General features: G+C 50.2%; 58 protein-coding genes and 1 tRNA gene (1 of these 59 running past the window's edge). 16 read left to right on the forward strand and 43 right to left on the reverse strand.

Going from position 1 to position 56,465, the window contains the following annotated elements:
• The 8 genes from WC490_02030 to WC490_02065 all read right to left on the reverse strand — a co-directional run.
• On the reverse strand, positions 1-624 hold a 624-nt coding region (locus WC490_02030), incomplete at its 3' end, for a hypothetical protein (GenBank protein ID MFA5097390.1).
• A gap of 44 nt (positions 625-668) precedes the next feature.
• Positions 669-1,820, reverse strand: a complete 1,152-nt coding sequence (locus WC490_02035) for a septal ring lytic transglycosylase RlpA family protein (GenBank protein MFA5097391.1) — start codon at positions 1,818-1,820, stop codon at positions 669-671.
• On the reverse strand, positions 1,817-2,293 hold the full coding sequence (gene ispF / locus WC490_02040) for a 2-C-methyl-D-erythritol 2,4-cyclodiphosphate synthase (GenBank protein MFA5097392.1): 477 nt from the start codon (positions 2,291-2,293) through the stop codon (positions 1,817-1,819). Before ispF ends, WC490_02035 begins: the two co-directional genes overlap by 4 nt.
• The gene (gene tyrS, locus WC490_02045; GenBank protein ID MFA5097393.1) at positions 2,284-3,483 is read right to left on the reverse strand and encodes a tyrosine--tRNA ligase; all 1,200 of its coding nucleotides are present in this window, start codon (positions 3,481-3,483) and stop codon (positions 2,284-2,286) included. The genes ispF and tyrS overlap by 10 nt, the downstream gene beginning before the upstream one ends.
• On the reverse strand, positions 3,483-4,607 hold the full coding sequence (gene aroB, locus WC490_02050; protein ID MFA5097394.1) for a 3-dehydroquinate synthase: 1,125 nt from the start codon (positions 4,605-4,607) through the stop codon (positions 3,483-3,485). The genes tyrS and aroB overlap by 1 nt, the downstream gene beginning before the upstream one ends.
• Positions 4,608-4,664: 57 nt before the next feature.
• Positions 4,665-6,200 (reverse strand): S-layer homology domain-containing protein, encoded by a 1,536-nt coding sequence (locus WC490_02055; GenBank protein MFA5097395.1) that lies wholly within the window; start codon positions 6,198-6,200, stop codon positions 4,665-4,667.
• Positions 6,201-6,233: 33 nt separating this feature from the next.
• Positions 6,234-6,758: a shikimate kinase gene (locus WC490_02060; protein MFA5097396.1), complete on the reverse strand. Its 525-nt coding sequence runs from the start codon at positions 6,756-6,758 to the stop codon at positions 6,234-6,236.
• 81 nt (positions 6,759-6,839) lie between these two features.
• Positions 6,840-6,913 (reverse strand) — tRNA-Arg (locus WC490_02065).
• Positions 6,914-7,229: 316 nt separating this feature from the next.
• On the opposite strand from WC490_02065, the gene WC490_02070 reads away from it, so the two are divergent.
• Positions 7,230-7,499: a hypothetical protein gene (locus WC490_02070; protein MFA5097397.1), complete on the forward strand. Its 270-nt coding sequence runs from the start codon at positions 7,230-7,232 to the stop codon at positions 7,497-7,499.
• A gap of 12 nt (positions 7,500-7,511) precedes the next feature.
• The gene (locus WC490_02075; protein ID MFA5097398.1) at positions 7,512-7,805 is read left to right on the forward strand and encodes a metalloregulator ArsR/SmtB family transcription factor; all 294 of its coding nucleotides are present in this window, start codon (positions 7,512-7,514) and stop codon (positions 7,803-7,805) included.
• Here WC490_02075 and panB read toward each other — a convergent pair.
• From panB to WC490_02100, 5 genes are read right to left on the reverse strand one after another with little or no spacing between them, the layout of a single operon-like run.
• The gene (gene panB, locus WC490_02080) at positions 7,797-8,558 is read right to left on the reverse strand and encodes a 3-methyl-2-oxobutanoate hydroxymethyltransferase (protein ID MFA5097399.1); all 762 of its coding nucleotides are present in this window, start codon (positions 8,556-8,558) and stop codon (positions 7,797-7,799) included. The genes WC490_02075 and panB overlap by 9 nt on opposite strands.
• A gap of 1 nt (position 8,559) precedes the next feature.
• Positions 8,560-9,360, reverse strand: a complete 801-nt coding sequence (gene cdaA / locus WC490_02085; GenBank protein MFA5097400.1) for a diadenylate cyclase CdaA — start codon at positions 9,358-9,360, stop codon at positions 8,560-8,562.
• A complete protein-coding gene (gene lysA, locus WC490_02090) occupies positions 9,357-10,646 on the reverse strand; it encodes a diaminopimelate decarboxylase (protein ID MFA5097401.1) in 1,290 nt (429 codons plus the stop codon). The genes cdaA and lysA overlap by 4 nt, the downstream gene beginning before the upstream one ends.
• Positions 10,646-12,208, reverse strand: a complete 1,563-nt coding sequence (gene cimA / locus WC490_02095) for a citramalate synthase (protein MFA5097402.1) — start codon at positions 12,206-12,208, stop codon at positions 10,646-10,648. The genes lysA and cimA overlap by 1 nt, the downstream gene beginning before the upstream one ends.
• A gap of 31 nt (positions 12,209-12,239) precedes the next feature.
• On the reverse strand, positions 12,240-12,512 hold the full coding sequence (locus WC490_02100) for a hypothetical protein (protein ID MFA5097403.1): 273 nt from the start codon (positions 12,510-12,512) through the stop codon (positions 12,240-12,242).
• A 99-nt stretch (positions 12,513-12,611) separates the two neighbouring features.
• On the opposite strand from WC490_02100, the gene WC490_02105 reads away from it, so the two are divergent.
• From WC490_02105 to WC490_02135, 7 genes are read left to right on the forward strand one after another with little or no spacing between them, the layout of a single operon-like run.
• Positions 12,612-13,217, forward strand: a complete 606-nt coding sequence (locus tag WC490_02105) for a uracil-DNA glycosylase (protein MFA5097404.1) — start codon at positions 12,612-12,614, stop codon at positions 13,215-13,217.
• 48 nt (positions 13,218-13,265) lie between these two features.
• Positions 13,266-14,051: a carbon-nitrogen family hydrolase gene (locus tag WC490_02110; GenBank protein MFA5097405.1), complete on the forward strand. Its 786-nt coding sequence runs from the start codon at positions 13,266-13,268 to the stop codon at positions 14,049-14,051.
• A gap of 1 nt (position 14,052) precedes the next feature.
• Entirely contained in the window at positions 14,053-15,093 is a 1,041-nt protein-coding gene (locus WC490_02115) for a DUF362 domain-containing protein (GenBank protein MFA5097406.1), read from the forward strand.
• Entirely contained in the window at positions 15,078-15,722 is a 645-nt protein-coding gene (locus WC490_02120; protein MFA5097407.1) for a 3'-5' exonuclease, read from the forward strand. The genes WC490_02115 and WC490_02120 overlap by 16 nt, the downstream gene beginning before the upstream one ends.
• A 15-nt stretch (positions 15,723-15,737) precedes the next feature.
• A complete protein-coding gene (gene pta, locus WC490_02125; protein MFA5097408.1) occupies positions 15,738-16,739 on the forward strand; it encodes a phosphate acetyltransferase in 1,002 nt (333 codons plus the stop codon).
• A gap of 4 nt (positions 16,740-16,743) precedes the next feature.
• Positions 16,744-18,069 (forward strand): TldD/PmbA family protein, encoded by a 1,326-nt coding sequence (locus WC490_02130; protein ID MFA5097409.1) that lies wholly within the window; start codon positions 16,744-16,746, stop codon positions 18,067-18,069.
• A 59-nt stretch (positions 18,070-18,128) separates the two neighbouring features.
• A complete protein-coding gene (locus tag WC490_02135) occupies positions 18,129-19,634 on the forward strand; it encodes a 2-isopropylmalate synthase (protein MFA5097410.1) in 1,506 nt (501 codons plus the stop codon).
• Between the two features lies 1 nt (position 19,635).
• Here WC490_02135 and WC490_02140 read toward each other — a convergent pair whose 3' ends face one another.
• Entirely contained in the window at positions 19,636-19,866 is a 231-nt protein-coding gene (locus tag WC490_02140) for an Lrp/AsnC ligand binding domain-containing protein (protein MFA5097411.1), read from the reverse strand.
• Positions 19,867-19,942: 76 nt separating this feature from the next.
• On the opposite strand from WC490_02140, the gene WC490_02145 reads away from it, so the two are divergent.
• Positions 19,943-20,542, forward strand: a complete 600-nt coding sequence (locus WC490_02145; protein ID MFA5097412.1) for a DUF502 domain-containing protein — start codon at positions 19,943-19,945, stop codon at positions 20,540-20,542.
• 2 nt (positions 20,543-20,544) lie between these two features.
• Positions 20,545-21,717 (forward strand): cation:proton antiporter, encoded by a 1,173-nt coding sequence (locus WC490_02150; protein ID MFA5097413.1) that lies wholly within the window; start codon positions 20,545-20,547, stop codon positions 21,715-21,717.
• Here the strand turns inward: WC490_02150 and amrS are convergent.
• Genes amrS through accC form a run of 9 tightly spaced genes read right to left on the reverse strand, consistent with a single transcriptional unit; the run spans position 21,683 to position 29,939 of the window.
• Positions 21,683-22,729: an AmmeMemoRadiSam system radical SAM enzyme gene (gene amrS / locus WC490_02155; protein ID MFA5097414.1), complete on the reverse strand. Its 1,047-nt coding sequence runs from the start codon at positions 22,727-22,729 to the stop codon at positions 21,683-21,685. The genes WC490_02150 and amrS overlap by 35 nt on opposite strands.
• The gene (locus WC490_02160) at positions 22,707-23,381 is read right to left on the reverse strand and encodes a hypothetical protein (GenBank protein MFA5097415.1); all 675 of its coding nucleotides are present in this window, start codon (positions 23,379-23,381) and stop codon (positions 22,707-22,709) included. The genes amrS and WC490_02160 overlap by 23 nt, the downstream gene beginning before the upstream one ends.
• Positions 23,369-24,736 (reverse strand): aminomethyl-transferring glycine dehydrogenase subunit GcvPB, encoded by a 1,368-nt coding sequence (gene gcvPB, locus WC490_02165; protein ID MFA5097416.1) that lies wholly within the window; start codon positions 24,734-24,736, stop codon positions 23,369-23,371. Before gcvPB ends, WC490_02160 begins: the two co-directional genes overlap by 13 nt.
• Positions 24,737-25,834 carry an ABC transporter ATP-binding protein gene (locus WC490_02170; GenBank protein MFA5097417.1) on the reverse strand — a complete coding sequence of 366 codons (1,098 nt, stop codon included), beginning with the start codon at positions 25,832-25,834 and terminating at the stop codon, positions 24,737-24,739.
• 14 nt (positions 25,835-25,848) lie between these two features.
• Complete coding sequence (gene ribH, locus WC490_02175; GenBank protein ID MFA5097418.1) at positions 25,849-26,313, reverse strand: 6,7-dimethyl-8-ribityllumazine synthase; 465 nt, start codon at positions 26,311-26,313, stop codon at positions 25,849-25,851.
• Entirely contained in the window at positions 26,310-27,572 is a 1,263-nt protein-coding gene (locus WC490_02180) for a bifunctional 3,4-dihydroxy-2-butanone-4-phosphate synthase/GTP cyclohydrolase II (protein MFA5097419.1), read from the reverse strand. Before WC490_02180 ends, ribH begins: the two co-directional genes overlap by 4 nt.
• Entirely contained in the window at positions 27,563-28,171 is a 609-nt protein-coding gene (locus tag WC490_02185; GenBank protein MFA5097420.1) for a riboflavin synthase, read from the reverse strand. The genes WC490_02180 and WC490_02185 overlap by 10 nt, the downstream gene beginning before the upstream one ends.
• A gap of 15 nt (positions 28,172-28,186) precedes the next feature.
• On the reverse strand, positions 28,187-28,594 hold the full coding sequence (gene nusB, locus WC490_02190) for a transcription antitermination factor NusB (GenBank protein ID MFA5097421.1): 408 nt from the start codon (positions 28,592-28,594) through the stop codon (positions 28,187-28,189).
• A gap of 1 nt (position 28,595) precedes the next feature.
• Entirely contained in the window at positions 28,596-29,939 is a 1,344-nt protein-coding gene (gene accC / locus WC490_02195; GenBank protein MFA5097422.1) for an acetyl-CoA carboxylase biotin carboxylase subunit, read from the reverse strand.
• A gap of 127 nt (positions 29,940-30,066) precedes the next feature.
• Here accC and WC490_02200 point away from each other — a divergent pair, with 127 nt between their 5' ends.
• Positions 30,067-30,228, forward strand: a complete 162-nt coding sequence (locus WC490_02200) for a hypothetical protein (protein ID MFA5097423.1) — start codon at positions 30,067-30,069, stop codon at positions 30,226-30,228.
• Between the two features lie 65 nt (positions 30,229-30,293).
• On the opposite strand, the gene WC490_02205 is transcribed toward WC490_02200, so the two are convergent.
• From WC490_02205 to WC490_02230, 6 genes are all read right to left on the reverse strand, one after another.
• Positions 30,294-31,565, reverse strand: coding sequence for a CBS domain-containing protein (locus WC490_02205; GenBank protein ID MFA5097424.1), 1,272 nt, complete (start codon positions 31,563-31,565; stop codon positions 30,294-30,296).
• 49 nt (positions 31,566-31,614) lie between these two features.
• Positions 31,615-32,694, reverse strand: coding sequence for a DNA-processing protein DprA (gene dprA, locus WC490_02210; protein MFA5097425.1), 1,080 nt, complete (start codon positions 32,692-32,694; stop codon positions 31,615-31,617).
• Positions 32,684-33,703, reverse strand: coding sequence for a family 10 glycosylhydrolase (locus WC490_02215; GenBank protein MFA5097426.1), 1,020 nt, complete (start codon positions 33,701-33,703; stop codon positions 32,684-32,686). The genes dprA and WC490_02215 overlap by 11 nt, the downstream gene beginning before the upstream one ends.
• An 83-nt stretch (positions 33,704-33,786) precedes the next feature.
• Positions 33,787-34,344, reverse strand: a complete 558-nt coding sequence (gene folE, locus WC490_02220) for a GTP cyclohydrolase I FolE (GenBank protein MFA5097427.1) — start codon at positions 34,342-34,344, stop codon at positions 33,787-33,789.
• A 1-nt stretch (position 34,345) separates the two neighbouring features.
• Positions 34,346-36,142 (reverse strand): formate--tetrahydrofolate ligase, encoded by a 1,797-nt coding sequence (locus WC490_02225; GenBank protein ID MFA5097428.1) that lies wholly within the window; start codon positions 36,140-36,142, stop codon positions 34,346-34,348.
• 42 nt (positions 36,143-36,184) lie between these two features.
• A complete protein-coding gene (locus WC490_02230; GenBank protein ID MFA5097429.1) occupies positions 36,185-37,873 on the reverse strand; it encodes a hypothetical protein in 1,689 nt (562 codons plus the stop codon).
• A 110-nt stretch (positions 37,874-37,983) separates the two neighbouring features.
• Here WC490_02230 and WC490_02235 point away from each other — a divergent pair, with 110 nt between their 5' ends.
• Positions 37,984-39,408, forward strand: a complete 1,425-nt coding sequence (locus WC490_02235) for a hypothetical protein (protein MFA5097430.1) — start codon at positions 37,984-37,986, stop codon at positions 39,406-39,408.
• On the opposite strand, the gene dxs is transcribed toward WC490_02235, so the two are convergent.
• The 14 genes from dxs to thiL are packed head-to-tail and all read right to left on the reverse strand — an operon-like array spanning position 39,405 to position 52,954.
• Entirely contained in the window at positions 39,405-41,318 is a 1,914-nt protein-coding gene (gene dxs, locus WC490_02240; GenBank protein MFA5097431.1) for a 1-deoxy-D-xylulose-5-phosphate synthase, read from the reverse strand. The genes WC490_02235 and dxs overlap by 4 nt on opposite strands.
• Positions 41,308-41,775 (reverse strand): divergent PAP2 family protein, encoded by a 468-nt coding sequence (locus WC490_02245; GenBank protein MFA5097432.1) that lies wholly within the window; start codon positions 41,773-41,775, stop codon positions 41,308-41,310. Before WC490_02245 ends, dxs begins: the two co-directional genes overlap by 11 nt.
• Positions 41,776-41,793: 18 nt before the next feature.
• A complete protein-coding gene (locus WC490_02250) occupies positions 41,794-42,663 on the reverse strand; it encodes a polyprenyl synthetase family protein (protein MFA5097433.1) in 870 nt (289 codons plus the stop codon).
• 1 nt (position 42,664) lies between these two features.
• Positions 42,665-43,420 (reverse strand): imidazole glycerol phosphate synthase subunit HisF, encoded by a 756-nt coding sequence (gene hisF / locus WC490_02255; protein MFA5097434.1) that lies wholly within the window; start codon positions 43,418-43,420, stop codon positions 42,665-42,667.
• Positions 43,389-45,185, reverse strand: coding sequence for a penicillin-binding protein 2 (gene mrdA / locus WC490_02260; protein MFA5097435.1), 1,797 nt, complete (start codon positions 45,183-45,185; stop codon positions 43,389-43,391). Before mrdA ends, hisF begins: the two co-directional genes overlap by 32 nt.
• Positions 45,178-45,654, reverse strand: coding sequence for a hypothetical protein (locus WC490_02265; protein ID MFA5097436.1), 477 nt, complete (start codon positions 45,652-45,654; stop codon positions 45,178-45,180). The genes mrdA and WC490_02265 overlap by 8 nt, the downstream gene beginning before the upstream one ends.
• Positions 45,651-46,454: a rod shape-determining protein MreC gene (gene mreC / locus WC490_02270; GenBank protein MFA5097437.1), complete on the reverse strand. Its 804-nt coding sequence runs from the start codon at positions 46,452-46,454 to the stop codon at positions 45,651-45,653. The genes WC490_02265 and mreC overlap by 4 nt, the downstream gene beginning before the upstream one ends.
• Positions 46,455-46,478: 24 nt before the next feature.
• Positions 46,479-47,525 (reverse strand): rod shape-determining protein, encoded by a 1,047-nt coding sequence (locus WC490_02275; protein ID MFA5097438.1) that lies wholly within the window; start codon positions 47,523-47,525, stop codon positions 46,479-46,481.
• Positions 47,526-47,538: 13 nt separating this feature from the next.
• On the reverse strand, positions 47,539-48,174 hold the full coding sequence (locus tag WC490_02280) for an SPOR domain-containing protein (protein ID MFA5097439.1): 636 nt from the start codon (positions 48,172-48,174) through the stop codon (positions 47,539-47,541).
• A gap of 48 nt (positions 48,175-48,222) precedes the next feature.
• The gene (locus WC490_02285; protein MFA5097440.1) at positions 48,223-49,449 is read right to left on the reverse strand and encodes a folylpolyglutamate synthase/dihydrofolate synthase family protein; all 1,227 of its coding nucleotides are present in this window, start codon (positions 49,447-49,449) and stop codon (positions 48,223-48,225) included.
• A complete protein-coding gene (locus WC490_02290) occupies positions 49,446-50,039 on the reverse strand; it encodes a site-2 protease family protein (protein MFA5097441.1) in 594 nt (197 codons plus the stop codon). The genes WC490_02285 and WC490_02290 overlap by 4 nt, the downstream gene beginning before the upstream one ends.
• Before the next feature lie 2 nt (positions 50,040-50,041).
• Positions 50,042-50,914 (reverse strand): site-specific tyrosine recombinase XerD, encoded by an 873-nt coding sequence (gene xerD, locus WC490_02295; GenBank protein MFA5097442.1) that lies wholly within the window; start codon positions 50,912-50,914, stop codon positions 50,042-50,044.
• Positions 50,911-52,062, reverse strand: a complete 1,152-nt coding sequence (locus WC490_02300) for a M20/M25/M40 family metallo-hydrolase (protein ID MFA5097443.1) — start codon at positions 52,060-52,062, stop codon at positions 50,911-50,913. The genes xerD and WC490_02300 overlap by 4 nt, the downstream gene beginning before the upstream one ends.
• Positions 52,034-52,954: a thiamine-phosphate kinase gene (gene thiL, locus WC490_02305; GenBank protein MFA5097444.1), complete on the reverse strand. Its 921-nt coding sequence runs from the start codon at positions 52,952-52,954 to the stop codon at positions 52,034-52,036. Before thiL ends, WC490_02300 begins: the two co-directional genes overlap by 29 nt.
• Before the next feature lie 92 nt (positions 52,955-53,046).
• Here thiL and WC490_02310 point away from each other — a divergent pair, with 92 nt between their 5' ends.
• The 3 genes in view from WC490_02310 to WC490_02320 are tightly spaced (at most 4 nt apart) and all read left to right on the forward strand, a layout consistent with a single transcriptional unit that may run on beyond the window.
• On the forward strand, positions 53,047-54,015 hold the full coding sequence (locus WC490_02310) for a PHP domain-containing protein (GenBank protein ID MFA5097445.1): 969 nt from the start codon (positions 53,047-53,049) through the stop codon (positions 54,013-54,015).
• A 4-nt stretch (positions 54,016-54,019) separates the two neighbouring features.
• Positions 54,020-55,360: a radical SAM protein gene (locus WC490_02315; protein MFA5097446.1), complete on the forward strand. Its 1,341-nt coding sequence runs from the start codon at positions 54,020-54,022 to the stop codon at positions 55,358-55,360.
• On the forward strand, positions 55,360-56,465 hold the 5' portion of the coding sequence (locus tag WC490_02320) for a hypothetical protein (GenBank protein ID MFA5097447.1). It continues 124 nt past the right edge of the window; the window shows 1,106 of its 1,230 coding nt (coding positions 1-1,106); it begins with the start codon at positions 55,360-55,362; its stop codon lies beyond the right edge, outside the window. The genes WC490_02315 and WC490_02320 overlap by 1 nt, the downstream gene beginning before the upstream one ends.

The following is a 56,465-nucleotide window of genomic DNA, read 5'->3' on the forward strand; positions in this document are numbered from 1 at the left end:
AAGGTTCTCCCCCGGCCTTAACCCATAGTGGTCCAGCATAGAGGCCAGTGTTTTTTTTGCTTCGGTTCTTGCGGCCGGATCTTTTCTTATCCTGAGCACACGCTCATATCCCGAATAAGAAAGTTTCAGGAGCATTTGAGTAAGGCAGGAATAAATGCCTTCTTTGTTGCTGATAAGATATTTGTCCTTTAAGGAGTTAAGGATCGGAGAAGATATCTTAGGGCTGCACCTTGATATGGCGACAAGGCATTGTTTTATAACTTCGGCATCCTCATTTTTCCATTCATATCTCTTGGTCGCGATCTCTACGGCCAGGCCCCGTATCCTCTCGGCTTTGCCTGCTTGGGAGGTGTATTCCATTATATAAGTAAGCACTGCCATTGCAGCCCTTCTTGTGGCCGGAGTATTGACATAATTGATGCCGGCAAAAGTGCGTTTATTGACCAGAACGAACAAATAATCGACCACATCTTTTTTGTCAAGCGCTGCAAGTTTTCTGGCGGCTTCCGTACGGACCTCTATAGAATAAGAGCCCGAACAGAGCTTGTTCAATAATTCCTGCCTGTTTTGCTGTGAACCGCTCCGCGAAGGCTGTCCGGCTCCGACGCCTCTTACTTCAGACATAGATGTTCTCCTTTCAACTGTTTTGCTTGATGCTATTATACAGGTTAATTCTTGTTCTTAACAGGTTTTTCCAGCACCTCTATTTTAACCGGGGCCACTCCCTTGCCAAGCATCTGGATAGCCTCCGCTGCGGAGCGCGAAAGATCTATTATGCGCCCTTTTATGTAAGGCCCCCTGTCGGTTATTCTGACGGCAACACTTTTATAGTTGTCCAGTCTTGTGACAAGGACCTTAGTGCCAAAGGGAAGGGTCCTGTGGGCCGCAGTAAAGTCATGCATATTGTACCGTTCCCCGCTCGAGGTCCTCCTGCCGTGGAAAAACCCTCCGTACCAGGAGGCTTTTCCTGTCTGGCTGAGGCCGGAGAACAACCGGTCAAGAGGGCTGCTGCGCATTCCGAGCGCCTGTCTTATGTTGTTGGCGTATTCTGCGGCCAGGTCCCAGAGTTTTTTGCCGTGATACTGCGCATCGTACCTGTCTACCAGTGAAATGGACGTGCCCCCGATCCGGATCCCGTAATCCCCGTCAGGAAGTATCTCTGTTACTACACGGTCGCCTTCGCTGCCTTCCATTATCGACTCTTCTATCATCTGCGCGATAGCCCTTGCCCTGTCATAGGCGGATATTTCGGGATCTGTGTCTGTCGTCTTCATCACCACTTTGCCGTTAATGAGTATCTCGGATTCCCTGCCCCACTTAAGTTTTCTCACCTCGACACTGATGCCTCTCATTTTTTCTATTTTAACTATCTCATCCACGATATACTGAGGTATCAGGGGCGACTTAAAAGCGGACCTTATCCTGTTGGACCAGTCATAGGCAAGTATAAGAGGCGAAATTGAGGTTCCTGTAAGGTCGCCCGGCTCAACGGAGAACACGGGATCGTCCCCTACCATTCCGACAGCAACATCGTCCATCATTGCCGGGGATATCTTTCCTACGGGAGCCCCGCGCATAATAAGCCGATCGAGCCGCTTTGATATTTCTTCGGCCCTTTCATATGGCGGAGTGCCCGCCTCCGAAGAGGAGTAAAGCCTTATCGTGGTCCTTCCGTCTATTATCAGCTCACCTCCGCCTCCCCCGGCCGAAAAAAACCTGGCCGCTTCTATCTTGTGCTTGGGTTCTTCGGAATGGGGACGCGGGGCTGCGGCAAAAAGGAGCAAAAACACCAGCAGAGCCATTCTTAACGAGGGGTTCATTTTACCGTGTCCACAAGGCAGACGGCAAAGGCCTCTATTGCCCTGCCTTTGCCTGTATCGCCGAGACCTTCTGCTGTTTTGGCCTTGACGCAGACCTTTGAAGCCGCAATTTTAAGACAGGAGGCTATCTTCTTTTCCATCCTGCCTGTGAAAGAGGAAAGCCTCGGTTTTTCGGCTATTATCACCGTGTCGATATTGTTTATCCTTATGCGCCCCTTCTTGAGAATTTTGCCGGCTGTCTTAAGCAGAACAAGACTGGAGATATCCTTGAACCTGGGGTCTCCGACGGGAAAATGCTTTCCTATATCGCCTTTTGATACCGCTCCAAGAAGTGCGTCAATGACGGCATGCAAAAGGACATCGGCGTCGGAATATCCCTTGAGGCCGCGGTCAAAAGGGACTTTTATTCCTCCGAGAATAAGGTCTCTTCCCTTGACCAGCCTGTGAACATCATAACCAAGTCCTACTCGCATATCACCTTCACATGCCTGCGCCTGCCTATGCTTAGGACAAAGCCCCCTTTTTTTGAGAATGCCTGGTCCTGCGAATCAACTTTAACCCCGTCAAGCTTGACACCGCCTCCCTTTATCATCCTTTTTGCCTCGCCCACCGAAGGAAGAAGCCCCGCGTCAACGAGCACTTTTGTGATTAGAAGCGGCCCTTCCGCAAGCACAGCCCTGTGGACGGGAATGTCTAAGGGAAGCTCCCTGTTCTTAAATACTTCTTCAAATTCCTTTTCGGCCTCCTGCGCGGCTTTTTTGCCGTGGAACTGCTCGACCAGGAGCTTTGCGAGGTCCCCTTTGGCTTTTTTAGGATGTATCCGCCCGCTTTTTAAACCGTTGTCGAGCTCCTTTACACTTTCATGCGGAAGATCTGTGAGAAGTTCGAAATACTTTATCATCAGTTCGTCCGGTATCGACATGGTCTTGCCGTAGATCTCTTTAGGAGGCTCGCTGATTCCGATATAGTTGCCCAGGCTCTTGCTCATCTTCATTTTGCCGTCGGTACCTTCGAGAAGCGGCAGGGTGATGATAGCCTGCTGCTTTTTTCCGTAAGCTTTTTGAAGTTCCCTGCCCACAAGCAGGTTAAAGATCTGGTCATGTCCCCCCAGTTCAACATCCGCATCTATCCTCACCGAATCATAACCCTGCATCAAAGGATACAGGAATTCGATTATGCTTATCTCTTTATTGGACTTGAACCTCTCCTTGAAGTCCGCCCGCTCAAGCATTCTTGCCACAGTATACTGTGAAAGAAGTTTCATTATTTGGGGAAGGTCCAGTTTTGAAAGCCAGGCGCTGTTAAGGACAACCTCCGTCTTCTTTGGGTCAAGGACCTTGAACACCTGCGATTTATATGTTTCGGCGTTCTTCATCACTTCTTCCCTTGAAAGAGGCTTCCTGGTTTCTGATTTGCCGGAAGGATCTCCTATCATGCCGGTAAAATCGCCTATTATAAAGACCACCCTGTGCCCGAATTCCTGAAAGAGCCTGAGCCTGCGCAGAACTACGGTATGTCCCAGATGGAGGTCGCTGGCCGAAGGATCGGCGCCCCATTTTATCTTAAGAGGACGGCCCTCTTTGAGTTTTTCCAGAAGGTCTTCTCTGCCGATAAAATCGCTCGAATTGCGGCCAAATGCTTCTATCTGAGCCTTAAGGTCCATTATTTTGCTCCGGTGTCTTTAAGCGCTTCTCTTATGGTCCTGACAGGGACATCATTGCGGATCACGGCGGAGCCGATAAAGCGAGGCAGCACAAAGTTGAGCTTACCGTTCCTGACCTTTTTGTCCAGTATCAGCCTTGAGATGATATCATCTGCTTTAAGCTTTTTGGGTATCCTGGCAGAAAGATTCACAGCCTCTATAAGGGAGATGATACGGTCAAGGTCGGAACTTCTTAGCATCCTCAGCTTTAAGGCTGCTCTGGATGCCGCAGCCATGCCAACGGCAACAGCCTCGCCGTGCGAAATCCCGCTGTAGCCCATGAGCGACTCAAGGGCGTGCCCGACAGTGTGACCAAAGTTGAGCAGCATCCTCGGACCTTTTTGTTCCTTTTCGTCCTGTTCCACTATCCTGGCCTTTATTGATGCGGAGCGCTCGATGATCCTGACCCAGAGGTGCATAAGGCCTTTGAAGTCCTTGGGCCTGTCAAGCCTCGGGTTTTTTAGCCCTTTCACGTGTTTTTCGAGCAGAGCGAACAGTTGAGGGTCCTTTATTACCCCGTATTTGATGATCTCCGAAAGGCCGTTCCTCATCTCTTTTTCAGGCAGTGTAAGGATGTGCGAGACATCGCAGAACACCAGGGACGGCTGGTAAAAGGAGCCCACGAGGTTCTTGCCTTCGTCAAGGTTAACTCCCGTCTTGCCGCCGATGCCAGAATCCACCATTGCAAGAAGTGTGGTCGGGACATGCACCAGCCTTATTCCCCTCATATAGGTGGCGGCCACAAAACCGGTAAGGTCCCCTATCACGCCTCCTCCAAAACTCAGGATGGAGGAGTCCTTGGACGCCTTTAAGGAAGCCAGGGCGTGATAGAGCTTTTCCGCGTTCTTGAGAGATTTCTGCTTTTCTCCCGGGGGGACAAGCAAAAGCTCGACTTTAAACCCGGAGCTGCGCAGGCAGTGTCTCAGGACCTGGCCGTAGAGCCTGCCGACATTATAATCTGAAATTGCTATTATCTTGGTGGAAGCCCCCGCGTTCCTCAGTGCCCTGCCAAGAGCGTTCATTTCCCCGTCGCAGATCAGGACATCATAAGAAGCGCCCTTAAGCCTCACCCTTGTTTTGTTCATGAAAAGATTATAACACAGGGGGTATATACTATTGAACGCTGAAGGTTTTCAAAACCCCTAATTCTTTAATTTGTATAACATCCAGGCCAGCTGAGCCCTGGTCAGAGGTCTTTCTGTTGGCAGAGACGCCGAGGTGACATAATCAAGCAAACCAGCGTCCTTGGCCGCTTTGATCTGCGCCGCCGCAAAGTGGTTCGGGGAGATGTTTGAATAGGCAGCAAGGTCTTTGCCCGACGGAGATAAACCTCCAAGTTTGACACAGACCAGTATCGCGTCCAACAGGGATACTTTTCCGCTGGGTTTAAAAGTGCCGTCCGGATAACCCTTGAGCAGATCAAGCCCTGCCGCTTTGCCTATTGCCGTTCTGGCCCAATAGGTTTTAGGGACATCCGTAAATGACATTTCTAAAGCGTCCTTGGGTACCGCGCCGTATTTTACTTTAAGAACAACTGTGGCTAGATCCGCCCTGATAACATCCTTATCCGGCCTGAACAGACCGTCTGGATAAAGAGAAAGATATTTTCTGCTAACAACATACTGGACCGCGTTGCTGGCCCAGTGAGGATCCGGCACATCCGGTATGGTGATCTTTTTTGCAACTGCCAAAGCAGCTGGTTTCTTTTCCCGAAGGGCCGATTTTGCGGCTTCCTGCCTCTTACCGATGTCAGTTACGGCAAATGATATAAAATGCCTGGAATTGTAGGACAGTATCGTGTCATAATAATACGCGTAATCGAACTTTATGCTGCCGTAATTGACACCCACCCCCGCGCTGTAATTAATATACCTGGAATAATCGCTTGCGGCCAGTTGTTCGGCCCCCGCCCTCAGAGAAAAGTTCTTATTGATATTCCACTCTATTCCCGCCTTGGCATCGGAAGGATATTCCGATTTTGAGTTGACATCGAACAGGCAAAGAATGTCCTCTCTGGGCTGGAGCGCGAGCCCAAGCTTGAGCTCAATGGGAAGCTGTTCCACATACCCGTTCCCCCATTTTATAGCCCCGAGGGTTCCCATCATAATGTTGCGCAGCGAAAGGCCTAAACGGAACCTTTTATCTACCTGATAAGTGAGGCCAGCATCAGCGTTCATGCCTGTGCCCTCCCCTCCCTGTATCTGGCTGCTTCCCTTTCTGAAGGATTTTAATGTTATGCCGTAGTCTAATCTGTCCTTATATTTGTTGCCGTAACTGAAAAGGTAAAGGTCGTTCCCGTAGTTAAAGGTGGTGAACGGAACGATCCTGCCCGTGGCGTCCACAGTGCTTACAACTATCTCTCCCGCCTTGCTTCCTGCATATCCTATCCCGAATACACCGTATTGGGTCGGGAATTCGGCGCCAAGCTGGGTGTATGACACATCCCCGCTCAATTCTCCATACATGCTGACCACTTGTATAGAGTTTAGTCCGGCAATGCCGGCAGGATTTGCAAAAAGCGAATATCCGTCCGCGGTCACAGCGTTGTATGCCCTGCCCATACCTATTGACCTTGCGCCGGCGCCTATATCAATGGCTTCTGCGGAAAAGACCGCCTGGGCAAATCCAAGGAACAGCAGAGCAAAAACAGCAGCATATATTCTTGTTAGGTTCCGCATTGTAGACCGATTATTAAGATACCACCTTAGCATTTATATGTAAAGAGATAATTTATTTGAGATAACAGCAGCAGCCCTTAAAGGGGTAAGGCCTGCGGTGTCAATAGTGAAGTTCTTTGCTTTTTTGTAATAATCCTCCCTTTTTTTTAGAAGCCTTTTGATCTGGGCCAGCCTCTCTTTCTGGTTTTTTATGTCCAGGATAGGCCTGTTCTTGAGCCTGCCAAGTCTGGAATTAATGACAGCCGGAGAAGCTTTAAGCAAGACCACCGTACCCAGTTTTTTGAGGGCCTTTCTGTTGCCTGCGCTTATAACTATGCCGCCTCCGCAGGAGATCACGGCATTTTGACTTTTCTTTAGCGCACTAAGGACTTTTGTTTCGATCTTCCTGAAGCGCTTTTCTCCATATTTTTTAAAGATCTCCGGTATCTTCATTCCTGCGGCTTTTTCTGCGAGGTCATCGGTCGAAACATACTTAAACTTCAGCTTTTTTGCAAGCGCTTTCCCTACCGCGGTCTTTCCGGTGGCCATAAAGCCTATCAGGATGATATTTTTTTTCATTCTTTCTCTTGTTCTCGTCCTTGTCCTAACTCGCCGCACAGGACAAGAACAAGGACAAGGAGAACTCGCAGAGCGAGTTCTTGCCCTCGGCGAGATTTGAACTCACAATCTCCGGTTTAGGAAACCGTTGCTCTATCCAATTGAGCTACGAGGGCACTTCGACTCATTTCGTTCGCTCTGTGCATCGAGATCAATGCACCGTTTAATTAAACTGCACTTTGCCCCGAGCCTGTCGAGGGGCTACGAGGGCCCCTCGACTCGCTATGCCTCGACTTCGCTCGGCACAAGCCGCTCGCTCGGGGCAAGCCTGCAGTAATTTCATTTTACATTTATGTACGGGTCTATGCAAGGTAGGCCCCTCTCCCTCTGGGAGAGGGGTGGCCGAAGGCCGGGGTGAGGGTTCTTGAACTCCCGCCTCTATGCAAGTTGAGGGGGGGTTGGCGCGATAAGAATACTGAGGAGAAAAAACTAATGGTATACGAAGACACACGGGTCCCCAAGGAAAAGTTCCTGCTGGACTATTTTTCATCTCTTAGGTCCTCGCCTACGCAAAAACCTGAAAAGGCCTTTGATGAGGTGCTCAAATCCGTCCAGATCAAGATAGAAAAAAAGCAGCTGGAACCTCTTATTGCCGATCCTTCAAAACCCGTTGACAAGATACTTGACAACCTCAGTCCGCAGGACGCCCTTTCCGCGCTAAAAGAATCCGTAAAGATCCTTACCGATATCCTGGGTTCGTAAAAGGAGGCCGGTTTGAACCTTCTTAGCCAAAAGTACGGTGCTTATCTTGAGGTCCTGGGCAATCCCGAAAGGCTTAGGATACTTGAACTGCTGCTTGGAAAGGAATTGTGCGTCCAGGAGATAAACAGCCACCTTTTTGCAAGCCAGGCGACCGTATCCTATCACTTGGCGCTGCTTAAGAGGGCCGGCTTTGTATCCTGCGTCAAGGCAGGAAAATTCATTTATTATACCGCGGACCTGAACAACATCAAGAAATACCTGAAAGACTTTGTAAGGGATTTTACCTGCGCACCCAGTTCAAGATGAGTTCTTAACATCGCTGACAAAATTGTTCACACAGGCTTTGAGCCTGGTGCCCAGATCATCATATTTTTTTGCGAACCCCGGGACCTTTCCAAAAGTCAGCCCAGTAATGTCATTTGTCACCAAAACCTGCCCGTCGCAGCCCTTACCTGATCCGATCCCTATAGTCGGTATGTTAAGGTTTTTTGAGATAGCAGAGGCCGTGTTCTCCTCCACCAATTCCAGGACAACAGCAAAAACTCCCGCCTGCTGCAGGAGCAGCGCTTCTTCGCCAAGTTTTTTTGCGCTTTCTGCGTCGCGGCCCGTTAGAGCGGGACGGCTGCAGCTCTGCGGAAGGTATCCCAAATGCCCCATAACATTGATGCCTAAAGCAGCCAGCTCTTTTATGGCTTCAAGCTCAAAAACCCCTTCGATCTTTACAGCATCCGCGCCCGCTTCGTTTATCAACCTTATCGAATCTTTTTTTATCCGTTGATTTCCAGAAGAAACCGAACCAAAAGGCAGGTCCGCTGTTATGAAAGACTTTTGGGCTCCGCGCCTGACCGCGGCCGTGTGCCTTATCATGTCCTCTATCGTCACCTGCCTTGTGTCAGGATAGCCAAGCACGACATTGCCCAGAGAATCACCCGTCAGGATGATGTCCAGGCCGGCTTCTTCCAGCACATGGGCCGTAAAAGCGTCGTAGGCGGTAAGGCAGGTGATCTTTTCACCGGCGCTTTTCTTTTGAAGAAGACCGGAAGCAGGAAAGCGGGGCATTTTATTCCTTCTTTTTCCAGAAAGCGAATTTGGACCTGTGGGAATCGGTTTTGTAAAGGTCAAAGAGCCTTTCTTCCAGCAGTTCCTTGCTGAGGAACCTCTGTAGATAGCCGTTCTCCGCTACGGAGATAGTCCCCGTCCTTTCGGAGACAACGATGACAAGAGAATCGGACTGTTCGCTCATTCCCACCGCAGCCCGATGACGGGTACCCAGACGCCTGTCTATGAGCCTGCTTTCCGAAAGCGGAAGAAGACAGCCCGCCGCCGCGATCCTGTCGCCCTGGATAATGATGGCGCCGTCGTGCAGCGGTGTCTGCGGAGTAAGAATGGTTATCAGCAGTTCTTCGCTGACCGGGGCATCTATTTTTATTCCGGACTCCAAAAATTCGTTAAGTCCTGTGTTCCTTTCAAGGACAATGAGCGCCCCTATCTTTTCCTGCGCGCATTTTTCTACGGCATCGATAAGCTGGCGCACCACGGCGCTGCCCTTGGTGCCTAGCGAGATACCGAACTTGGAAAGGAACCGTCCTCTGCCTATTCTCTCGAGCGCCCTGCGCAGTTCCGGCTGGAACACTATTATTATTACGATCAGAATGATGGTGACAAATCTTTCCATAAGCCAGTTGAGCGTGCGCAGCCCCAGCTGCTGGGCAAGGAAATAGACCGCAAAGATTATCAGAAGCCCGCGAAGAAGCTGCATCCCGGCCGTTCCTTTTAGCCAAACAAAGATCTGGTACAGAATGACCGACACGATGATGATATCGATGAGGTCTATCAGCGAGATCCCGAATGGTATTGTCACAGGTCGTTCCTCACAAGATCCTCGTTTGACTCTCTCCTTACGATAAGCCTGGGACGTCCGTCTTTAACTCCGATAACCGCCGGGCGTATCAGCCTGTTATAGTTGCTGGCCATGGAATAATTGTAGGCCCCCGTGCAAAGAACAGCAATGATGTCGCCTCTTTCTATCCTGGGCAGTTTAATGTCTTTTATCAGAATATCACCGGACTCGCAGGCCTTTCCCGCAATGGTGTATTTTTCCTGCGGCTTCTGCCCGGCTTTGTTTGCGACAAGCGCTTCATATTTTGCTTGATACAGTATCGGTCTGGGATTATCAGCCATGCCTCCGTCCACCAGAACATACTTCCTTATTCCCGGGATCTCTTTGACCGCTCCCGCTTCATAAAGCGTTACTCCCGCCTCGGCTATTATGGACCTTCCCGGCTCCAGGATCAGATGCGGTTCTTTTAGTTTATGTCTGCGGCAGTTGTCTTTTATCCTGGCCGCCATGCACTCAACAAAATCCTCGATGGACGGGTCCTCGTCCTGGGAAGTGTACCTTATCCCGATACCGCCTCCAAGGTCAAGGCCGGCGCAGTCAAGTCCCAGTGACTTTTTGATCTGAGACGCCAGTTCTGCAAGGACATCTATCTCGGCGCAGAAGGATTGTTTTTCAAAGATCTGGGAACCGATGTGGGAATGAAGCCCTGCAAACTCAAGGCCTTTGAGGCTTTTTAGCAAAGTTACGGCTTTGAGGGCTTCTTCCTTTGGTATGCCGAACTTTGAATCCGTCATTCCCGTCCTTATAAAATCATGCGTATGGGCCTCCACTCCGGGATTTATCCTCAGCATCACTCTAACTTCTTTTCCCTGTCTTGCGGCCTCCTGGCTTATCATCCCGATCTCGTCAGTATTGTCCGCGATAAAAGTCCCGACCCCGGACTTTATGCCAAAGGCTATTTCGGAAACAGATTTGTTGTTGCCGTGAAAGAACAGTTTTTCCATGTCGCAGGAGGCCTTAAGAGCGGTGTAGAGCTCTCCCGATGTGGAAACATCGATCCCAAGGCCCTGCTCGTGGACCAGCTTCAGTATCCCTGACACGCAAAAGGCTTTACTGGCAAAAATGGCCAGTGAATCAGGATAATGCTTTTTTAAAGCGTCGGTGTAGAGGCGGCACTTTTTTGCCACGGTCAATTCGTCGATCACATAAAGAGGCGTCCCGAACTCAGCGGCAAGCTCTGCCGCATCGCAGCCTCCGATCTCAAGCGTTCCGTTGTCCTTTATTTTTGCCGACAAGGGGAGGTTCATTAAATGCCCTCTTTCATGAGGCGATATTCGATACTGTCTATCAGTGCCAGCCAGCTGGCCTCGATCACATTTGAGGATACCCCGACCGTGCCCCAGGAGCTTTTATCGTCGGAAGACTCTATCAGGACCCTGACCTTTGCCGCAGTGCCGTCGGAGCTGTCAAGGACCCTGACCTTGTAATCGGTAAGTTTCATTCTTTTGACGGCAGGGAACCTGTCCATCAAAGTGCCGCGCACTGCCTCATCAAGGGCATTGACGGGGCCGTTGCCCTGCCCTTTTGCCCTTATCTTTTTCCTTCCTATCTTTATCTCGACCCTTGCCTCAACGCACATTTTTCTGTTCTTTTCTTTGACCGAGCGAACATCGAATTTATGCCATTCAAAAGGAAGTTTGAAAAGACCAAGCTCTTTTTTTAAGAGCACCTCAAAAGAGGCTTCCCCTTCTTCGAACTGATAGCCTCCGTGCTCCATCTGCTTAAGTTTTGCAAGCAGGTCCTTGACATGGGGAGAATCCTTTTTAAGGTCTACTCCAAAATCCCTGGCCTTGAACATCAGGTTGCTGACACCTGACAATTCCGAGATGGTGGCCCTGCGGCCGTTGCCCACCAGCTCCGGCTTTATATGCTCATAGGTCTCTGGATGCTTGAGCACCGCGCTTACATGAATGCCGCCTTTGTGGGCAAAAGCTGACCTGCCCACAAAAGGCTGGTGAGGCGGCAAAGGCAGGTTAGCTATCTCGCTTATATGTCTTGCCACTTCTGTAAGTCTTGCAAGGTTGGCGTCCGATATGCAGTCGTCCTTTATCTTCAGTTTTATTATCGGGATGATGGAGCACAGATTGGCATTGCCGCATCTTTCCCCGTAACCGTTCATGGTGCCCTGCACATAGGCGCAGCCGCAGTGAACGGCCATTCCAGAGACCGAAACCGCGCATTCCGAATCATTATGAGCATGGATGCCAAGCGGCTTTGTCACATGTTTTTTCACCTCATTGATGATCCTTTGAGCCTCAAAGGCCAGAGTTCCTCCGTTGGTATCGCAAAGACAAAGGACATCGGCCCCTGCCTTTTCAGCCTCAAGCAGCGTCTTAAGGGCATATTCGGGATCGGCCTTATAACCGTCAAAAAAATGTTCGGCGTCATAGAACACCTCTTTGCCTTTGCCCTTGAGGTAGGCCACCGTATCGTATATCATAGAAAGGTTTTCTTCCAGCGTGGTCTTTAGAGCGTCCACCACATGAAAATCCCAGCTTTTGCCGAAGATGGAAACGGCCTTAGTTCCGGCGTTTATAAGAGTCTCGATGTTCTTGTCCGCCTCAACTGAAACGCCCGGCCGCCTTGTGCTGCTAAAAGCAACTATAGTGGAATTCTTTAGAGGGACTTCTTTTATCCTTTCGAAATAGGCGATGTCTTTTGGATTTGAACCGGGCCAGCCCCCCTCAATAAAGTGTATGCCCAGAGAATCCAGAAGCTTTGTTATCTTTATTTTATCCTCGACCGAAAAAGAGATCCCCTCGGTCTGGGCGCCGTCGCGCAAAGTGGTGTCGAACAATTTGACAGCCATTATAGGGAAATTATAGCACGGTGAAAGCGCCTCAGCGCTCGATCTCTACAATCAGGCCCTTTTTCCAGCATTCTATTCCGAGCACCTCAACGAACCGCGGGGTATGAAGCCTGACAGTCCTTGTTCTTCTGCTCTTTATGGAGGCCTTTGCTCCCTGCATTCTTTTTAAAGAACGCTGCACCAATAGCTTGACCACAGGGTGAGCGGCCGCGACCTTAAGCAGCATTCTCTCGTAAGAGATAGTGCCCACCAGTCTGCCTCTTTTTCGCGAGCGCGCTTCAAGAGCATATATGCGTAGTCTCATGATCAAAAGACAGAGTCTTAAGAGACCCTGCCCCCCTCTATTTATACATCGTCAAATTCAGGTAGAAATTTCTGCCTATTAGTGCTATATTTTTTACAAATGGACCTTGCCGCCTACCAAAAGATAAGAGAAGAATGTCTTTCCTGCAAAAAGTGCGCGCTTTCTAAAAAACGCAAAAAAGTGGTATTTTCCTCAGGCCCGGTTCCGTGCGACCTTATGCTGATAGGCGAAGGTCCGGGAGCCGATGAGGACGAGCAGGGAATCCCTTTTGTCGGAAGAGCCGGCCAGCTGCTGACAAAGATCTTTGAGTCCGTGGGCATTAACAGGAACAATGAAGTCTATATCACAAATATCGTAAAATGCAGGCCTCCCGAGAACAGGGCTCCCTTAAGAGAAGAAACAGACGCCTGCTATCCCTATCTTGAGGCTCAGATAAAATATGTGAACCCCAAGATACTGATCCTGACGGGCTCTCCGGCCTGCAAGGTCGTGCTTAAGAACGATGCTCCCATGTCAAGGATAAGAGGCAACTGGACAAAACTGGAAGGAACTGATATTTCTGTGATGCCGATATTTCACCCGTCATACCTGCTTAGGAACCCGTCAAAAGAAAAAGGCTCTCCCAAATGGCTGACCTGGCAGGATATGATAGAGGTAAAGAACGCGCTGGACTGCGTCAGAAAGGTAAAGTCCCTTGCACAATGAACATCAATATGAAGGAGCCGACGCTTCAGCGTCGGGACAAAATTGAAAATGAAAAAACGGGTGATCTCTCTCCTTCAAATGGACATAAAGACTGCTGATCCGTCTCACAACCTGGACCGGGCCGCGAAACTGTTCGAGAAAGCCGCCCAGAGAAGGTCCGAGTTCATTTGCCTTCCCGAAATGTGGTCCACCGGTTTTGCCTATGACGACCTCCCTGCCATATCAAAAACCTGGCATAAAGAAACTATTGGTTTTCTCACCGGCTGGGCAAAGAGAAGTGGCGCGTGGGTATTTGGGGGCTCCATCCCCGAAAACGACGGGGGAAAGGTTTACAATACATCTTTTGTATTTGACCCGTCAGGAAAACAGATCGGAGCTTACCGCAAGATACACATCTTTTCCCCCACGGGAGAGCATGAACACTTTGACCACGGCAGGAAAATGCCTGTTTTTGAGGCGGGAGGAGCAATAACGGCCTCCGAAATATGCTATGACATCAGATTCCCGGAACTTTCAAGAAAATACTGGGAAAAAGGGGCAAAACTGGTCTTTGTCCCGGCGCAGTTCCCGTCCAAAAGAGTTGACCACTGGCTTACCCTGCTAAAAGCGCGGGCCATAGAGAACCATTGTTTTATGGCGGGCTGCAACAGGATCGGAAGAGACAGGATATACGAATACCCTGGAGAATCGGTTATCTATGACCCTTTCGGCAAGATCATAGAAAAAGCCTCCCACAGGGAAGAAGTGCTAACCGCGCAGATTGACCTGTCGACAGTGGACGAGGCCAATAAAAGGATACCGATAGAAAAAGACAGAAGGCCGGAAGTTTATTGAGATGCCATCCAAAGTCCATTTTATTGCCGCAGACAAGATAAACAGCAGCAGCCTGCAGCGGCTATTTGAGGCGGCTGGCTTTGACGAACTGGTAAAGCCGGACGAGCTTGTGGCGGTAAAGGTCCATTTTGGAGAGACTGGGAACAAGGCCTATGTAAAGCCCGGCAATATCTCCCCTATTGTCGAAAAGATAGCCTCGCTTAAAGGAAAACCTTTCTTGACCGATGCCAATACGCTTTACAAAGGCACCCGGGGGAATTCTGTGGACCACCTTGCCACCGCTAAGGCGCACGGCTTTGATTTTGCCCCGGTCATTATAGCGGACGGATTAACGGGAAAAAGTTTTATCGAGGTAGAGGTCGGCCTTAAACATTTTAAAAAAGTCAAGATCGCCTCAGAAGTTCTCCATGCTGGAACAATGGTGGTCCTGTCACATTTTAAAGGACACGAATTGACAGGGTTCGGCGGGGCCATTAAGAATGTGGGGATGGGGCTGGGTTCGCGCTCCGGAAAACAGCAGATGCACGCCGATGTTCATCCCGCAGTTGACAGCGAAAAATGCACCGGCTGCGAGCTCTGCACAAAATGGTGCCCTGTTAATGCTATCAAAATGGCCGACGGAAAGGCCATTATAGACGGCAGCAGGTGCATAGGCTGTGCCGAATGCATAGTTACCTGTAATTTCTCCGCTATCTCCATGGAATGGAACGGGTCATCCAGGTCGGTACAGGAAAAAATGGCGGAGTATTTTGCCGGAGCGGTCAAAGGCAAAAAATGCGCTTACATGAACTTCATCATCGATGTGTCGCCCAATTGCGACTGCTGGAACTTTAACGGAGCCCCCATCGTTGAAGATATCGGCGTTCTGGCTTCATTTGATCCTGTTGCAATAGACCAGGCAAGCATCGATCTTGTCAATAATAAAGCCGGGACCGACATTATCAAAAAGACCTGGCCGGAGATAGAGCACACCGTTCAACTTGATTATGCGCAGCAGATAGGCCTGGGAAGCAGGAAATATGAATTATGTCAGATCTCCTAAAGGACGGGGAGTTCCTAAAACTGGAAAAGGATTTTCCTTTTCTATCCCGCCTGCGCAGGCAGAAAGAGATCGATAAGATACCTTATGTGATAGTCGACATAGAAACGACCGGGCTTGAGCCAAAGACATCCGAGATAATAGAGATAGGAGCCATCAAGACAGAAGGCAAAACGGCCAAGGATGTATGGCAGACGCTCATAAGCTGTCCGCAGGACCTTCCTCCCAGCATAATTCAAATAACCGGGATCTACGATGAAATGCTCAAGGGAAAGCCGTCTGTTGAGCAGGCGCTCGAAGATTTTCTTGCTTTTTCCGGAGGCCATGTGCTGGTTGCCCACAACAGTGATTTCGATATTCCATTTCTGAGCCACCACATCGACAAACATTTGAAAAAGAAACTGGAGAACCGTATCGTCTGCACGCTTAAACTGGCAAGAAAACTCATCCCCGGACTCAAGAACTATAAACTTGGGACCATCGCCGCACATCTGGGGATCACGGCGCCATCCGCCCACAGGGCAATGGGGGACTGCGAGGTGACCTACGGGCTGTGGATGCATTTGATGGACTTGCTTGCCGCAAAGGACCTTCGAGCGCTCGACAAGGTTGAAGAGCTGATGAAGTTCTGATATATTGAGTTTGTCATGGAATTTCTGGAAAATGTCTGGACAAAAGCCAAAAAGCTGGAAAAAAGGATAATACTTCCGGAAACCGAAGACCTCAGGGTGCTAAAGGCCGCGGAACTCATCTCAAAAAGCAAACTTGCAAAGGTGATCCTTGTAGGAAATACAGTAGAAATACACAGAAATACGGCAGAAAATTCAATAGACATCTCGGCTTCTGAAATAGCGGAACCTGACAAACACCCAAAACTGGACAGGTACGCGGAGATCTATGCCAAGAACATGGAAAAGCGCAAACACCCTGTCTCGTTCGAGGAAGCAAAGGACCTTTTAAAGAAAGACTTCCCCTTCTTTGGCGCTATGATGCTTGCCGAAGGAGATGCCGACGGGATGGTGTCGGGAGCCAGCCATGAGACAGCGCACACGATAAAGGCGGCTGTTTATTCGGCAGGACTTAAGCCGGGCATTTCCATATTATCCAGCTTTTTTGCTATGGTGCTTAAAGACCGGTCGGTCGTTCCGGGCGGTGTTCTTTTCTACGCGGATTGCGGGGTTGTCCCCGAACCGGACGAAAAGCAGCTTGCCGACATTGCGATCTCTACGGCCTCCTCCTTCAGAAAGCTTGTGGGAAAAGAGCCCCGGATAGCAATGCTTTCCTTTTCGACAAAAGGCAGCGGAAGAGCAAAGTCGGTGGACAAAGTGGCAGCGGCCACAAAACTTGCCCAGGAAAAAGAGCCCAGCCTTCAAATAGACGGTGAATTGCAGGCGGATGCGGCGTTGATCGTCTCTGTGGGCAAGAAAAAGGCACCCGAGAGCAAGATCGCGGGCAGAGCCAATGTTCTGATCTTTCCGGACCTGGGAGCGGGCAACATAGCCTATAAGCTTACCGAGCGCCTGGCCGGGGCAATGGCGCTGGGCCCGCTGTTCCAAGGCTGCGCCAAAGCTATAAACGATCTCTCAAGAGGCTGCAGCGTTGATGACATAGTCAATGTGGCGGCTATAACTGCCGTACAGGCGGACTGATAATATGGACCTCCGCCGCCGGGCGCAAAAGGAGATCGCCTCTTCGGGACTTGAGTGCGAGCTCTACATCAGCCGCAGCAAAAGTCTGCGCATTAATATCCAGGACAGAAAAATTGAATCTATAGAGAGTGGCCATGTAACAGGTTGCGCAGCCCGTGTTATTAAGGATGAGAAAACCGGTTTTTCTTTTTCTAATTCCAGCGATCTTAAGACGCTCATTGAACAAGCAGCAGCAAGCAGCGCCTTCATGCCTCGGGACCCATTTTCCGGATTTATAAGTCCGGACGCACCGCTTAAAGAGATAACGCTGTTCGATGCCGCGATCGAGAACAAGACGCCGGAAGAAAAAATAAGAACGGCGTTAGCGGCTGAAGACGCTGCATACAGGGCAAGCCCCCTTATAACCAAGACTGGTTCCGCAGCTTATGTTGACTCTGAAACGGAGATAACCATTGTTAGCTCCAAGGGGATCAACTGCAGTTATAAAAGCAACTACTGCGGTGTTTATGTAGAAGCCATCTGCGAAAAGGACGGTCAGGCGGAAGAAGGGCTTGGTTTCAGCTTTGCCAAGAACTGGGCCGGTCTTGCCCCGGAGCATGCAGGTAAAGAAGCCGGACTTGAGGCAGTAAGCTTTTTGAAAGGAAAACTGATAGATTCGGCAAATCTTCCTGCGGTAATGTCCCCTCTTGTGGCCGCAGAATTCCTTGAGGCGGTTTCCGGCATGATCTCTGCCGAGTCAGTGCAAAAAGGAAAATCCGCGTTCGCAGGAAAACTCGGCAAAAAGATCGCATCTCCCTGCATAAGCATAACGGATGACGCCCTGCTCACGAACGGCCTTAATTCTGCGCCTTTTGACGGAGAAGGAAGTCCATCCAAAACCAACGCGGTAATAATTGAGGGTGTTCTGCATACTTATCTCTATGATCATTACACCGCGTCCAAGGACAGAGTCAAAACAACTTCAAGCGCTTCCCGCCCCTCGTTCAAATCACCGCCCTCAATAGGCACCACCAACTTCTATATCAGCCGGGGAAAAAGCTCTCAAAGCGAGCTGCTGTCAAAGGTTACCAGAGGCATTCTCATCACAAAAGTGATGGCAATGCACTCGGTCAATCCCATAAGCGGGGATTTTTCGGTGGGAGCTTCCGGGTTCATGATAGAGAACGGACAAAGGGCCTTTCCCGTAAGGGGAATCACAATGGCCGGGAACCTGCTTGAATTGCTGCATGCCATAGAAGAGGTGGGCTCGGACCTGACCTTTTCCCCTTTTGCCTCCAACTGCGGCTCGCCCAGCTTGCTGATCTCATCTCTTTCCATCGGCGGAAAGTAAGTGCGGCTATCAGGCTGCCTCTACAAATAAAACCGCGATTATGATAAAATAGCTTAACCATGACCAAAAAAATACTGGTATTCGATACCACCCTCCGCGACGGGGAGCAGGCTCCCGGCTGCAGCCTCAACACGGCCGAAAAGCTTGAGATAGCGCGCCAGCTCGAAAAACTCGGAGTTGACATCATTGAGGCGGGGTTTGCCATCGCGTCCCCCGGGGATTTTGATTCTGTGGCAAAGATAGCCCAGAATGTGCACGGCCCGGTGATCTGCTCTCTTGCCAGGACAAAGAAAGAGGATATCAAAGCGGCGTATGAGTCGGTAAAATTTGCACCCAGGCACAGGATACACACTTTTATCGGCACCTCCCCTATCCATATGGAAAAAAAGCTCCGCATGAGCCCTGACGAGGTCTTTAACCAGGCGGTCGAGATGGTAAGGTACGCAAAGAGCCTTGTGGATGATGTGGAGTTTTCCTGCGAGGACGCCGCCCGCTCAGAGCCGGCTTTCCTCTACCGGATAATTGAAGCCGCGATAGAAGCAGGGGCTTCCACGATCAACATACCCGACACCACAGGATATTCCATTCCCAGCGTGTTCGGCGAATTGATAGCCGGGATAATGAAGAATGTCCCGAACATATCGAAAGCCGTACTAAGCGTGCATTGCCACAACGATCTTGGTCTTGGCGTGGCAAATTCGCTTGCCGCTGTGCAGAACGGCGCATCTCAAGTGGAGTGCTCCATGAACGGGCTCGGAGAGCGCGCGGGCAATGCTTCGCTGGAAGAAATAGTGATGGCGATTAAAACTAGAAAAGATGTTTTTAGAGCGGAAACCTCTATCAACACAAGAGAGATCTACCGCACAAGCAGACTTGTGAGCAATCTTACGGGAATGATCGTCCAGGCCAACAAGGCCATTGTGGGCGCAAATGCGTTCTCGCACGAAGCGGGGATACATCAGGCAGGAGTAATAAGGGACCGAACCACTTATGAGATCATCGACCCTAAAGATGTCGGGATAACCGAAAGCAAACTCGTGCTCGGAAAGCATTCAGGCAGGAACGCCTTTGTAAAAAAGATCAGAGAATTGGGTTACGAAGACCTGAGCGAGAGCGCTCTAGAAAAAGCGTTCCAGGCCTTTAAAGCGCTGGCAGATAAGAAAAAGGAGATCTCGGACAAAGACATAGAGTCGCTCATAACCGACGAGATCTATGTGACACCGGAGACCTACAAGCTTGATCTGCTTAAGGTGACTTCCGGGACAAGGCAGAAACCGACAGCCGAAGTAACGCTAATATACAAAGGCAAGCCTATAAAAGGCAAAGGTCAGGGGTTTGGTCCGGTGGACGCTGTTTACAGAGTGATAGATAAACTCGTAAAGAAGCCGGTCAAGCTCGTGGATTATGTCATACAGGCTATTACCGGAGGAACGGACGCTCTTGGAGAGGTTTCTGTTAGGATACAAAAAGGCGGCAATATCTACTCGGGGCACGGATCCGACACCGATATCATCGTGGCTTCCGCAAAGGCCTATATCAACGCCCTCAACAAACTAACTTCCTGACCTAATCGGCGGTTATACAGGTAAGCGTTCTGGAAACACAGCCGGTTGCCTGTATTTTTTTGACTATCATGTCCCCAAGTGTCTTAAGGTCCTGCGCTTCGGCAAAGGCTATTACATCATAGGGGCCCGTAACCAGATGGACCTGAAGGACCCCAGGAAGCGCCTTGGCAGTATTGACAAGATCTATGGCTTTGCCGGGAGCCGCCTCGATAAGTATATAAGCCTGTGTCATGGTTTTCTCCTCCCTGATTTAGAAAATTATAACACACCTGTGATATAATTCATCTGGCAAACTTAAAGGAGAAAGAATGATGTGGTCGCTTGCAAGCAAATATTTTTTTAACGGCCTCTTTGTTCTTCTTCCTTTGTTCATCACTATCTGGCTGCTTGCCTTTCTGTTTTCCTTCATGGACGGGATACTAGGAGGCATCATATCGGTTTTTTTCGGACGGCCGCTTCCCGGCGTAGGATTTCTGGCCACTTTGTCCCTGATACTTTTAACCGGCTATTTTGCGGATTATATACTTGGAGAAAAAATACTGCGGCTGTTTGAAGCCTTTATCTGCAAAGTCCCCATAGTAAAAAGCATCTATTCTTCCGCCAAACAGGTAAATGAAGCCCTGTTCCAGTCAAAAGGCTCAAAGGGGCTTAATAAGGCCTGTCTGGTGGAATATCCCAGAAAAGGCATATATTCGGTCGGCTTCATCACCGCTCAGGGCCCCGAAGAAGCACAGTCAAAGACCGGGGGACAGAAACTCCTCTGCATATTTATCCCCAATACCCCGACCCCGGCTACGGGTTTTTTAATAATGGTCCCGGAATCAGAAGTTATCCCTCTTGACATGAAGACCGATGAAGCCTTCAAGCTGATCGTTTCCGCCGGGGTACTTAAACCAAAGGGGGCTTAGCAATGCACGCCGAGATCGCGGAACTCCTGTTATCTCTTTTTGTAATAATCATCACCGCCAAGCTTTTTGGGGAGCTTGCCCAGAGGTTGGGCCAGAGCCCTGTAGTCGGGGAACTTCTTGGCGGCATAATCATCGGGGCAAGCGTGCTGGGACTGGTAAGGGAAACAGAAATCCTCCACGACCTTGCACAACTGGGCGCGATCCTCCTTCTCTTTGAAGTGGGAGTATCATCCAATCTCTTTGATTTTCTAAAAGTCGGGATCTGGGCTTTCCTGGTGGCTGCTGCAGGCGTAGTTCTGCCCTTTGCTCTCGGTTATCTGGTCTGCCAGTTCCTGGGTCTTGACAGTATTCATTCCATCTTTGTCGGTGCCACCCTTACAGCCACTTCGGTAGGGATAACGGCAAGGGTTTTTTCCGACCTTAACAGATGCCATACCAAGGAAGCAAAAATAGTCCTCGGCGCGGCTGTTATCGACGATGTGATCGGCCTTGTCATTCTTGCGGCGGTGACAAAACTTGTCATTTCCGGAACTGTATCCCTTATCAATATTGAATATATTACAGCAGCTGCCGTTCTGTTCCTGGCCTCAAGTCTTGCCATAGGAGCGCTGCTTGCCCCGCACCTTATCAGGCTGCTTAAAACAATGCAGGTCAGAGGGATGCTGATAGCGGTCTCCTTTTCTTTCTGCATGCTGCTTTCGTTTTTTGCAGATAGGATAGGCCTGGCTCCCATCGTGGGGGCCTTTGCCGCAGGACTTATTTTGTCGGTAACAGAAAGCAAGACCCATCTGGAGGAACAATTAAAACCCGTTTCGGATATTTTTGTCCCCATCTTTTTTGTCCTCATGGGTTCCCTGGTGAATATAAGGCTGTTCAATCCGTTCGTTGCAGCCAATCAACCGGTCCTTGCCATAGCAGCAGCGCTTCTAATGGTTGCGGTTGCAGGTAAGATCCTTTCAGGTTATACGGTCTTTCAAAAGGGGATCAACAAACTGGTCATAGGCGCAGGAATGGTGCCTAGAGGGGAAGTGGGGCTGATCTTTGCCGGCATAGGGCTTACGAAAGGGATAATCAACGCTCAGCTGTTCTCTTCTCTCGTTATAGTGGTAATGGCCACCACATTCATAACTCCTTTCCTGCTCAAGGGCCTTTTAAAGAAGTCCCCTGCTCCCTGACCGTAACAGGCCTTCTGCAAAACTTGCAGCAGCCGCTAAGCAGCTCGTATCTGATAAGGCTGTGCGCCCCGCGCTCTATTATCATCTCGCCGCAGGAAGGACAATAAGTATTTGCCCCGGGGTGAAAGGGCACATTGCCAATGTAAACATACTGCAGGCCTTCCTGAAAACCGATCTCCTGGGCGGCTTTCAGAGCGTATTCCGGCGTTGAGGAAAGACTCGAAAGCTCTAAGCAAGGCATGAACCTTGTAATATGCCACGGTGTGTCTTTCCCGAGTTCTTTGGCTATCCATCTTGCCAGAGCATGCAGCTGTTGTGGGGCGTCATTCTTTCCAGGTATGATGTTGGTCACCGCTTCAACATGCATATCCCATTTTTTTTTCGCGCGCACAGCGCTTTCAAGGACCGGCTTGATCGACGGGACCCCGGCAACCTCTCTGTAGAATTCGTCATCGAACCCTTTGATATCCACTCTGTAGGCGTCAAGATAAGGAGCGATCAGGTCAAGAGGCTCGGAGTTAATGTATCCGTTGGTCACATAAGCGGTATAAAGGCCGTTCTCCTTTGCGAGTTTTGAAACATCAAGCGTATATTCGAACCAGACGGTCGGCTCGTTATAAGTAAAAGCTATCCCTTCGCAGTCGCTGTTGAGAGCGTTCTTTACAGCGTCCTGCGGAGAAAGATATGTGGTCGTCCGCACAGTTTCTTCATCGCCGATCCTGGCTCGTGATATCTGCCAGTTCTGGCAGTGAGAGCATCTCATGTTGCAGCCCAGGGTCCCGAGGGAATAGACAAGGCTTCCAGGATAAAAATGAAAAAGCGGCTTCTTTTCTATAGGGTCTACGGCCTCGCAGGACACCTGTCCGTAGACAAGGGTCATCAAAGAGCCGGAGGTGTTAAGCCTTGTGCCGCAGCGTCCGGCCTTTCCATCCGCGATCAGGCAATTGTGCGGACACAGGATACACTCAACCTGCAAGTTGTCAAGTTTATTATAAAATAGGGCTTCTTTCATGACCGCTTTCAAACGCCTTAATTATTGCAGATGCCATTTCATCATATTGAGGCATCCGTTTCAAGCGATGCTTCGACAGCTGGATCGTCCCCTGCTGAAGAACAGCCTTTCTTCCTCTCTTCTGAGCGCTGCCGACTGCTTTCTTCCCATTTATGGTGATCTCATATTCCCTCGTATTCGAGAAGCACAAGTCGTTTTGGCGGGGACCGGGAACAGGGAACCGGGAACCGGCCTGCGGTATCCGGTCTGCGGTAAACGGTCTGCGGTTCCCTATTTTTGCGTCTATGCCCAAACTATTTAGTGCTTTCACAATAATTTCAGAAATATAGCAGTACGCTCCCTTTATCCCTTTGGGAAGCAGCTCTGCCGGACAGACCGCACAGTATGTAAGTTCATCTGGCAGATGATAGACCAGGCCTCCGCCGGTCGGCCTTTTAACTATCTCCCATCCGTCCCGAACTTCTTTGTCAACATCAAGTATTCTGTCAATTTTTTGAAGGCAGCCGTACGAGATGCATCTGTTCGCCCAGGAATAGATCCTTAGTTTGGGGGCAGTGCAGTTCTTGAACATCTCAAGATCGATCTTCATGTTCTCGGCTCCTGTGCGGGGCTTATCAAGCAGGACTTTCCAGGGGATATCTATTTTTGACACAGGTCAAGGTCTTTGGCCGCTTTGACCTCGTTGAGGCGGCCAATGGAGGTTTTATGCGGAGCCGTTCTTACCAGCTCGGGGTCCTCTTTACATTCCTGAGCGATCTTTATCATCGCATCGATAAAGGAGTCAAGGGTTTTTCTGCTTTCCGTCTCGGTCGGCTCTATCATCATGGCCTCCTCGACAATTAGAGGAAAATAGATGGTCGGTGGATGGAACCCGAAGTCAAGCAGCCGTTTGGCGATATCAAGGGCCCTCACCCCGCATTTTTCTTTCTGCCATTTCGCAGATATTACGAACTCATGTTGGCAGGCCCTATCATAAGGAAGATAATAATGCTCTTTCAATCTTTCCTTCATGTAATTTGCGTTCAACACCGCGTTCTCGGAGACTTCCCTCAAACCTTTTGCCCCCAGGCTTCTGATGTAAGAATACGCTTTTATCATCACGCCGACATTGCCGTAAAAAGTTGAAACACTTCCTATAGAGCTTTTACCCGGAGGGCACATCCTGAACCTGTCCCCCTGCTTTTCTATCCTGCTGCCCGGCAGGAACGGTTCAAGTTTTTTTATTACGCCGATCGGGCCGGCGCCGGGACCGCCGCCGCCGTGCGGAGTGGAAAAGGTCTTGTGCAGATTGATATGGCACATGTCAAACCCGAGCTCGCTGGGAAGAACCTTGCCGAGCAGCGCATTGGCATTGGCCCCATCCATATAGAAAAGCGCGCCTTTTGAGTGAAGCAGCTCTGCTATACTGCAAATATTGCGGTCGAACAATCCCAGGGTATTGGGATTTGTCAGCATAAGCACGGCAACATTATCGTCAAGCAGCTTCTCAAGATCAGCCAGATCTATCCCGCCGTCCGCATCCGATTTGACAGAAAGCACTTCAAAGCCGGAAGTAGCGCAGCTGGCGGGATTGGTCCCGTGCGCCGAGTCCGGGATAATGACCTTTTTGCGCTGTATCTGGCCAAGCGACTCAAAATAGGCCTTGGCCACAAAAAGAGCGGTAAGTTCGCCGTGCGCCCCGGCAAGAGGACTAAGACAAAAAGCGTCAAAGCCAAAGATGGAGCAGAGATAGCTTTCAAGCTCGTGGAGCAGCCTCAACATTCCCTGGACAGAGTCCTCGCTCTCCAGCGGATGCAATTGGGTAAAGCCTTCCAGGGCAGCCATGTCCTCGTTGATCTTGGGATTGTACTTCATGGTGCATGAGCCGAGAGGATAAAAGCCGTTATCGACGCCAAAGTTCTTTCTGCTGAGAAGGGTAAAATGCCGCACCAGCTCCACCTCGCTCATCCTGTCGATACCGGGAGTTGCCTTTCTGCGGAACTTTTCCGGAAGACTGCTGTTGTTCATTTACAGGATCGCGTTATGCATTGAGGCATCAAAAAGATGGATCTTGTGCAGGTTTATATAGATACAATAGACGCTGCCGGGTGCGGCATCGCACATCGCATCGGCCCTGGTCACAAGAGGCGTCCTGCCCACATTGAGGTACAGATAGGTTTCGGACCCCATTAGTTCCCTGTAATCGACTTTGCCTTCGAGCTGGCATTGGTAATTTGAATCCCGCAGTTCATGATTAAGGATGTCCTCCGGCCTTATGCCGAGGACCACTTCTTTTCCTATGCTGGGCCTTATGTATGGGTCATAATCTTTCGGAAGCACCAGCTTAAAGTCCTGGGAATCAAAGAAAAGATGGTCTCCCGCCTTGTCGATCTTGCCGCTGACAAAGTTCATTGACGGGCTGCCGATAAAACCGGCCACGAATTTATTTTTTGGCTTGCCGTATACCTCAAGAGGAGCATCCACCTGCTGGAGCTGGCCGTTCAATATGACGGCGATCCTTTTGCCAAGGGTCATTGCCTCTACCTGATCGTGGGTCACATAGATGATGGTGGCCTGCAGCCTGTTGTAGATGTTCTGGAGTTCGGCTCTCATCTGGACCCTAAGCTTTGCGTCAAGGTTGCTCAAAGGCTCGTCCATAAGGAACACGGCCGGCTCTCTTACGATCGCCCTTCCGACAGCCACTCGCTGCCTCTGTCCTCCGGAGAGCTGTTTGGGAAGCCTCTGCAGCATATTCTCAAGGCCGAGGATATTGGCGGCCTCGTTCACCCTGCGGTCGATCTCTTTCTTGGCGACCTTTCTCAGTTTAAGCCCGAAAGCCATGTTGTCGTAAACGCTCATGTGAGGATAAAGCGCGTAGCTTTGAAAGATCATTGCTATATCCCTGTCCTTGGGCGCAACATCGTTTATAACCCTGTTGCCGATATAAAGTTTTCCTTCGGACACTTCTTCCAGCCCTGCGGCCATCCTTAAAGCCGTGGTCTTGCCGCAGCCCGAAGGTCCCACAAGGACAAGGAATTCCTTGTCCCTGACCTCGAGGGTCATGTTCTTTACAGCTTCCACATCGCCGAACCTTTTGGTCACATTTTCATAATAGACTCTTGCCAATTCTTTGCTCCCCTCTAGATCTGCTTGATCAGATTAGCCGTTTCAATGGCCGCCAGCGCGGAACTCCACCCTTTATTGCCGGACTTTGCTCCGGAGCGCTCAAGCGCCTGTTCAAGATTGTCCGTTGTAAGGACCCCGAAGATCACAGGCACTTCGCTCTCAAGCGAAACGCTGGCTATCCCTTTGGACACCTCAGCGGCAACATAATCAAAGTGGGGCGTGCCTCCCCTGATCACCGCACCCAGACAGATGATCGCCGAAGGCTTTTTGGCTGACTGCGCGGCTTTTTTTGCTATCAGAGGCATTTCGAAGGCGCCCGGGGTCCATATCAGCGTGATGTCCGGCTCCGATACGCCGTGCCTCAAAAGGCAGTCCATCGCTCCGGAGATGAGGCCTTTTGTGACCGAATCGTTGAACCGCGAGGCAATTACCGTTATCTTCAACCCTTTCCCGTCCAGAAGCCCTTCTTTTGTCTTCATCCTTTTCTCCCTTCTTCAAATATCTTCGGCAGTTCCTTAAGATTGTCGTGCAGCAGAAGTATGTGCCCAAGTTTCTGAGATTTGGTCCTTAGATACCTTTCGTTATGCTCGTTGGGCTCTACCTCTATGGGAAGCCTCTCCACCACCGTCAGTCCGTACCTTTCTATGCCCACGATCTTTCTCGGGTTGTTGGTGAGCAGCCGTATCGTTGAAAGGCCAAGATCACACAAGATCTGGGCGCCGGTACCGTAGTCTCGCAGGTCGGCCTCAAAGCCAAGCATTTCGTTGGCCTCCACCGTGTCCGCCCCGCCGTCCTGAAGTTCGTAAGCCTTGAGTTTGTTGAGCAGTCCTATGCCGCGGCCTTCCTGCCTCATATAAAGCAGAACTCCTGAGCCCTCTTTCTGGATCATCTTTAGGGAACGCTCCAACTGGATGCCGCAGTCGCATCTGCAGCTGCCGAACACGTCTCCCGTAAGGCATTCCGAATGCACCCTGACAAGAACATCCTTTTTATTGCGGACCGAGCCTTTTACCAGGGCAAGGTGATGCGCTCCGGAGAGTATGTCTTCATAGCCGTAGACCATAAACTGGCCGAACCTGGTGGGAAGTTTTGATCTGCTGGTCCTTTTGACCAGTTTTTCGTTCATAAGCCTGTATCTTATAAGGTCCGCGATGGTAACTATCTTAAGGGAGTGCTCTGCCGAAAACTCCATCAGGTCCTTCTGCCTTGCCATTTTTCCGTCGGGCCTGATTATTTCGCAGATTACAGCGGCCTCTTCCATGCCGCTGATCCTGACAAGGTCCACCGCGGCCTCGGTATGCCCTGCCCTCTTGAGCACGCCTCCGGCCCTTGCTTTAAGCGGGAAAATATGTCCGGGCCTGACGAGGTCCGAAGGCTTTGAGGACGGATCGGCCAGGACCTTAAGCGTCACGGCCCTGTCTGCGGCGGAAATTCCGGTGCTCACCCCGTGAGAGAGCCCTGCATCCACCGAGACAGTGAAAGCTGTCCTGTTGGCCTCCGTGTTCTCGCTCACCATTTCCTCTATCTTTAGCGTTTTAAGCTTTTCGGCGCTTAATGGAGCACAGACAAGCCCTTTTCCTTTTGAGATCATGAAGTTGACAGCTTCTTCGGTCGCTGTCTGTGCAGCCATGACAAGGTCGCCTTCGTTCTCGCGGTCTTTGTCATCGACCACGATCACCATTTTGCCGGCTTTTATTTCTTTTACCGCTTCTTCTATGGCGTCAAATTTCAATTGCATGACACAAACCCTTTTCCGGCAATCATTTTTTCCGTGTATTTGCCTATCAAGTCAAATTCAAGGTTTACCCTGTCCCCGACCTTTTTCCTGCTCAGGGTCGACCCCTTGAGAGTAAAAGGAATGGCATTCACGGTAAAGGAATCCCTAACAAGCCCCGAAACGGTAAGGCTTATGCCGTCAACTGTAACGGAACCCTTGCCGATGATATACCTGGACATGGAAAGAGGATAAGCAATGGTGAACTTTACTGCATCAAAGGCCCTTGAGATACCTTTAATTGAGCCGGTTGAGTCCACATGCCCGGACACCAGATGGCCCGAAAGCCTGTCAGAGACCTTAAGAGCTCTTTCGAGATTGACCTGATCTGATGCCTTGAGTGCGCCCAAATTGGTCTTTGAATAGGTTTCTTTTGTTATGTCCACAAAAAAAACGGGGCCTTTTGTCCCCGTCACCGTAAGACAGGCCCCGTTGACGCAGACGCTTTCCCCCGGTTTCAGCTCTCTGGAAAGTTCTTTTGAGGTTATCTCCAGCTTCAAAAGCCCGCTGACAAACCTGGCGCTTTTTACAGAACCTATTTCTTCAACGATCCCTGTGAACATTTTGAGCTAATTTTATCACAATTTGAGCTTTTTTGCCACAGAAGCAAGGACACCGTTTATGAATTTTTTGGATTCTTCCCCGCCGTATTTTTTTGCCAGTTCCACGGCCTCGTTCATCACTACTGCGCCGGGTTCGGTCCTCTCGTGTTCAAGCTCCCAGACACAGACGCGCAGGATGTTCCTGTCCACTGCTCCCAGTCTTTCTATTGTCCACTCCGCCAGGTTAGAAGCTATACTGCGGTCAATTGCCGCTTTTTGGCTGACAACTCCGCGAAGGAGCACTTTTGCCCGCTCCATTGTGTCGGGGGGGAAAGTCTCCTGGCTTGAAACGCTTAGGATGGCCTCTTCGGGTGAAGCGTCCGAGAGCTCTATCTGATAAAGCGCCTGCATTGCCAGCCGGCGCGCTGTTGTTCTTTTGCCCATATCAGAGGATAAGATTGGTGTCTATAAAATCGGTATAGATCTCGCCTCTTTTAAAATTATCGTTTTCCATGACCTTTTTGTGGAAGGCGATCGTTGTTTTTATCCCCGCCACGACAAATTCGTCAAGGGCCCTGCTCATCCTGCTGATAGCCTCCTGGCGGGTGGGCGCCCACACTATCAGTTTTGCCACCAAGGAATCATAGTATGGAGGAATTCTATATCCCTGGTACGCGTGGCTGTCAACGCGCACGCCGGGCCCCCCAGAAGGAAGGTAGGTCTTTAACTCGCCCGGACTAGGCATAAAATTCCTTTCGGGGTCCTCAGCATTTATCCTGCACTCTATAGAGTGCCCCGACAATTTTATATCTTTTTGCTTGAACCGCAGTTTTCCTCCGCCGGCCACATAGATCTGTTCTTTTATGATATCAGTTGAGGTGATCATCTCAGACACGGGGTGCTCCACCTGCACCCTGGTGTTCATTTCCATAAAATAGAAACGGCCTTCCGCATCAAGAAGGAACTCGATAGTGCCGGCGCCGCTGTACTTTGCCGCCTTGGCCATCTTAACTGCGGCCTCCCCCATCTTTTTTCTCAACTTTTCGCTAAGGGCCGAACACGGAGCCTCTTCAACAAGTTTCTGATGCCTGCGCTGAACAGAGCAGTCCCTTTCACCCAGATAGATGACATTGCCGTAATTGTCGGCCATAATCTGTATCTCGACATGTTTTGGCCGCTCTATGAACTTTTCTATGTAGACCTGAGGATTGCCGAAAGCAGCTCCTGCCTCGGTCTGAGCTGTTTTCATGAGTGAAGGGAATTCGTCCGCGGTCTTTGCAACCCTCATCCCCTTGCCCCCGCCCCCGGCGGTCGCTTTAATAAGAACCGGGAAACCGATATTCCTTGCGATCTGAAGAGCCTCTTTTTCGTCGTTCACTATGCCTTCTGAACCTGGGACGGTGGGCACCCCGGCAAGTTTTGCTGTCTGCTTGGCGGTAGCCTTGTCCCCCATAGCCTCCATGGAAGCGATAGAGGGTCCTATGAACTTTATGCCGTGGGACTCGCAGACATCCACGAACTTAGAGTTTTCGGCCAAAAACCCGTACCCGGGATGCACGGCTTCGGCCCCGGATACTTCCGCCACAGAAATTATCGCCGGTATATTGAGATAGCTTTTTGCGGGCTGTGCCGGACCTATACAGTAGGCCTCGTCCGCGGCCTTTGCGTGCAGGCAGTCCCTGTCAGCTTCGCTGTACACCGCAACGCTTTTAATATCCATCTCTCTGCAGGCGCGGATCACACGCAGAGCTATTTCCCCCCGGTTCGCTATCAGTATCTTTTTGAACATGTTTCCCTCTTACTCTAAAAACCTGTTGACAGACCGCAAATATGCTCTATAATTATATCAATACATCTGAAGATTGGCAAACACAGTTAATTTTCAGAGTAAAGACAGCAAAGGGAGGTGAATGCAAATGGCAAAGGCAAGAGGCGGACTTTCTAAGATAAGAGTGCATTTTAAAGGACAGAGCGATACGCTTGAGAAAGTATTCGGAAGCTCACCTATTCAGGTGACGGATATGACCAAGAAACTCTGGAGCATTATCAAGTCAAGAAAGCTCATGAAAAAAGCGTAAAGCTTTTTGCGTCCGAACATAAACCCCGGGCTAGGACCGGGGTTTATTTATGGGCAAAACACTTTTCAGCCGACTGAAAGCCTTTTCTTCCTTGCCAGCGGCGGGATTATGTAATCTACCACATCGTCAACTGTAATGATGCCGAGTATCCTGTTGAGCTTGTCGACCACGGGCACTGCAAGAAGGTTATATTTTGAAATAACATCGGCAACCTGCCTCCTGTTCATCTCAGGTCTTACCGTTATTATCTTGGTGTTCATTATATCGCCGACAAGCGCATCCTCTTTTGAGATGATGAGGCCTCTCAATGTCAGGACCCCCAGCAGATGTCCGCCCTCGTCCGTAACATACAGATAATAGATCGTTTCGGCTCCCGGGGCCAGCTCCCTGAGTTTTTCTATCGTTCTGGCCACGGTATACTCGGGCTCAAGAGTAATGAGGTCGGTGGTCATAAGCCCTCCGGCGGTTTCGTCATCATGCTTCAAAAGCTCCTGTATCTCCTGAGCTTTTTTCTTTTTCATCAACTGCAGGAATTCCTCCGTCTTTTCTTCAGGCAGGTCCCCCAGGACATCGGCGGCTTCATCGGAAGGCATTTTTTCAAGAATGGCCAGGGCCTTCTTTGTGTCAAGGACGCCTATCAAAAAGGCCTGTATCCTGGGTTCCAATTCGTGCAGAGCTTCGGCCGCCGTATCAGTTGAAAGAGATTCAAAGATGGCCGTTTTTTCGTCCGTGTGGACCTGACTGATAATGCTGGCTATGTCCGACGGGTGCAGTTCCGACATCCCTTTGTAGGGAACGACCAGTTTTATCCTGGCAAGGTCCGTCTGTAAAGGCTCCACATAATTCCAGCCTATCAGGTCTTCCTTCACCTTGATGTTAAAAAAAGATAGAAGGAACGAGACCAACTGATCCAGCTTTAGCCTGCGAAGGACTCCTTTAATGCCGACATCGGCCGCGATAAGCCGGACTTCTTCCCCTACCTTTGCTATTTTAAGATCATTTACTCTTACCACCTTGGAGCCGTGGATATCCACTATCTGCTTATCCATAAGGTCCCTTTTTGCCAGGACACTTCCTTCCCTCAGTTCCGCAAAAGGGGTCTCTTTTATTCCAGCCCGGGTAGAAATAAACTTTCTCCCTATTAGGTTTATCTCTTGAAGCAGCAAAACCTTTTTGTGCCTGCCTCCCGTCGACTTCAGCACCAAGCCGGTCACTTTTGGGAATTGGTCCTGCGGCTCGATCACAATATCCTCGACACGGCCTATTTTTTCTTCGAACCTGTCTATAACGGGACCTCCAATAAGCTCAGAAGCGTACAGTTCGCTTAAATAAATCATTTATAACCTCCTGGCAACTGCTTCGAAAAAATTATAGCACGGCCGCCTGCTATCTTGCGCAATAATACTTACCCGGAAGTTCGCTCACCATGTCTTTAACTACCATGGGGACGAGAGCGGTGGCAAGTTCTCCGCAGGAAACCCCGGTAATTAGAGCAAGCTCATCTATGTGCTTTGCTCCGGTTTCCAGACAATCAAGGACTCTGCGCTGCTCTGCGGATAGGCCCTCTGTATTTATGGAGGGGGCGGGCTTATGTCCCCCTTTAACGCTTTTCAGGTTCAATTCTTCAAGGATGTCCGCGACCTCTTCGACCAGTTTTGCCCCGCGCTTGATAAGAGCGTTCGGGCCGCGGCTTAAGGTCCTGCCCGACTCGCCGGGGACGGCAAAGACCTCCCTGTTCTGCTCCAGTGCAAAACCTGCGGTTATGAGCGACCCGCTGTCGGATGACCCCTCAATTACAAGGGTGCCGAGGCTAAGACCCGAGATTATCCTGTTCCTGCGGGGAAAGTTCCACTTTTCAACGCCTTCAACTTTAAGATGCTCGCAGACAAGAGCCCCTTTGTCCCCTATCCTTTCCCCGAGGCCCCTGTTGCTGTATGGATAGACCTCGTCAAGCCCTGTGCCCAGAACTGCAATGGTCCTGCCGCCTGCTTCAAGGGCGCTCTTATGAGCACAGCTGTCTATCCCCAAAGCAAGACCTGAAACAACGGTTATGCCGAATTCGCACAGGTCTTTTGCCAGTTTTTTGGTCATCTTTTCTCCGTAAGGAGAGAGGCTTCTTGACCCGACAACTGCCACGGATAACTTGTCCTCTGCTTCGAGGCTGCCGCGGTAATAAAGCACGGGCGGCGGGTCCCAGATATTATATAGATTGGACGGATAATCAGAATCGCCAAGGCAGACAGCATTAACACCCGGCGGAAGTGCTGTTCCATCAGGATTCTTTCTTCCGACGATCAATGAGCGGGCTGTTGCGGCGCCGATACCGTCTATTGAAACTAGTTCATCAAAAGTAGAGTCCCATATCGCTGAGATGCTGCCGAAATGTTCAAAAAGAAGTTTTATCCGTGAAGCCCCGAGGCCGGGAATTAGGGAAAGAGCCGCCCAATATTTCAGATCAGAGGACATCTTTCCTTATCTTCTCAAAATAACCGGGTGAGTCAATGAGGGAATCATAAGAGAAGAGCGAAAAACCCTTGAGCGATCTATAATAGCGCTTATAGTATTTGTATGTCTTGATATGGTCAGAAATCACGCCCGCGGAATTATTGAAGGCCCCCAACCCCAAAACCACTGAATTCTTAGAAGAAACAGAAGCGTTGAGCAGGATCAGGTCAAGGACCCTGACAGGGTCCCGTGAATAGATCATCGGGACAGTAAAATCTATAATGCCATCCCTCTGCCATTTTCTCCAGTCCTGACCTTTGTCAGTGGAAGCGTCAAAAATATCGGGGTAGACTGCTGCAGATACAGAAATGCCGGGTTTAAGCCTTTTAACCTCCTGATAGATCCTTTTTACCAGGCCGGTCACATCATCGGCCCTCCTTTTTGCGGCTATCGGATAAGCAGGATTCTTTTTGTCGTAGATAAAACTATGGTCAGGATACCTTATGTAGTCAAAGTGTATGCCGTCAACATCATAATCTCGGGCAACCTCGCAGTAGACTGCATACAAATGATCCTGTACACCCTTGATGGCCGGGTTGAGGAACAGCATATTCGATTTTTTTGGGAGCAGCCAGTGGGGTTTTGCGTTAACAACATGGCCTAGCTGCGAAGGAGCTTCGGGAGAAGACCACACATAATAGGCGTTAAGCCAGGCATGCACCTTGATGCCGTGCCTGTGGGATTTTTCAACAGTCTCAGCAAGCGGGTCAAATCCGGTCTCTACCGTTGGGACAATGGAAGACCTGTAATATGCCTCTCCCCTGCCCAGGACCTGGACAAAAAGCGTGTTAAAGCCGTTCTCTTTTGCTTTAGTAACGAACCTGTCGATCTTTTCTTTGGAATCCAGTTGGAACCTTGTCACCCACATTGCCTTGATCTCCTGCCCGTCCGGGATACCTGCCCACAAGCAATTTCCGCGCCACAGCAGGAAAATCATTATAAATACGAGAATTCTTAGAGGTTTAAGCATTCTATATCCGTCCCGACGCTAAAGCGTCGGCTCCTAAGAATGAGAACTGGAGCCGAGCCTTTAGGCTCGGGTAAATTAGCATATTATTTCTTTAGCAGTGCCAGGGCCTCGGCCCTGGTGGAAGCGTTTTTCCTGAAGATGCCCCGGACAGCCGAAGTAGTGGTGGTGGTCCCCGGTTTTTTCACGCCTCTCATAGACATGCACAGGTGCTCGGCCTCGATTATGACAAACACCCCGTGAGGGGACAGTTTTTCCATGAGAAGGTCGGCGATCTGGGAGGTGAGCCTTTCCTGGACCTGGGGCCTTTTTGCAAAAGCCTCAACCACTCTTACCAGTTTTGACAGCCCTGTCACACGCCCCTTGCGCGGGATATAAACTATATGGGCCTTGCCGATGAACGGGATAAAATGATGTTCACACATAGAGTAGAACGGGATGTCTTTTACCATGACCATTTCTTCGTGGGCTTCGTTGTGAAAGACCGACAGTTCTTTTCCCGGATCTTTTGAAACCCCGGAAAACAGTTCCGCGTACATCCGTGCAACCCGCTCCGGGGTCTTTTGCAGTCCCTCTCTTGAAGGGTCTTCCCCTATCGCGTAAAGAATATCCTTAACGGCCTTTTCTATCTTTTTTCTGCTCATGTTAAAACAACCCCTTTATATCCCCGTTCTCGTCAAGGCCGATCCTCTCGGCCGCGGGATGCTGCGGCAGGCCCGGCATCGTCATTATATCACCGGTATAGGCCACGATGAACCCGGCTCCGTAAGCCGGTTTTATGTTTTTGACCGTGAGGCGGAAGCCTTTAGGCCGCCCGAGCCTGGTGTGGTCGTCCGAAAGGGAAAACTGCGTCTTGGCCACGCACACAGGAAGAGAGGCTCCTCCGCTTTGCTTTATGAGCTCCAGCTGCTGCTTTGCCCTGTCCAAAAAATCAATTCCATCAGCACCGTAGATCTTCGTCGCTATCTTAGACAGCTTGTCCTCAATAGAGTCGTTGAGATCATAAAGATATTTCAAACCAGACGCTGAACTCTGTAAAGTCCCGACGCTAAAGCGCCCGCCTGCCAAGCCTTCCCGGCTCGGCGGGATGGCGGGCAGGTCGGCTCCACGGGAAAGCAAAACCGGAGCCGAACCTTCAGGTTCGGGCCTTATCACTTTCATCAGTTCTTTTGCAAGCTCCATCCCTCCGACCCCTCCCTTTTCTCTGACATCACAAATACTGCCTCTAACACCAATTGCTGCACATTCATCACATATCATCTTTAATTCCTCGCTCGAATCATATGCAAATCTATTCACTGCAACAACTACCGGGACATTAAAGTTTTTAAGTGCGTCAATATGCGCCTTAAGATTGTCAAACCCTCTTTTCAGCGCCTCCTTGTCCTCGTCCCTTGCCCTGAGCGCAGTCGAAGGGTTATACTTGTCCTTGGCTATCCCGCCCTGCCACTTCAGGGCTTTTGCCGTTACAACAAGAACCGCCGCAGAAGGAGCGAGGCCTCCGGCCCTGCATTTTATGTCAAAGAATTTTTCTGCCCCCAGGTCCGAACCAAATCCTGCTTCGGTAATAACATAGTCGGACAGTTTAAGAGCGAGTTTTGTGGCAATAAGGCTGCTGCACCCGTGCGCTATATTGGCGAACGGTCCGCCATGGACAAAGGCCGGACAGCCTTCTATGGTCTGGACCAGATTGGGTTTTATCGCTTCCTTTAACAGGATAGCCATTGAGCCTTCAGCCTTAAGGTCGCCCGCGGTAACCGGCCTGCCGTCCTTTGTCAGCCCCACAACGATCTTTTTCAGATTGGACCTTAAATGCTCGAGGCTAAGCGACAGACACAGCGACGCCATGACCTCGGAAGCAGCCGTAATGTCAAAGGACGAGCGCCTGTCAACCCCCCTATATCTTATGGAGATGTCCCTAAGCGCTCTGTCATTCATGTCCATAACTCTGTTCCACATGATCTTTTCGGGATCGATATTGAGAGAATTTCCGTGGAAGATATGGTTGTCTATCAGCGCGGCAAGAAGGTTGTGGGCGGCGCTTACCATGTGCATGTCGCCGGTAAAATGCAGGTTGATATCTTCCATAGGCAGGACCTGGCTGTAGCCGCCTCCGGCCGCCCCGCCTTTTAGGCCGAGCGTCGGGCCAAGAGACGGTTCCCTTATGCAAACGAACGCTTTTTTGCCAAGCTTTTTGAGTGCCTGGGCAAGCCCTATCGTTACAGTCGTCTTTCCTTCTCCAAAAGGGGTCGGGGTCACTGCGGTAACCAGGACCAATTTCCCGTCCCTGCCGCTTTTCCTTTTTTCCAGCGCCGACAGCTTTATCTTTGCCTTACAGGTCCCGTAAAGCTCCAGTTCCTCCTTTTTGAGCCCGCAGGAGGAGGCCACCTTTTCTATCGGCTTTGTTCTTGACTTTGAGGCTATTTCAATATCTGAGAGCATGAGAGGATTTTATCATGGAAACAGGCCCTTAGTCGAGAAACTTTACAGGCCGGTTTGAGCTTTGAAGGGCAAAGGAAATCTCATTTTTGGAGCGGGAAGGGACGGATCAAACTCAAAGGCCGAAATTGTGGGCAAAGGTGACAGCTCCTCAAAATGCAGGGTTTTAAGGGCTCTTTCCCCCTCAAGAAAGCTGTTAAGAAACGATATTTCGTCGCGTTTTGCATTGTAGTAGCCGTTCAACTTTCTTAAATAAGACGGGAATCCATCAGCAGCCCTGTCCTCTTCTTTTTCCGTATCCGGGTTCCCCATAGCTGAGCACAGTTCTCCGATACTCCAATTGTAAAAAAATACCGGGGAAACCACACCCAATGCCGCGATCATACCGTAAGCGTCCAGGAGCGTTTCTTCGCTAAATCCTCCGACACTGTCAACGGAGGAAACTAAACCGAGAAAACTTCTAGGATCGAAATCGTCGGTGAACTCTTGCCAGAGCCTAACTGTGAGGTCCTCACTGCCATGAAGCATTCCTTTGTTGTTTAGAACATATTTTAACTTCAGCAGCAGCCATTTGAAGCCGTCTTCATCCGGTGAGGGGAACAGGTCTTTAACAAGACGCTGCCCCAGACTGTGAGCGGACGGTCTTTCGGGAGGATAGACCGATAAGAAACAGTTCCCATAAGCATCAACTGTTGAAAAAACAGACGGGCATTCCTCCACCCATCCGTCGGCGTCATCACGCGGGACTGCGATCGAATGCCTGCTGCGCCCAGAAAAGAAAGGCTCATCTGCCGCCCTCCCGTCGATAAGGACCGGCTCTACTTTGAACCTGCGCACGTCAGCATAACGCGGCCTGATCTCATCACTAAGCCTGGGGACTACTCTGTTAAGGAAGAAGTCTCTAATCACATCGGGATCTTTGGCGCTTCTTAGTATGGGCCTTGCCCTGCCCATAAGGTTTAGGGTTAATGCATAGCGATCAGCCAGCTTATCAAGTTCCGGATCCGGAGCACCTTCAAGTATCCTCCTTTGATAAAGATGCATGGACAGTCCCATAGAACGCTCCGCTTGCCCCAGTTTTGCCGCTGCTTCGGTACTGAACGGATCCCCCATAATAATCCCGTTCGTTATTCCAGGGACCAAGTCATAGCCGAGTTCTCCGGCAAAATTTACGATGTCACCATAATCTGCGTCATGGTCGCTGTCGCGCCACAACAGCGGATCGCTCGCGTCATAAAGCAGCAGCCTGTCGGCGGAGTGTTCGGGTAGGACGCTCAAGATCTTGAGAAAAGCCGGATAAGGCATAAAACGGGGTGAAGCTGACGAATCCGCCCCGCACATTGTGCACTGATGGTAGCAGCCGCTTGCCAGGTCAAGAACGCCACGCCATAAACCGCGATACGGGAGGTATCCTTTTATGCTTTCAATAAAATTCCAATAGGCTTTCCCGGTTACCGATTCAAAAGGGTGCCTGTATAATTCCAGCCTAGGCATTGCAGTCGATGGCAATTCCGGGATCATATCCTCAATAAAAGGAACCGACAGAGGGCCTTTCCTTACTTTTTCAAAAAGCTGAAGCCCGGCATTATTAAGGATAGGTCTGTACCGGCCAAGGATATGCGATCCTCTTGCGAACTTTATTATCGATGCGATCTCAAGCCCCGGAAATCTCCGGGATAGTTCCGCGACCTGCGGCCTGATGCGGATCGTGCTTCGGCTTTCCATCGCTGTCATTTTGTTCTCCGATCTATTTTCGAAAAGATCACAAGATAATTTCACACTGTGAAATTCTGGACAAAAACAAACGATAATTTTGTGTAAGAACATTTTTTAGGAGGAAACGAATGAGCCCCATAGAAACGTATTACAGGCTGCCTGCAAGCAACCCCAGGACCCTGGGAGCAAGAGAAGTATATCCTTTCGGCTCCGGGATGAGGGTTGGGGATGTCACTTTTAATTATGCGCCGAGAATGATCCCGGAAAACGCTAGAAAAGCAGTTATCACAAGCAACGAGCAGATGTTTGCCCTGTCCTGCCTTCCGGGAGTAAAGGTAGTTGAAGTGCCGGACAGTAATTATGTCACTTACCTCTCGGCTCTGACCATGTCAACAGCGCTCAATTCCTATAAACCGCATCCTGAGGGAAAGGATTCCGCCATTCTTGCCACCGGGGGCACCTGGGATCCCCCGAGGCTTTTGCTGGGAAATCCTGACCTGGCAAGGAGCATACTTGGCTCTGCACTGCCGCTGGACCGGGGCCTTCTATTTACCTGCCTGGATGAATACGGTTTTCTCCTATCCATATGGAGAATGCTGCAGGAAGAAGTCGGCAGCAGAGAAATATTTTTGAACGGACGGCTTAATCCCATTTCATACGGGGACATCCACAGGCTGTTCCTTCAGGGCGCCGGTTTTACCGAAGCTGATTTCAGGTTCCCTCCATTCGGTTTTGACGCTCCGGGCATTGAAGTCGCAAGAGCCTGGAGGAGGATATTGTTCAGAGAGATCTTTCCTTCAGTTACCGGCAATCACGGGATCGGCTCCTATCCGTTCCATGACGCTTTTAATGATTACACCGGCTTTTTAGACCCGACAGGCTTTTTTGGAATTGCCGACAGCACAAAGCTCCAGAACGGCAACGACACCACGCCTCCCGGGGCTCCTCAGATGAGCCCTATGTTCAGGAATATCGCCGCAGCCTATGGAATAAGCGAAAGAGAATCCGTTTTTATTAAAGCCAAGCAGCTGCGCGAGGACTGGAGAAAAGGCGAAAATATGCCGGAGCAGTTCCAGCATTACATTGGAGATGAGGCATGGAACAGCTTCATGACGGGGCTGGACACCGAGATCGACATAGCAAGAGTGGTCACCGGCAGAATGCCGACCAATGTTATTACCATGGGGCTGAGGGACCTCATTTTTGGCAACGGCACGGAAGAGACAGATTCAAGGAGCGCCGATCTTCATATATTTTCCATAACCGGAGGGCACAAGGCACCGGCTTTCTACAACTGTCTCTGCAAACCAGCAAACGAGGCGAACCCGGCCTCCGCGCTGAATTTTTACGGAAGGGTCATAGTTTTTGTGGACAGACTTGCCGCCCATTACGCGCACAAATTTAACGAAGAATTCACTGCCACTTTCTGGAAATACAAGCCTGACGGCAATACCGAGGACATGATAAGAACGCAACTTACTGCTTCTTCGATATCGGACAGGTTCTGGGCTAACTACGAATCAAATCCTGACCATTGGAGATGGCCTGACTAGGGTTTTACCTTAGAAAAGATCGAAATGGTTTTTGCTATGCCGGAAGCGTTGAGGCCGCACCGCTCAAGTATAAAGTCTCTTTTACCTGCTTCTATGAACCTGTCAGGGAAACCTATCCTTTTAAGCGGTTTTATTACGCCGTGTTCTTCAAAAAGCTCCATAACAGCCGAGCCAAAACCGCCCATAAGACAGCCTTCTTCAACGGTCACGACCAGATCCGCTTTATGGGCTTCTTCCAATATCAGGCTTGAGTCCAGCGGTTTGACAAATCTTGCGTTTATCACAGAAACCGAATGATCACCGCCTTCCAATTGTTTTGCCGCCTCGATAGACGGCTGAACCATTGATCCTATCGCAACGATCAGGATCTTTTTGTCAATTGGACATTGGGAATTGGAAATTGGATATTTCGTCCTGTAAACGACCTCCCCTTTCCCCGTCTTTATCTCTGTCCCGTCTATGTTCTCTCGGTTATCCGCAGCCGCTCTCGGATATCTTATTGAAATAGGTCCATTATGCAAAACCGCAAAACGCAGCATTTTTTCCAGTTCGGCCCCGTCCATCGGCGCCATTACGCTCATATTGGGCAGGTGCCTGAGATAGGCCATGTCAAAGACACCGTTGTGGGTGGGGCCGTCATCCCCTACTATCCCTGCCCTGTCAAGGCAAAAGACAACTGGCAGGTCCTGCAGGCAGACATCATGAAAAAGCTGGTCATATGAGCGCTGCAAAAAAGTAGAATAGATCGCGCACACGGGCCGCAGTCCTCCCTTTGCCAGACCAGCGGCAAAGATCACGCTGTGCTCCTCTGCTATCCCGACATCAAAAAACCTGTCGGGGAACTCCCTGGAAAAATCTTCCAGTCCCGTGCCGTCCAGCATGGCGGCGGTAACAGCAACTATTTTCGAGTTCTCTTTCCCGAGGCACAGCATGGCATCTCCAAAAACCTGCGTATAGCTCCTGGACCCGGAAGATCTGGACACTTTTCCCGTGGCAATATCAAAGCCCGGAACGCCGTGAAAGGCCGTCGGGTCCTTCTCTGCAAAAGAATAACCTTTCCCTTTTTTGGTCAGGACATGGACCATTATCGGTTTTTTCAATTCTTTTGCAAAGGAAAGGGCGCTCATCAAAAGAGTAATGTTGTGGCCGTCTATGGGGCCAAGATAATTAAAGCCCAGTTCTTCCACTATCACTTCTGTCTTAAAGTCAACGATAAAGTGCTTCAGCCTTTCCTTGAGCCGGTTTGCCAGCTTGTAAAGGGGTATGCCGAATTTTGGGATCTTTTTTACCATGTCCTCAACGCGTTCTTTTGTCTTTGTGTAAAGCGGGTTCATCCTGGTCTTGGTAAAATACTCCGAGAGGGCCCCGACATTTTTGGAGATGGACATGTCATTGTCGTTCAGGACCACTACCAGGTTGCTGTTAAGGTTCATCGCATTATTGATGGCCTCAAGGCTAAGGCCGCCGGAAAGGGAGCCGTCGCCGATAACCGCAACGACCTTATGGGCCTCTTTTTTTAGGTCCCGAGCCTTGGCCAGCCCGATGGCAGAAGAGATCGCTGTTGAAGCATGCCCCGTAGTAAAGGGATCGTGAGGGCTTTCTTCACGGGAGGGGAAACCGCTTATCCCGGCGTAGCTGCGCAGAGAGCCGAAATCCTTAAGCCTGCCGGTAAGTATCTTATGAGCGTATGCCTGATGCCCCACATCCCAGACCACCTTGTCCTTTGGGGAATCAAAGACAGTGTGTATAGCAATGGCAAGTTCCACCGCCCCCAAAGACGAAGCAAGATGGCCTCCATTCTTTGAGACGGAATCAATTATGACGCTCCTTATCTCGCCGGCGGCCTTTTCAAGCTCGGGGCCGGTGAGTTTTTTGAGCGCGGAGGGAAGATCAAGTTCATCAATAAACAAATCTATAAACCCCCAGATACAGGCAGACAGCCACAAAAATGCCGAAAACAATGCCCACTGTAACTTCCAAGGGCGTGTGCCCCATGAATTCGTGCAGGTTTTCCCCGCTTATCCTGTCTGTCTTGTTCATGTCGTCAAGGATACGCTTGATCAGCATCGACTGTTTGCCGGTGGCTCTGCGCACCCCCACCGCGTCATAGATAACTATACATGCAAAAGCAAAAGCAATTGCCAGTGCAGGAGAACTCCATCCCGACCTCATGCCTACCGAAAAAACCAGGGCAGAGACCATGGCTGAATGGGCAGAAGGCATGCCACCCGCCTCAAAAAAATGCTTGATGTCAATTTTCCTGTCAATAAAATAGTAGTAGACTATCTTGAAGGCCTGTCCCAGGACCATAGCGGATACGGAGGATACAAGAGGAAAGTTTTTAAGCAGTTCTGCAACTATTTGCATACAGGCCTCCCCATGATGTCATTTTGTTCTTGTCCCTATATAACCTGCCAGCAGCCTTAACGGCTCAGCCTGAGCCCCAAAACCCTTAAGGCAGTCCATTGCGGCTGTTATGTGATCGGCAAGGGCTTTTTTGGAATCTTCCAGTCCTATGAGCGAGGGAAACGTGGCCTTTTTCCTTTTTAGGTCGCTTCCCTGCGGCTTGCCGATATGCTGGCTGCAGCCTTCGATATCAAGTATATCATCTTTGATCTGGAAGGCCATGCCGATATGCCGGCCGTATTCCGAAAGCACCGTGACATCTTTTTCCGGAGCCTCCGACAGAACAGCCCCGAGCCTGCACGAAGCGCTGATAAGGTCCCCCGTCTTTCTCGCATGAATGCAAAAGAGCTCTTCGAGCGATATCAGTTTTCCTTCGCTTAAAATATCCATGGTCTGTCCCAGTGCCATTCCCCGGTATCCAAGGGCTGCTGCAAGGTCTACAAGAGCCCTGTTCACAGCCGCAGGGGCCGCTTTGCTTTTTCCTAGAGTTTCAAAGGCTAGAGCCAAAAGAGAATCTCCGGCCAGTACGGCAACGGCTTCCCCAAACTTTTTGTGGCTGGTGGGAAGCCCCCTGCGAAGGTCGTCGTCATCCATGCATGGCAGGTCATCGTGAACAAGCGAAAAAGCGTGGGCCATCTCTACGGCGCAGGCTGCATCAAGAACGGGCATCGCTTCCATTTTTACGCTTTCTGCAGATGCCATCACAAGCACAGCTCTTAATCTTTTGCCGGGGGCAAGGGCCGAATACCGCATTGCCTGCGAAAGCAGACCGTCATCTTTTGGCAGGCGGGCTTTTAGCCCGGTATCGATCAGCTCCCTTTTTTCTTTCAGGTATTCTTTTAGGTCCATTTCAGTTCCTTACGGGGACCCCGCTCTGCGACAAAAAAGCTTTGATATCCGCTATCCTGAGCCTGCCGTAATGGAGAGTGGAAGCAAGCAAAGCTGCATCGGCGCCGCTTTTGGCAAAGGCTTCAAGGATATGCGAGCTGCTGCCCGCGCCTCCGGACGCTATAACCGGAATGCCAACAGAAGCTGATATTTTTGAAGTGACTTCAAGATCATATCCAATATTGGTGCCGTCCCTGTCCATGCTTGTCAAAAGTATCTCTCCCGCGCCAAGTTCTTCTACCTGCTTTGCCCACTCTACGGCGTCAAGGCCTGTCGGCGTGCGCCCGCCATGCGTATAGACCTCAAAAAAGGAGCCGTTATACTTTGAATCTATCGCCACAACAATGCACTGGCTCCCGAATTTTTCTGCTGCCTGTTTTATGAACCCCGGAGCTTTTACCGCCGCAGTGTTTATCGAGACCTTGTCGGCGCCTGAAGAAAGGATCTGACGGATAGTTTCAAGATCATAGATCCCGCCTCCGACGGTAAAAGGGATAAAGACCTGCTCGGCCACTTTGCTTACCACCTCGATCATGATAGAGCGCTTGTCGGAAGAAGCGGTGATGTCCAAAAAAACGAGCTCATCGGCGCCTTCTTGGTCGTAGAACTTTGCCAGTTCAACAGGATCTCCTGCATCAACAAGATCGACAAAGTTGACGCCTTTTACCACGCGGCCTTCTTTTACATCAAGACAGGGGATTATTCTTTTTGCCAGCATCCTCTTTTTCCTTTTCTCCCTTAACCCTGTATTTATGATACCAGTTAAGGACCTCTTTTGCTATTTGCGCCGTGACCGTGTTGCCGTGCCCGCCGTGTTCAACAAAGGCCGCAACAGCGATCCGGGGTTCTTTGTAGGGCGCGTAGCACACGAACCAGGCATGGGCGGCTCCGGCAGGGTTTTCTGCCGTGCCGGTCTTGCCTGCAGCCTCAAAGGAAGCTATCTCAGCAAACCTTCCGGTGCCTCTGGAAACCACTTCGCGCAAAGCGCGCCTTATATGGGAAAGGTTTTTGTCTGATACGGGAACGGAGCCGATGACTTTTGGCTTGTATGAGAACTCCTCCTGCCCTTCTCTGTCCCTTATGGAAAGGATCAGGTGCGGCTCAAACCGGTCTTTTCCATTGGCTATGGAAGCGTAAAGATTGGCGATCTGTATGGGGGTAACCCACAAAAACCCCTGCCCTATCCCGTAATTGATGGAATCTCCAAGGTACCAGGGCTCTTTTAAGACCCTTTTTTTCCACTGAGGATCGGGCACCAGTCCCGCGGCTTCGGCGGGAAGGTCTATTCCGGTTTTGTGTCCGAGGCCGTAGGAAGAAGCAAAATCCCTGAGGATCTCCGGGCCGATCTCCTTTCCCAGGCCATAGAAAACAACATTGCACGACTGAACTAGCCCCTCCAAAAGGCTGAGCCTTCCGTGTCCCGAGGTTTTCCAGCATTTTGCCGTTCTTGCCCCCAGCTTATAGAAGCCCGGACAGTTAAAGACCTCAGGTACGCTTGAAAAACCTTTTTCCAGCGCGGCTGACAGAGTAACGGATTTAAAGACCGAACCAGCGGGATAAGCCGCGATCCCTCTGTTAAGAAAGGGCTGGGCCCTTTTCTGGAGAGCGCTCCAGACTTTGGGATCTACCGGAAGAGAAAAGATATTGGGGTCGTAATTTGGATAGGAAGCCAGGGCCAGCACCTGTCCGTTGTTCGGGTCGATCACAATTACCGCTCCCGGTTTCTGCCCAAGGCTGGCCTCACAGGCTTTTTGAAGGTCCAGGTCTATGGTCAGCGTAAGATTTTTGCCGGGCTGGCTGTCGGAATAACCGCGTATGGAGGTCGGTTTGCCGTAGGACTCTATCGCCATGCGCTGTCCGCCGTTTATTCCTCTAAGGTACTGGTCGTATATCTTTTCAACCCCTGTTTTGCCGATAAGGTCGCCGCTGCGGATGTTAAGCGAGCCCGATCTTTCTATGTCCTGCGCCGTCACCTCTCCGATGTATCCGAGGACATGAGCGGCAAGAGACTTTCCGGGATAGACCCTGACCGGTTTTGTGTTGACTATGAGACCTGACAGCTGCAGTTTCTGCTCTTCTATCCTGGCGACGGTTTCTAGGGATAGGTCATCCTTGACCAGGATCGGGTCAAAGGGACGAGCCTTCTTTGCCTTGAGGACCTTAAGAAGGTGCTCCTTTGGAACTTTGAGCAGGCTCGAGGCCCTGTTAAGCAGGTGTTCCCTGTCCCTGATCTCGCTCTGGACAAGATAAGCCGAAAAAACGGCCCTGTTGCCCACGAGTACTTTTCCATATCTGTCGTAGATGATACCTCGCGGAGCTATCACGGGCATCGTATGCGCCGCGTTCAACTGGGCAAGCCTGAGGTATGCCTGGTTCTTGACCGACTGCAGATACCAGAGTCTTATAGCAAGGACAAGAAAAAGCAGCAGCAAAACAACCCTGAAGGCTTTTACATAAGGGCCCAATTTGGGGGAATTATCCATCCCGGAACACCTTCCTATAGGCTTCTATCAGGACCGGCACGAACAAAAGATTTATCACAGGAGATATAAAGAGGGATACCCGCAGAAAAGGGATATCATAACCTCCGAAGTATTTAAAGACCGCTGCATAGAACAGATGAAAGGACAGCATAGATATTAAAGAGATGCCGATCGATACGCCGAACTCATCCCTTATCACCGCGCCTTTGATCGACCCGGAAATGAGCCCCGCAAACCCCAGCCCCAAAAGGAACATGAAACCGGTGCCGTGTATAGTATCCTGCAGCGATCCCAGGAAAAGGCCAGCGGCAAGACCGGAAGACGCCCCCCCCATAAGGCCGCACACCACCGCGAACGAAAGCATTAGATCGGGATAAGCTCCAAAAAATGATATTCTCGAGAACACGGCTGACTGGGCGGTCACCAGGACCAGGGAAAAGGCTATGAAACGCAAATATCTGAGATTCATCTTAGGATAAAGACCCCGTCAAGTCTTGAAAGGTCCGCGGCTATCCTGACCAGTATATGCTGAAAAAGCGCAAAATCCTGTTTGTCGGCCTTTATCACAGTGCCAACAGGTATTCCTTTGGGGAAGATATCAGACACCCCCGAAGTAATGACTTTACCGTTAACTTCGACCGATGCGGTGCCGGTGACATATTTCAGTTCCAGAATATCCGAAAATGTCCCTGCAGCTACCCCCATGGCGCCTGACGGGGACAGATAAGAAGAAACGCTTGAGTCAGGATCTGATATAAGGGTCACCTTTGAGTAATGCCTGGATACTTCAGTTGTCTTTCCCACAAGGCCGTCAATTGAGATGACCGCGAGGTCTTTTTTAACGCCGTCGGCGCTGCCCTTGTCAACAATAACTGTGTTGAACCACTGGCTGCCGCTTCTTCCCGCCACCCTGGCCGCTATCATTGTCCTTTTATAAGGGTTCGCGGACCTGAACTGAAGCATCCTGCGGAAAGTTTCATTCTCCTTAAGCAGTTCGTCATAAGATAAGCTTTTTGAGGTAAGCCTGCTCAGGCGTTCTCTGAGAAGGTCGTTATGTTTTTGAGCGTTTCTCAATCCGGCTATATTCTTCATAGCCGCTCTCGGGGCGTCAAACAAAGCCCCTGCGGCAGCTATGGCGGGAGAAAAAATAGAAAGCCCTGCTTCCCTGACGAACTTTGCGGGGGGTGACTGCGACAGCCAGGGAGCATTAAGCAGAGCGCCTAAAGCCAGCAGCACCAACAGCAGAAGCACAAACGGCCTTCTGTTCATTGGTTGGCGCATATGATGGACCCGTTACTGCCAGTTTTTCTTGGTGGTTATCAGGACCTTTTTCAGGACATCTATTTCTTCAAGGACCTTTCCCGTTCCGTAAGCAACGCACGAAAGCGGATCATCCACCACATAAACAGACATGTCCGTTTCCTGGCTTAAATGCTTATCAAGGCCTCTCAAGAGCGAACCTCCGCCGGCCATTACTATTCCCCTGTCCATTACGTCCGCTGCCAGCTCAGGCGGGGTTTTTTCCAGCGTCATCCTTACGGCATCCACCACGGTAGAAACGGGTTCTGCAAGTGCATCCCTTATCTCGGCAGAAGTGAGCGTTATGGTCTTTGGAAGCCCCGAAACCAGGTCCCTTCCCCTGACCTCAACTGTCCTTTCTTCTCCCAGGGGATAAGCAGAACCAATGTCGATCTTGATCTGCTCCGCTGTCCTTTCCCCGATAAGCAGGTTATAGTTCTTTCTGCAATGAGCAACTATGGCCTCGTCCATCTCATCTCCGGCCACTCTGATAGACTTTGAAACTACTATGCCCCCCAGTGCAAGGACGGCCACTTCTGTGGTGCCTCCCCCGATGTCAACTATCATGCTGCCGACCGGCTCTGACACCGGTAGTCCCGCCCCAATTGCAGCGGCCATCGGCTCTTCTATCAGATAGGCCTCTCTTGCTCCAGCATGCATTGCGGCGTCGATCACGGCCCTGCGCTCGACTCCCGTTATCCCGGAAGGAACACCGACCACTATCCTCGGGCGGACAAAAGCGCTTCTGTTGTGGCTTTTAGTGATAAAATGCCTCAGCATCATTTCGGTGACCTCAAAATCCGCGATAACCCCGTCGCGCAAAGGCCTTACCGCGATTATATTGGCCGGGGTCCTGCCCAGCATTCCCTTTGCCTCGTTGCCGATGGCAAGCACTTTGCCTGTATCCTTGTTAATGGCCACCACAGATGGCTCGCACAGGATGATGCCTTCTCCTTTTGCAAATACCAGGGTAGTTGCGGTCCCAAGATCGATCCCTATATCCCTCGAAAAATGCCCGAACACATAATCATAGATTCCCATTTCTCTTCCTTTCTTATTCCTTGATGACCTTTGCCGAAAAACCTTTTGCGGTCAGCTCTGCCGCCACTTTTTCAGCTTTATCGCTTGTTTTAAAAGCCCCTGCCTGGACCCTCCACGATCCGGAAGCTATCTCACGGGCAAACACCTCAAACCCCGCCTCTTCCAAAGCCTTCATCTGCTCTATGGCCTGTTCCCTTGACGGAGCCATACCTGCTTCAACCTTGTAGTAAACTCCGCTTTCTGCAGCCGGTCTGGCCTCAACAGCGGCCGGGACCTCTTTTTTTACTTCCGGGACTATGACCTTTTTTCTTACCACCCGAGCAGGCCTGTCCTCTTTTGCCGGCCGCTCAAGATTTGGATATTTCAATCCCTCTTTTTCGGCAGGCAAAGGTTTTTTTTCGGGAAACGGCACTGCTACCGTGCGAGTGTTTTCCTCTTGGATCCCTTCAACCGGCTTACCCGGAAGAAGGAGCCTTTTCCCTATCATGAAACTTGCCCAGAAGCTTCCGACAACTAGCAGGACAAGTATTAAACCAAAAAATATGCCTTTTAAGGCTGAGGACCCCGAAGACCTTCTTTTTATATTGCGACCTATGCCTATTTCATCGTCCTCAAATTCTTCCAGGCCTCTATTCTGGTTTTCGTTCATGTTTGGATAATACCGACAGGTCAATTTTACAATATACCGGGGTCCGCGTCAACGAGGCGCGCATCCGAAGTGCTTAAGCGCCCATCCGGCCGTCACATGGGACCCGGCCACGCAAACGATCCCGTCATGACCAGCCAGCCCCAAGGCAAATTTTATACCTTCTTTTAGAGAACAAAAAGACCTGGAGGGGACTCCCCTCCTACAGGCTTCCTCCTCAATAAGTACCGGATCAAGCGAAAAAGGATGATCCAGCGCGCAGGCAAGTATAGTCTTTGCATAAGGAGACACAGCTCTGACCGCACCTATATGGTCCTTGTGTGAGAGCATCCCAAGGACAAAGACCGCTTTTTTATTCTTTGCAGCCTCTTTTGCAACAACCTCCAGACCCGCGGGATTATGCCCCGCGTCCACAAGGACACGGGGATTGCTTATAACCTGCTGGAACCTTGCCGGCCAAATGGTATTCTTAAAACCTTTAATAACGCACCGCTCTTTGATGTTCCAGCCTTTTTTTCTAAAGACCTCTATTGTTTCAAGCACCACTCCCGCGTTCTCTTTTTGAAAAGCGCCTTTAAGCCTGACAATTGCCCCCCGCTTGCCTTCAGCCTTGTTTGCGATAATAAGAGTGCTTTTTTTTAAGGCGCAAACCTTTCTTACCACCTTAAGCGCTTCCTTGTTAAGCGACCGGGGCACGACAACTTCTACCCCGCTTTTTATTATGCCGGCCTTTTCCTGAGCCACCGACCTTATAGTCCTGCCAAGAAGCTCGGTATGGTCAAGATCTATGTTAGTTATAGCGCAAACCTCGGGAATTATGACATTGGTGGAATCCAGCCTTCCTCCAAGGCCCGTTTCTATGACCGCGATATCGACTTTCTCGTCCGAAAAATATTTAAAGGCAATGGCCGTCAGCAGCTCAAATTCGGTGGGCTTTTCTTTTTTTAACGGATAAGAGCGCAATATAGATCTTATTCTTGAACAGTATCCGGCAAATTCCTTTTTTGTTATGCTTTTGTCGTTTATCCTGAATCTTTCGGTATAGTCTAGCAGATGCGGGGAAGTATACAGGCCAACCTTAAAGCCGCATTCCTTGAGGATAGAAGCTGTCATCGCGCAAGTCGATCCTTTCCCATTGGTGCCTGCTACATGTATGCAAACCAGGTCTTTCTGAGGTTCGCCAAGGACTTTTAGGAGACTTTTTATCCTGGCAAGGCCGGGTTTTATTCCGAATTTCCAGAAGGATTCAAGATAGCGGACGGATGCCGGATAGTTCATGTAGGCATTAAGAAGCCAAAAATAAAACGGATAAGCAGATTAAGCGCTCTGTAGCTTCCCGGCATCATCAAAAGGAACAAGACTATGAAGATGCCGTAAGGCTCGATGCTGTCAAGAAAAGCCGCTCCTTCCCTGGGAAGGAAAGCTCTTAACAGCCTTGACCCGTCAAGGGGAGGTATAGGAATAAGATTGAATACCGCGAACATGATATTGATCCAAACTGTATTAAAGTAGATGAACCTCAGCAGTTCATGATCAAAACTGAAATACCGGAAAAGCACGGAAAAGAACCAGGCGATAAGAAGATTGGCAGCAGGCCCTGCGAGCCCGACGATAGCGGTGTCCTTTTTTGGGTCCTCAAAAAAATAGGGATTGATGGGAACAGGCTTTGCCCAGCCAAAGCCGAAGATCACAAAAGAAGCGGCCCCGAGCAGGTCAAGGTGGGCAAAAGGATTAAAGGACAGCCTGCCGAAAGTGCGGGCTGTAGGGTCCTTAAGCATATCAGCAGCCTTGCCGTGCGCCATCTCATGCATGATCAGAGCGAACAAAAATATCGGGGACAGAAGCAGTCTGACAACAAAAGCATCCATTATTATGCCCTCGGGTGACTCTCTCTATAGACCTTTTTTAATCTTTCCCTGCTCACGCTCGTATAGATCTGGGTCGTTGTAATGTTAGCATGTCCCAGCATCTCCTGCACAGACCGGAGGTCGGCTCCTCCTTCTAGCAGATGCGTTGCAAAGCTGTGCCGGAGCGTGTGGGGGGAAGCGCTCTGTCTTACCCCGGTCTGCCTGACATGCTTTTTGATCAGCAGCCAGAGTCCCTGCCTGGTCAGCCTTTTGCCGCAGCGGTCCAAAAAAAGCGCTTCGCTTTTTCTCTTCTTTAGGAACCTGGGCCTGGAGATCTTTAGGTATTGCTTTAGTACCGTCAAGGCTCCGGCCCCTGCGGGAACTATCCTTTCTTTCCCGCCTTTGCCAAAACACCTGACAAAGCCCGAATCAAAATTGACAGAGTTAAGATCCAGGCCTACCAGTTCACTTGCCCTTAGGCCGCAGCCGTACAGCAGTTCTATCATCGCCCTGTCCCTTAAACTGTATTTGTCCTTTTTTTGGGAGAATTCGGCAAGAGCAGATGCGTCAGATACAGAAAGCGCTTTGGGCAGTTTTTTGGGTATTTTGGGCATGATCATATCCTGGCTGGGGTCAAGGTCAAGCAGCCCTTCGCCCACAAGAAAATGGCAGAAGGATTTTACCGCGGCGGTTTTCCTCATTATGGAAGATGCGGCATACCCTCTCCTGCTTAGGGACTGTACGAACTGACCGATGCCTTTGGGGGTCAATCCAAACCTTTTGAGGTCCGCAAGGTCCCTTTTGTAGGAGACCGCAGTATTTGGCGAATAGCCTTTTTCAATCTTAAGAAAGGCTAAAAAATCTTTTACGCGGCACTCAAAGTCTGCTAAGCTCATTTTTTTGAAGCGGCCGCAAGTATAATGGACAGCGCCAGTTCCGCTCCTTTTACCATATCCTCGATCTCTATATACTCTTTGGATGTGTGTATATTATGGAATCCTACCCCCATAATCACGCTCTGAAGGCCTCGCTCGTTAAACACATTGGCGTCGCTGCCTCCTCCGGTGGCTGACAGCCTGGGACTAAGGTCGATCATTTTGACGGCTTTCTCAGCAAGCTTTACCGCCTCAGAACTGCGTTTGACCTCAAACAGTTCGTACGAAGGCTCGACTTTGAGCCTCAAAGAGGCTTTATGTTTTTTACAGGTTGAGGTCAGGATGTCGGTTATTTTTCTCATCTGCCGTTTAAGCTTTGCCCTGCTGCGGCTCCTTGCCTCTCCCGTGATACGCACGGATTCTGCAACAATGTTCCTGGCGGCGCCTCCTGAGATGATGCCGATATTAGAAGTGGTTTCGCTGTCTATCCTGCCTAGCTTCATTTTTGAAATGGCCTCTGCAGCCACCTTGATGGCATTGATGCCGTCCTCAGGATGCGTTCCCGCATGCGCGGCCTTACCCGTGATCCTGGCCTCAAAGGAGACCTGCGAGGGCGCCCTGTTTATTATCTGGTCCACCTGCCCCCCGTCAAAAACAAAGCCGCAGTCCGCGCGCAAAAAAGAAGGATCGCAGCATTTTGCCCCGCAGATGCCGATCTCCTCCGCCACCGTGAACAGGAGGCATATATCACCGTGCGGGATGGCCTTCTTTTTCACTATCGACACCGCTTCCAGTATCGCGGCGACCGAAGCCTTGCAGTCCGCTCCAAGTATGGTGGAGCCGTCGCTGCGGATGATCCCGTTCCTTACCACAGGCTTAACAGAACCTTCGTGCGTGACCGTGTCAATATGCGCGTTCAGGAGTATCTTCGGGGCTCCCTTGACATTTCCCTTGAGGAAAGCAAAGATGTTGCCGCAATCGCCTCCCATCCTTATGCCTGCCCGGTCGCTTCTGCATTTGATCCCCATTGAAGTCATCTGCTTTCTCACATACTCTCCGGCCTGCTTTTCGGACTTTGAAACGCTTTTTATCCTGGCAAGGTCCAAAAACCTTTTGACAAGCCGTCTTTTGTCGATCAGCCTAGAAATGCTCGAAGCTTCGTATTTCAAGTTCCTTCTCTTTTCCGCCGGCACAGGACAGAACAACCCTGCCCTTGTTATTGGTCATCCTGCCGATAACCGATGCTTTTGACAGCTTAGCCAGTTCTTTTATTATCGCACCTGCCCTGCGCTTTGGGCAAGTAAAGACAAGTTCATAATCTTCACCTCCATGAAGAGCTTCTTTAAGGGAGGCTTTCTTTGCCCTGGGGATCAAACCCTCGAACAGCAGAGCGCCCTTTCCAGAGGCCTTGCACAACTCCGCCAGCGAGCGGGAAAGCCCGTCGCTTGAATCTATCATGGAGGTCGCTCCGCCGTTCGCGATAATGCGTCCTTCCCTGACCCTTGGCTCAGGACGGAGATGTTTAATGTTCCTGCCGGGAAGAGCCCCTCCCAGTGAGCCTGTTGCCAGTATCAAGTCCCCCTCTTTTGCGCCTTTCCTAAGGACCATCCGCTTTCTAAGGACCTCGCCCAGCAGGGTAATGCTGACATAAAGCCTGTTCGGCGATGATACGGTATCTCCTCCGACAATGCTGACCCCGTATTTGCCCCCCAGAGCTTTCATTCCTTTATAGAACCTGATGACATTCTTGACTTTTGTTCTCTTAGGCAGACCTATAGATACAAGGGCCCATTTGGGATCAGCCCCCATAGCGGCGATGTCGGACAGATTTACCGCGAGCGACTTCCAGCCCAGATCAAAATAAGAATAGTAGGAAAGATCAAAGTGGACCTTTTCCACAAGCGTATCTGCAGCGGCCACAAGAAGTTTGCCTTCTGACAGCTTAAGGACGGCGGCATCATCGCCTATTCCGGCAAGAACTCCTTCCCTGCATTGTTTTCCATGAATTTGACCCCTAATCGCTGCTATAAGTCCAAATTCACCGAGTTTTAATAGTTCCATTGACAAAAGAATTATATCCGAAATCTATTCTAAAATCTATCGATGATTTTATAGAACTTCTCAAGATCATATAGGGATTGAAAGAGTGAAATATGAGAGTCAAATGGGACCCTGGCTGGAATAAGTTCGGGATAGACAAAGCGTTGGGCGGAAAGTTCGCCGGAAAAGTTGACCTGCATATCCATTCGAGTTTTTCCGGGGATGCCAGCAGATATGCAACGCCTGCAATGATCTGCCGTACCGCAGGATATTACGGGTTTTCCGCCATATCGATCACAGACCACTCTTCTGTATCATGTATTCCCAGACTCTTACAAGAAGCCAAAAGGCACTCTGTTGCTGTTATAACAGGCATAGAGCTCACCTGTACAGCAAATCCCATCGGCAGGATAGATATTCTGGGCTATGGTTTAGACCATGAAGACCCTTACTTAAGAGAAATGCTGCTGACAACAAGAGAAGACCTGCTGAACAGGACCTGCCATTTGGCTCAACGCATCAACAAAACACTTCGAGAGACAGCGGTAACTCCAGATGACCTTGCTAAAATAGAGGCTTTATCAGAAAATGGAGTTTGCGCCGGGCAAGAAGGCGTCCTGGCCAAGCTTCTCCACTCCAGAGGGTACTTCCCATGCAGCGACGCTGACAGACCTTACACAAGAGCGCTTGAATTCACGGAGCTTATTGGATCAGAGATGCCGATCAGACTAGCACCCGCTGAAGTATCAATTAACATACTAAAAAGTGCCGGAGGCCTTGTATTCTGGGCACACCCCTACAGAAGCTCAGAAAAAGCCGGGATCGGAAAGGATGGCAGCATAAAACAGGCTATTCAACAAGTATTGAGCAATAGCGCATATGAATTTGACGGGATAGAAGCCGTTCATAAAAACCACAGTCCGGAAGTGGCCGCTTATCTCTTTAAGCTGGCAACTGATCTTGGCCTGTTGTTTAGCGGAGGCTCAGATACTCACTGGAACAATCTAAAGAATGTGCTCGGATTGCTACCGGAAACAGCATTGTCTTTTCAACCCTGGATGGATGAACTGGTAAGGAGGTAATATCATGCCAAATTTTAATGTTTTAAGCGATGTGATGCGGAACCCGAGGAGAATGCTTAATCACTCTGGTTTACTAAGGACAAAAATCGAGATCGGGAAACGCCTGGACATTTTTACCATGCCGGGAACTGTCCCCTCCGCTTCCACAATGAAAAACCTGGACAGGCTGCATCTATTAAAAATCGGACAGGCAGAAGCGCTTGATACTTTGTCTTTTTTGGCAAGCAGAGCATCCCCTGCCTTGTCCCAGAAAGAGGCTATCTCTCTAATGGTCACAGCCTATTCCTGCGGGCTCGTTGAGCTTCACTTAACCGACAGGTGTAACTGTAGATGTCCCGGCTGTTATTACGGCAATTTCAAATCTGATGTATTCCCCTTCGACGGTCTTGACCATGTCGGGGAAATGCAGCCAAAAGCTATCACTCTAGTTGGAGGAGGAGAACCTACAGTATACAGATCAGATGAAAAAACGCTGGCCGATGCCATGACCAGATTAAGCGGTTTGTCGCCGGGAGTCCAGTTTGGCTTGATCACAAATGGAGTCGCGCTTCCCCCACAAGAAGAGCAGGTTCTGGGCCAGCTCACATGGACTCGTCTATCAATTGATGCATCCACCCAAGGAACATACGAAAGGATCAAAGGAGCAGGAAGGCATTCGCTTGACGCCACACTCAATAACCTCCGTTCATATTTGGACAGCCCCATCCCTTATGTTGGAGCGGGCTTTCTTTTTTCTTCACTGAACATTTCGGAAGCAGTGGATTTTTTGAAACTTATTTACGGGATCGTTATCGAGAAACCTGGGCGAATAGATAAGACAAACGTGCAATACAGGGCTATGCGTCCTTCCACACAGGATTTTGAGGCCATCAGCGCTGGAACAGCTTTTTTTGAGTACGCAATAACAGAGGACCAATTGGCGGCCGCTAAGGAACAATACAGTGAACTGATGTCCAATTCATCTCCTTCTTTCAGGGAGTTTGCCGAAACGAACTCAAATTTTGGCTCAGTCCTGAAAGGAAATACAACATATACCGGCGCAGATTTTGATTTTTGCGCATTCCCTCTTTTGTACAGATTGGTCCGCCCCTCCGGATTAATATATCCCTGCTTTGTCAGCATAGACCTCGACAGACAGGAAAATATAATGGGCAATATCCTTACAGATGACGATTATCGAATTACGGTCGGGTTGCTTTCTTATCTATATGCAAGCAAAATAATCAGCTATTGTTCCAAGGACGGCTGCCGGCTTTCGAGAAACTGCCACATTGCGGATGACGCAGTTAGAACAGGGAACTTCGAAAGGCCTGAAGGCCCGGCAAGAGAAAGCTACTTTTTTTGATGATAAAACCTGCTTACGAACAAGCAAAACTGGAGATAAGGGACCGTATCTATCCCCCGGGACGGGCAGGGCTCGAAAAAGCCCGCCGATATTCGCTGCTTGACCAAAAAGCGTTGCTGGCTATTAGGCCTTTGCATCTACGGCCTGACACGCTGATCCTTATTAGCGGCAGCACTTTTAGAGAGGAAGCCTCCTTCCGCTCCGACATAGATATGGCCGTCGCATCGGTTCGTATCGCCGACCCCGGGGTCCAGCCTTACATAACCGAAATTGAAGAGGTCACGGGCAGAACTGTGCAATGCAGCTCAGGAACTATCGAGGAGATCAGACATAATTTTCTTAATAACGCGTGGGAAAGACTGATCCTTATAGATTCTGCCCCCCTGGGTATTTCCGGAACAACTGTCGGTTCACTCGGGCTGTCCCGGCTTCCGGAAGCAGGAATTAAGCAATATGAGAGCGCCTTGTTCTTTGTCCTAAGAAACCTAGTTTTTGAAAGGCCGCTGCCAGGACCTCGCGAAAAGATCGACATGAAACACGGGCCAGGCGCTCTAAAGTATTTCTCGCTTTTTAGAACCGCCATGAGATTGCTGTCCATCTGCCCGGAACCGGAGCTGTCAGATCATTTTAGTGAATATCTCGATGTCTTACTTGGCATAAAAGACGATGCGCACTTTTTTTACGGGGAAGAGACCAATCTGATCGGACATGATCTTAAGGCAAGTCCTGCAAGCGCTGCATATATCCAAAGGTACGGAGGCTTAAGAGAAACAACCGAGCATTTCTTCAAAAGGACGGTGGAGCTGTTCCATTCAAAATTGTCGGCAATGCTGGTGTCCGCAGCAAAAGGAATACCGGAACTTACAGGGCATGACCCAATAATGCTTCTTGAAGACGCGTCCGGTCCGGGGGACAGAAGCCCTCAGGAAGGGGATCCTGAATTTGTGCTTAGTTTTTACTCTGCCCTGTCAGCGGACAAAGACGCTCTTGGCCGTGTTTTTAACATTGCAAGTCCCGCCTATTGGACAACTTTTTTCTTTCTCGGCGAGAATCCAAACACCCCAAAAATAGTTCTTGACAGCCTTGTTAAGATGGGCGGGTATCT

The sequence above is a fragment of the Candidatus Margulisiibacteriota bacterium genome (assembly GCA_041650635.1).
GTDB lineage: Bacteria > Margulisbacteria > WOR-1 > JAKLHX01 > JBAZKV01 > JBAZKV01.

What these genes read in the sequence shown, in the direction of transcription:
- WC490_02035 (MFA5097391.1), bottom strand. Translation starts at nt 1,820, where the DNA reads ATGAACCCCTCGTTAAGAATGGCTCTGCTGGTGTTTTTGCTCCTTTTT.
- ispF (MFA5097392.1), bottom strand. Translation starts at nt 2,293, where the DNA reads ATGCGAGTAGGACTTGGTTATGATGTTCACAGGCTGGTCAAGGGAAGA.
- tyrS (MFA5097393.1), bottom strand. Translation starts at nt 3,483, where the DNA reads ATGGACCTTAAGGCTCAGATAGAAGCATTTGGCCGCAATTCGAGCGAT.
- aroB (MFA5097394.1), bottom strand. Translation starts at nt 4,607, where the DNA reads ATGAACAAAACAAGGGTGAGGCTTAAGGGCGCTTCTTATGATGTCCTG.
- WC490_02055 (MFA5097395.1), bottom strand. Translation starts at nt 6,200, where the DNA reads ATGCGGAACCTAACAAGAATATATGCTGCTGTTTTTGCTCTGCTGTTC.
- WC490_02060 (MFA5097396.1), bottom strand. Translation starts at nt 6,758, where the DNA reads ATGAAAAAAAATATCATCCTGATAGGCTTTATGGCCACCGGAAAGACC.
- WC490_02070 (MFA5097397.1), top strand. Translation starts at nt 7,230, where the DNA reads ATGGTATACGAAGACACACGGGTCCCCAAGGAAAAGTTCCTGCTGGAC.
- panB (MFA5097399.1), bottom strand. Translation starts at nt 8,558, where the DNA reads ATGCCCCGCTTTCCTGCTTCCGGTCTTCTTCAAAAGAAAAGCGCCGGT.
- lysA (MFA5097401.1), bottom strand. Translation starts at nt 10,646, where the DNA reads ATGAACCTCCCCTTGTCGGCAAAAATAAAGGACAACGGAACGCTTGAG.
- cimA (MFA5097402.1), bottom strand. Translation starts at nt 12,208, where the DNA reads ATGGCTGTCAAATTGTTCGACACCACTTTGCGCGACGGCGCCCAGACC.
- WC490_02100 (MFA5097403.1), bottom strand. Translation starts at nt 12,512, where the DNA reads ATGAGACTACGCATATATGCTCTTGAAGCGCGCTCGCGAAAAAGAGGC.
- WC490_02105 (MFA5097404.1), top strand. Translation starts at nt 12,612, where the DNA reads ATGGACCTTGCCGCCTACCAAAAGATAAGAGAAGAATGTCTTTCCTGC.
- WC490_02110 (MFA5097405.1), top strand. Translation starts at nt 13,266, where the DNA reads ATGAAAAAACGGGTGATCTCTCTCCTTCAAATGGACATAAAGACTGCT.
- WC490_02115 (MFA5097406.1), top strand. Translation starts at nt 14,053, where the DNA reads ATGCCATCCAAAGTCCATTTTATTGCCGCAGACAAGATAAACAGCAGC.
- WC490_02120 (MFA5097407.1), top strand. Translation starts at nt 15,078, where the DNA reads ATGTCAGATCTCCTAAAGGACGGGGAGTTCCTAAAACTGGAAAAGGAT.
- pta (MFA5097408.1), top strand. Translation starts at nt 15,738, where the DNA reads ATGGAATTTCTGGAAAATGTCTGGACAAAAGCCAAAAAGCTGGAAAAA.
- WC490_02130 (MFA5097409.1), top strand. Translation starts at nt 16,744, where the DNA reads ATGGACCTCCGCCGCCGGGCGCAAAAGGAGATCGCCTCTTCGGGACTT.
- WC490_02135 (MFA5097410.1), top strand. Translation starts at nt 18,129, where the DNA reads ATGACCAAAAAAATACTGGTATTCGATACCACCCTCCGCGACGGGGAG.
- WC490_02140 (MFA5097411.1), bottom strand. Translation starts at nt 19,866, where the DNA reads ATGACACAGGCTTATATACTTATCGAGGCGGCTCCCGGCAAAGCCATA.
- WC490_02145 (MFA5097412.1), top strand. Translation starts at nt 19,943, where the DNA reads ATGATGTGGTCGCTTGCAAGCAAATATTTTTTTAACGGCCTCTTTGTT.
- WC490_02150 (MFA5097413.1), top strand. Translation starts at nt 20,545, where the DNA reads ATGCACGCCGAGATCGCGGAACTCCTGTTATCTCTTTTTGTAATAATC.
- amrS (MFA5097414.1), bottom strand. Translation starts at nt 22,729, where the DNA reads ATGAAAGAAGCCCTATTTTATAATAAACTTGACAACTTGCAGGTTGAG.
- gcvPB (MFA5097416.1), bottom strand. Translation starts at nt 24,736, where the DNA reads ATGAACAACAGCAGTCTTCCGGAAAAGTTCCGCAGAAAGGCAACTCCC.
- ribH (MFA5097418.1), bottom strand. Translation starts at nt 26,313, where the DNA reads ATGAAGACAAAAGAAGGGCTTCTGGACGGGAAAGGGTTGAAGATAACG.
- WC490_02180 (MFA5097419.1), bottom strand. Translation starts at nt 27,572, where the DNA reads ATGCAATTGAAATTTGACGCCATAGAAGAAGCGGTAAAAGAAATAAAA.
- WC490_02185 (MFA5097420.1), bottom strand. Translation starts at nt 28,171, where the DNA reads ATGTTCACAGGGATCGTTGAAGAAATAGGTTCTGTAAAAAGCGCCAGG.
- nusB (MFA5097421.1), bottom strand. Translation starts at nt 28,594, where the DNA reads ATGGGCAAAAGAACAACAGCGCGCCGGCTGGCAATGCAGGCGCTTTAT.
- accC (MFA5097422.1), bottom strand. Translation starts at nt 29,939, where the DNA reads ATGTTCAAAAAGATACTGATAGCGAACCGGGGGGAAATAGCTCTGCGT.
- WC490_02200 (MFA5097423.1), top strand. Translation starts at nt 30,067, where the DNA reads ATGGCAAAGGCAAGAGGCGGACTTTCTAAGATAAGAGTGCATTTTAAA.
- WC490_02205 (MFA5097424.1), bottom strand. Translation starts at nt 31,565, where the DNA reads ATGATTTATTTAAGCGAACTGTACGCTTCTGAGCTTATTGGAGGTCCC.
- dprA (MFA5097425.1), bottom strand. Translation starts at nt 32,694, where the DNA reads ATGTCCTCTGATCTGAAATATTGGGCGGCTCTTTCCCTAATTCCCGGC.
- WC490_02215 (MFA5097426.1), bottom strand. Translation starts at nt 33,703, where the DNA reads ATGCTTAAACCTCTAAGAATTCTCGTATTTATAATGATTTTCCTGCTG.
- folE (MFA5097427.1), bottom strand. Translation starts at nt 34,344, where the DNA reads ATGAGCAGAAAAAAGATAGAAAAGGCCGTTAAGGATATTCTTTACGCG.
- WC490_02225 (MFA5097428.1), bottom strand. Translation starts at nt 36,142, where the DNA reads ATGCTCTCAGATATTGAAATAGCCTCAAAGTCAAGAACAAAGCCGATA.
- WC490_02230 (MFA5097429.1), bottom strand. Translation starts at nt 37,873, where the DNA reads ATGACAGCGATGGAAAGCCGAAGCACGATCCGCATCAGGCCGCAGGTC.
- WC490_02235 (MFA5097430.1), top strand. Translation starts at nt 37,984, where the DNA reads ATGAGCCCCATAGAAACGTATTACAGGCTGCCTGCAAGCAACCCCAGG.
- WC490_02245 (MFA5097432.1), bottom strand. Translation starts at nt 41,775, where the DNA reads ATGCAAATAGTTGCAGAACTGCTTAAAAACTTTCCTCTTGTATCCTCC.
- WC490_02250 (MFA5097433.1), bottom strand. Translation starts at nt 42,663, where the DNA reads ATGGACCTAAAAGAATACCTGAAAGAAAAAAGGGAGCTGATCGATACC.
- hisF (MFA5097434.1), bottom strand. Translation starts at nt 43,420, where the DNA reads ATGCTGGCAAAAAGAATAATCCCCTGTCTTGATGTAAAAGAAGGCCGC.
- mrdA (MFA5097435.1), bottom strand. Translation starts at nt 45,185, where the DNA reads ATGGATAATTCCCCCAAATTGGGCCCTTATGTAAAAGCCTTCAGGGTT.
- WC490_02265 (MFA5097436.1), bottom strand. Translation starts at nt 45,654, where the DNA reads ATGAATCTCAGATATTTGCGTTTCATAGCCTTTTCCCTGGTCCTGGTG.
- mreC (MFA5097437.1), bottom strand. Translation starts at nt 46,454, where the DNA reads ATGAACAGAAGGCCGTTTGTGCTTCTGCTGTTGGTGCTGCTGGCTTTA.
- WC490_02275 (MFA5097438.1), bottom strand. Translation starts at nt 47,525, where the DNA reads ATGGGAATCTATGATTATGTGTTCGGGCATTTTTCGAGGGATATAGGG.
- WC490_02280 (MFA5097439.1), bottom strand. Translation starts at nt 48,174, where the DNA reads ATGAACGAAAACCAGAATAGAGGCCTGGAAGAATTTGAGGACGATGAA.
- WC490_02285 (MFA5097440.1), bottom strand. Translation starts at nt 49,449, where the DNA reads ATGAACTATCCGGCATCCGTCCGCTATCTTGAATCCTTCTGGAAATTC.
- WC490_02290 (MFA5097441.1), bottom strand. Translation starts at nt 50,039, where the DNA reads ATGGATGCTTTTGTTGTCAGACTGCTTCTGTCCCCGATATTTTTGTTC.
- xerD (MFA5097442.1), bottom strand. Translation starts at nt 50,914, where the DNA reads ATGAGCTTAGCAGACTTTGAGTGCCGCGTAAAAGATTTTTTAGCCTTT.
- thiL (MFA5097444.1), bottom strand. Translation starts at nt 52,954, where the DNA reads ATGGAACTATTAAAACTCGGTGAATTTGGACTTATAGCAGCGATTAGG.
- WC490_02310 (MFA5097445.1), top strand. Translation starts at nt 53,047, where the DNA reads ATGAGAGTCAAATGGGACCCTGGCTGGAATAAGTTCGGGATAGACAAA.
- WC490_02315 (MFA5097446.1), top strand. Translation starts at nt 54,020, where the DNA reads ATGCCAAATTTTAATGTTTTAAGCGATGTGATGCGGAACCCGAGGAGA.